At 55.8% G+C, this 57671-nt stretch carries 49 protein-coding genes, 4 tRNA genes and 1 other RNA gene (2 of these 54 cut by a window edge); 14 read left to right on the top strand and 40 right to left on the bottom strand.

What is annotated here, in order from left to right; all coding sequences use genetic code 11:
* Nucleotides 1-515: the start of an anaerobic glycerol-3-phosphate dehydrogenase subunit A gene (gene glpA, locus ACNT1W_RS03190; protein ID WP_419246407.1), read on the bottom strand. It extends 1129 nt beyond the left edge of the window; the window shows 515 of its 1644 coding nt (coding positions 1-515); its start codon is at nucleotides 513-515; its stop codon lies beyond the left edge, outside the window.
* 365 nt (nucleotides 516-880) lie between these two features.
* Between glpA and glpT the strand changes: the two genes are divergently transcribed.
* A complete protein-coding gene (gene glpT / locus ACNT1W_RS03185) occupies nucleotides 881-2236 on the top strand; it encodes a glycerol-3-phosphate transporter (RefSeq protein ID WP_012004670.1) in 1356 nt (451 codons plus the stop codon).
* A gap of 75 nt (nucleotides 2237-2311) precedes the next feature.
* The gene (gene glpQ, locus ACNT1W_RS03180; RefSeq protein ID WP_012004669.1) at nucleotides 2312-3391 is read left to right on the top strand and encodes a glycerophosphodiester phosphodiesterase; all 1080 of its coding nucleotides are present in this window, start codon (nucleotides 2312-2314) and stop codon (nucleotides 3389-3391) included.
* A gap of 35 nt (nucleotides 3392-3426) precedes the next feature.
* Here the strand turns inward: glpQ and yigL are convergent, their stop codons facing one another.
* Together yigL and pldB are read right to left on the bottom strand one after the other, a co-directional pair.
* Nucleotides 3427-4227 (bottom strand): sugar/pyridoxal phosphate phosphatase YigL, encoded by an 801-nt coding sequence (gene yigL, locus ACNT1W_RS03175; RefSeq protein ID WP_012004668.1) that lies wholly within the window; start codon nucleotides 4225-4227, stop codon nucleotides 3427-3429.
* An 11-nt stretch (nucleotides 4228-4238) separates the two neighbouring features.
* Nucleotides 4239-5276, bottom strand: coding sequence for a lysophospholipase L2 (gene pldB / locus ACNT1W_RS03170; protein ID WP_419246406.1), 1038 nt, complete (start codon nucleotides 5274-5276; stop codon nucleotides 4239-4241).
* Between the two features lie 142 nt (nucleotides 5277-5418).
* Here pldB and rhtB point away from each other — a divergent pair, with 142 nt between their 5' ends.
* A complete protein-coding gene (gene rhtB / locus ACNT1W_RS03165; protein WP_012004666.1) occupies nucleotides 5419-6039 on the top strand; it encodes a homoserine/homoserine lactone efflux protein in 621 nt (206 codons plus the stop codon).
* A 52-nt stretch (nucleotides 6040-6091) separates the two neighbouring features.
* Here rhtB and rhtC read toward each other — a convergent pair whose 3' ends face one another.
* From rhtC to pldA, 3 genes are read right to left on the bottom strand one after another with little or no spacing between them, the layout of a single operon-like run.
* The gene (rhtC, locus tag ACNT1W_RS03160) at nucleotides 6092-6718 is read right to left on the bottom strand and encodes a threonine export protein RhtC (RefSeq protein ID WP_017891276.1); all 627 of its coding nucleotides are present in this window, start codon (nucleotides 6716-6718) and stop codon (nucleotides 6092-6094) included.
* 12 nt (nucleotides 6719-6730) lie between these two features.
* On the bottom strand, nucleotides 6731-8563 hold the full coding sequence (gene recQ, locus ACNT1W_RS03155) for an ATP-dependent DNA helicase RecQ (protein WP_017891275.1): 1833 nt from the start codon (nucleotides 8561-8563) through the stop codon (nucleotides 6731-6733).
* A 48-nt stretch (nucleotides 8564-8611) separates the two neighbouring features.
* Nucleotides 8612-9490, bottom strand: coding sequence for a phospholipase A (gene pldA / locus ACNT1W_RS03150; protein WP_012004663.1), 879 nt, complete (start codon nucleotides 9488-9490; stop codon nucleotides 8612-8614).
* 200 nt (nucleotides 9491-9690) lie between these two features.
* Here pldA and ACNT1W_RS03145 point away from each other — a divergent pair, with 200 nt between their 5' ends.
* Nucleotides 9691-10161, top strand: a complete 471-nt coding sequence (locus ACNT1W_RS03145) for a thioesterase family protein (protein ID WP_012004662.1) — start codon at nucleotides 9691-9693, stop codon at nucleotides 10159-10161.
* A gap of 64 nt (nucleotides 10162-10225) precedes the next feature.
* Nucleotides 10226-11113, top strand: coding sequence for an EamA family transporter RarD (gene rarD, locus ACNT1W_RS03140; protein ID WP_419246405.1), 888 nt, complete (start codon nucleotides 10226-10228; stop codon nucleotides 11111-11113).
* An 8-nt stretch (nucleotides 11114-11121) separates the two neighbouring features.
* On the opposite strand, the gene ACNT1W_RS03135 is transcribed toward rarD, so the two are convergent.
* Both ACNT1W_RS03135 and corA read right to left on the bottom strand, forming a co-directional pair.
* The gene (locus tag ACNT1W_RS03135; RefSeq protein WP_012004660.1) at nucleotides 11122-12180 is read right to left on the bottom strand and encodes an AbrB family transcriptional regulator; all 1059 of its coding nucleotides are present in this window, start codon (nucleotides 12178-12180) and stop codon (nucleotides 11122-11124) included.
* 111 nt (nucleotides 12181-12291) lie between these two features.
* Complete coding sequence (gene corA / locus ACNT1W_RS03130) at nucleotides 12292-13242, bottom strand: magnesium/cobalt transporter CorA (protein ID WP_012004659.1); 951 nt, start codon at nucleotides 13240-13242, stop codon at nucleotides 12292-12294.
* A gap of 445 nt (nucleotides 13243-13687) precedes the next feature.
* On the opposite strand from corA, the gene ACNT1W_RS03125 reads away from it, so the two are divergent.
* Entirely contained in the window at nucleotides 13688-14167 is a 480-nt protein-coding gene (locus tag ACNT1W_RS03125) for a WbuC family cupin fold metalloprotein (protein ID WP_012004658.1), read from the top strand.
* 42 nt (nucleotides 14168-14209) lie between these two features.
* Here ACNT1W_RS03125 and uvrD read toward each other — a convergent pair whose 3' ends face one another.
* The 6 genes from uvrD to lptM all read right to left on the bottom strand — a co-directional run bounded on the left by uvrD (nucleotide 14210) and on the right by lptM (nucleotide 19863).
* A complete protein-coding gene (gene uvrD, locus ACNT1W_RS03120; protein WP_218218128.1) occupies nucleotides 14210-16372 on the bottom strand; it encodes a DNA helicase II in 2163 nt (720 codons plus the stop codon).
* 77 nt (nucleotides 16373-16449) lie between these two features.
* The gene (yigB, locus tag ACNT1W_RS03115; RefSeq protein WP_012004656.1) at nucleotides 16450-17166 is read right to left on the bottom strand and encodes a 5-amino-6-(5-phospho-D-ribitylamino)uracil phosphatase YigB; all 717 of its coding nucleotides are present in this window, start codon (nucleotides 17164-17166) and stop codon (nucleotides 16450-16452) included.
* Nucleotides 17166-18077: a tyrosine recombinase XerC gene (xerC, locus tag ACNT1W_RS03110; RefSeq protein ID WP_012004655.1), complete on the bottom strand. Its 912-nt coding sequence runs from the start codon at nucleotides 18075-18077 to the stop codon at nucleotides 17166-17168. The genes yigB and xerC overlap by 1 nt, the downstream gene beginning before the upstream one ends.
* On the bottom strand, nucleotides 18074-18778 hold the full coding sequence (locus ACNT1W_RS03105) for a DUF484 domain-containing protein (RefSeq protein ID WP_012004654.1): 705 nt from the start codon (nucleotides 18776-18778) through the stop codon (nucleotides 18074-18076). Before ACNT1W_RS03105 ends, xerC begins: the two co-directional genes overlap by 4 nt.
* Nucleotides 18775-19599 (bottom strand): diaminopimelate epimerase, encoded by an 825-nt coding sequence (gene dapF / locus ACNT1W_RS03100; RefSeq protein WP_012004653.1) that lies wholly within the window; start codon nucleotides 19597-19599, stop codon nucleotides 18775-18777. The genes ACNT1W_RS03105 and dapF overlap by 4 nt, the downstream gene beginning before the upstream one ends.
* Before the next feature lie 57 nt (nucleotides 19600-19656).
* Complete coding sequence (lptM, locus tag ACNT1W_RS03095; RefSeq protein WP_017891271.1) at nucleotides 19657-19863, bottom strand: LPS translocon maturation chaperone LptM; 207 nt, start codon at nucleotides 19861-19863, stop codon at nucleotides 19657-19659.
* A 78-nt stretch (nucleotides 19864-19941) separates the two neighbouring features.
* Between lptM and cyaY the strand changes: the two genes are divergently transcribed.
* The gene (cyaY, locus tag ACNT1W_RS03090) at nucleotides 19942-20262 is read left to right on the top strand and encodes an iron donor protein CyaY (RefSeq protein WP_012004651.1); all 321 of its coding nucleotides are present in this window, start codon (nucleotides 19942-19944) and stop codon (nucleotides 20260-20262) included.
* Nucleotides 20263-20308: 46 nt separating this feature from the next.
* Here the strand turns inward: cyaY and ACNT1W_RS03085 are convergent, their stop codons facing one another.
* Entirely contained in the window at nucleotides 20309-22861 is a 2553-nt protein-coding gene (locus ACNT1W_RS03085; RefSeq protein WP_112363628.1) for a class I adenylate cyclase, read from the bottom strand.
* Between the two features lie 316 nt (nucleotides 22862-23177).
* Between ACNT1W_RS03085 and hemC the strand changes: the two genes are divergently transcribed.
* The 4 genes from hemC to hemY are packed head-to-tail and all read left to right on the top strand — an operon-like array spanning nucleotide 23178 to nucleotide 27204.
* Nucleotides 23178-24119, top strand: a complete 942-nt coding sequence (gene hemC, locus ACNT1W_RS03080; protein WP_012004649.1) for a hydroxymethylbilane synthase — start codon at nucleotides 23178-23180, stop codon at nucleotides 24117-24119.
* Entirely contained in the window at nucleotides 24116-24856 is a 741-nt protein-coding gene (gene hemD / locus ACNT1W_RS03075) for a uroporphyrinogen-III synthase (RefSeq protein WP_012004648.1), read from the top strand. The genes hemC and hemD overlap by 4 nt, the downstream gene beginning before the upstream one ends.
* A gap of 23 nt (nucleotides 24857-24879) precedes the next feature.
* Complete coding sequence (hemX, locus tag ACNT1W_RS03070; protein ID WP_135344756.1) at nucleotides 24880-26004, top strand: uroporphyrinogen-III C-methyltransferase; 1125 nt, start codon at nucleotides 24880-24882, stop codon at nucleotides 26002-26004.
* 3 nt (nucleotides 26005-26007) lie between these two features.
* The gene (gene hemY / locus ACNT1W_RS03065) at nucleotides 26008-27204 is read left to right on the top strand and encodes a protoheme IX biogenesis protein HemY (RefSeq protein ID WP_115183445.1); all 1197 of its coding nucleotides are present in this window, start codon (nucleotides 26008-26010) and stop codon (nucleotides 27202-27204) included.
* Nucleotides 27205-27870: 666 nt separating this feature from the next.
* On the opposite strand, the gene ACNT1W_RS03060 is transcribed toward hemY, so the two are convergent.
* The 20 genes from ACNT1W_RS03060 to trxA all read right to left on the bottom strand — a co-directional run bounded on the left by ACNT1W_RS03060 (nucleotide 27871) and on the right by trxA (nucleotide 45841).
* Nucleotides 27871-27998, bottom strand: a non-coding RNA gene (locus ACNT1W_RS03060) — RtT sRNA.
* Nucleotides 27999-28029: 31 nt separating this feature from the next.
* Nucleotides 28030-28106, bottom strand: a tRNA-Pro gene (locus ACNT1W_RS03055).
* A 76-nt stretch (nucleotides 28107-28182) separates the two neighbouring features.
* Nucleotides 28183-28269: transfer RNA gene (locus ACNT1W_RS03050), tRNA-Leu, on the bottom strand.
* Between the two features lie 43 nt (nucleotides 28270-28312).
* Nucleotides 28313-28388, bottom strand: a tRNA-His gene (locus ACNT1W_RS03045).
* A 62-nt stretch (nucleotides 28389-28450) separates the two neighbouring features.
* A tRNA-Arg gene (locus tag ACNT1W_RS03040) sits at nucleotides 28451-28527 on the bottom strand.
* 135 nt (nucleotides 28528-28662) lie between these two features.
* On the bottom strand, nucleotides 28663-30066 hold the full coding sequence (gene thrP / locus ACNT1W_RS03035; RefSeq protein WP_017891265.1) for a bifunctional threonine/serine APC transporter ThrP: 1404 nt from the start codon (nucleotides 30064-30066) through the stop codon (nucleotides 28663-28665).
* Nucleotides 30067-30434: 368 nt separating this feature from the next.
* Nucleotides 30435-31175 (bottom strand): lipopolysaccharide N-acetylmannosaminouronosyltransferase, encoded by a 741-nt coding sequence (gene wecG / locus ACNT1W_RS03030; protein WP_012004643.1) that lies wholly within the window; start codon nucleotides 31173-31175, stop codon nucleotides 30435-30437.
* A 13-nt stretch (nucleotides 31176-31188) separates the two neighbouring features.
* Complete coding sequence (gene wzyE, locus ACNT1W_RS03025) at nucleotides 31189-32565, bottom strand: ECA oligosaccharide polymerase (protein WP_012004642.1); 1377 nt, start codon at nucleotides 32563-32565, stop codon at nucleotides 31189-31191.
* Nucleotides 32562-33647: a TDP-N-acetylfucosamine:lipid II N-acetylfucosaminyltransferase gene (locus tag ACNT1W_RS03020; RefSeq protein WP_115183446.1), complete on the bottom strand. Its 1086-nt coding sequence runs from the start codon at nucleotides 33645-33647 to the stop codon at nucleotides 32562-32564. Before ACNT1W_RS03020 ends, wzyE begins: the two co-directional genes overlap by 4 nt.
* Nucleotides 33644-34894: a lipid III flippase WzxE gene (gene wzxE / locus ACNT1W_RS03015; RefSeq protein ID WP_115183447.1), complete on the bottom strand. Its 1251-nt coding sequence runs from the start codon at nucleotides 34892-34894 to the stop codon at nucleotides 33644-33646. Before wzxE ends, ACNT1W_RS03020 begins: the two co-directional genes overlap by 4 nt.
* 1 nt (nucleotide 34895) lies before the next feature.
* The gene (gene rffA, locus ACNT1W_RS03010; protein WP_419246404.1) at nucleotides 34896-36026 is read right to left on the bottom strand and encodes a dTDP-4-amino-4,6-dideoxygalactose transaminase; all 1131 of its coding nucleotides are present in this window, start codon (nucleotides 36024-36026) and stop codon (nucleotides 34896-34898) included.
* Nucleotides 36013-36744, bottom strand: a complete 732-nt coding sequence (gene rffC / locus ACNT1W_RS03005) for a dTDP-4-amino-4,6-dideoxy-D-galactose acyltransferase (protein WP_419246403.1) — start codon at nucleotides 36742-36744, stop codon at nucleotides 36013-36015. Before rffC ends, rffA begins: the two co-directional genes overlap by 14 nt.
* On the bottom strand, nucleotides 36722-37603 hold the full coding sequence (gene rfbA / locus ACNT1W_RS03000; protein WP_419246402.1) for a glucose-1-phosphate thymidylyltransferase RfbA: 882 nt from the start codon (nucleotides 37601-37603) through the stop codon (nucleotides 36722-36724). Before rfbA ends, rffC begins: the two co-directional genes overlap by 23 nt.
* Before the next feature lie 51 nt (nucleotides 37604-37654).
* Nucleotides 37655-38722: a dTDP-glucose 4,6-dehydratase gene (gene rffG, locus ACNT1W_RS02995; protein WP_419246401.1), complete on the bottom strand. Its 1068-nt coding sequence runs from the start codon at nucleotides 38720-38722 to the stop codon at nucleotides 37655-37657.
* Nucleotides 38719-39981: a UDP-N-acetyl-D-mannosamine dehydrogenase gene (gene wecC, locus ACNT1W_RS02990; protein WP_261099611.1), complete on the bottom strand. Its 1263-nt coding sequence runs from the start codon at nucleotides 39979-39981 to the stop codon at nucleotides 38719-38721. The genes rffG and wecC overlap by 4 nt, the downstream gene beginning before the upstream one ends.
* The gene (gene wecB / locus ACNT1W_RS02985) at nucleotides 39978-41108 is read right to left on the bottom strand and encodes a non-hydrolyzing UDP-N-acetylglucosamine 2-epimerase (protein WP_115183450.1); all 1131 of its coding nucleotides are present in this window, start codon (nucleotides 41106-41108) and stop codon (nucleotides 39978-39980) included. The genes wecC and wecB overlap by 4 nt, the downstream gene beginning before the upstream one ends.
* A gap of 84 nt (nucleotides 41109-41192) precedes the next feature.
* On the bottom strand, nucleotides 41193-42245 hold the full coding sequence (gene wzzE, locus ACNT1W_RS02980) for an ECA polysaccharide chain length modulation protein (protein ID WP_012004633.1): 1053 nt from the start codon (nucleotides 42243-42245) through the stop codon (nucleotides 41193-41195).
* A 20-nt stretch (nucleotides 42246-42265) separates the two neighbouring features.
* Nucleotides 42266-43363, bottom strand: coding sequence for a UDP-N-acetylglucosamine--undecaprenyl-phosphate N-acetylglucosaminephosphotransferase (gene wecA / locus ACNT1W_RS02975; protein ID WP_112349379.1), 1098 nt, complete (start codon nucleotides 43361-43363; stop codon nucleotides 42266-42268).
* Nucleotides 43364-43676: 313 nt separating this feature from the next.
* Nucleotides 43677-44936, bottom strand: coding sequence for a transcription termination factor Rho (gene rho, locus ACNT1W_RS02970; RefSeq protein ID WP_004950874.1), 1260 nt, complete (start codon nucleotides 44934-44936; stop codon nucleotides 43677-43679).
* Nucleotides 44937-45514: 578 nt separating this feature from the next.
* A complete protein-coding gene (trxA, locus tag ACNT1W_RS02965) occupies nucleotides 45515-45841 on the bottom strand; it encodes a thioredoxin TrxA (RefSeq protein WP_012004631.1) in 327 nt (108 codons plus the stop codon).
* Nucleotides 45842-45958: 117 nt separating this feature from the next.
* On the opposite strand from trxA, the gene rhlB reads away from it, so the two are divergent.
* Nucleotides 45959-47245 (top strand): ATP-dependent RNA helicase RhlB, encoded by a 1287-nt coding sequence (gene rhlB / locus ACNT1W_RS02960; RefSeq protein WP_012004630.1) that lies wholly within the window; start codon nucleotides 45959-45961, stop codon nucleotides 47243-47245.
* 6 nt (nucleotides 47246-47251) lie between these two features.
* Nucleotides 47252-48748, top strand: coding sequence for an exopolyphosphatase (ppx, locus tag ACNT1W_RS02955; protein WP_017891253.1), 1497 nt, complete (start codon nucleotides 47252-47254; stop codon nucleotides 48746-48748).
* Nucleotides 48749-48930: 182 nt separating this feature from the next.
* Here the strand turns inward: ppx and rep are convergent, their stop codons facing one another.
* Entirely contained in the window at nucleotides 48931-50955 is a 2025-nt protein-coding gene (gene rep, locus ACNT1W_RS02950; protein ID WP_012004628.1) for a DNA helicase Rep, read from the bottom strand.
* Between the two features lie 109 nt (nucleotides 50956-51064).
* Between rep and ppiC the strand changes: the two genes are divergently transcribed.
* Entirely contained in the window at nucleotides 51065-51346 is a 282-nt protein-coding gene (gene ppiC / locus ACNT1W_RS02945; protein WP_017891252.1) for a peptidylprolyl isomerase PpiC, read from the top strand.
* A gap of 27 nt (nucleotides 51347-51373) precedes the next feature.
* Here the strand turns inward: ppiC and ACNT1W_RS02940 are convergent, their stop codons facing one another.
* The 4 genes from ACNT1W_RS02940 to bcsC form a co-directional block, all read right to left on the bottom strand.
* Nucleotides 51374-52867: a M16 family metallopeptidase gene (locus tag ACNT1W_RS02940; RefSeq protein ID WP_017891251.1), complete on the bottom strand. Its 1494-nt coding sequence runs from the start codon at nucleotides 52865-52867 to the stop codon at nucleotides 51374-51376.
* A gap of 282 nt (nucleotides 52868-53149) precedes the next feature.
* The gene (locus ACNT1W_RS02935; protein ID WP_012004625.1) at nucleotides 53150-54439 is read right to left on the bottom strand and encodes a dicarboxylate/amino acid:cation symporter; all 1290 of its coding nucleotides are present in this window, start codon (nucleotides 54437-54439) and stop codon (nucleotides 53150-53152) included.
* A gap of 293 nt (nucleotides 54440-54732) precedes the next feature.
* Nucleotides 54733-56739, bottom strand: a complete 2007-nt coding sequence (gene hmsP / locus ACNT1W_RS02930; protein ID WP_419246400.1) for a biofilm formation regulator HmsP — start codon at nucleotides 56737-56739, stop codon at nucleotides 54733-54735.
* Nucleotides 56740-57029: 290 nt separating this feature from the next.
* Nucleotides 57030-57671: the end of a cellulose synthase complex outer membrane protein BcsC gene (gene bcsC / locus ACNT1W_RS02925; RefSeq protein WP_419246399.1), read on the bottom strand. It continues 2832 nt past the right edge of the window; 642 of the gene's 3474 nt are visible here — the last part of the coding sequence; the start codon falls outside the window, past its right edge — the gene reads right to left on this strand; its stop codon occupies nucleotides 57030-57032.

Below are 57671 nucleotides of genomic sequence, written 5' to 3'. Positions count from 1 at the left end.
TAGGTGAGGATCTGCGCACCGTGCTCACGGGCGTCGAGCATATTGGCGGCGGTGAGACGGAAGGGATCGACAGTGCCATCCGGCACGCGAACCGCACCGATCAGAGCCGGGTTGGCCGCCGGCTCCAGACGCAGCGCCAGCTGTGGGTCGATCGCTTCGGCGTTGATACCGGCGCTGTGGCAGGAGGCAATAAACTGTTGTTGATAGTCCAGCGAATCCTGCGGCAGCGTAATAAACAGCCCATCGGTACGTTCGATGCAGTGGTGCGCAATACGCTTGAGGATTTGGTTTTCTTCTATGCATTCACGCGCCGACTCACCGTCGGTCACCGCATAGCGTGCTCCACTGTGCAGCAGGCCGTGGTTACGGCCAGTGGCACCGGTGGCAATATCGTGACGCTCCAGCAGTATGCAACGCAGGCCACGGCGCGCGCAGTCACGAGCAATGCCCGCACCGGTCGCGCCGCCGCCAATAATGATCACATCCGTTTCGTTATCCGGTGAATGGCTGCTCATGAGGCTCTCTCAGGATCCGTGATTATTAGCCTATTGAGCCACAGTCATTGGGGTCTTTGTTTGATAAGGAACAATAACGAACTCGAAACGAAAACCAAATGTCCACAAAAAACCATGAATGTGATCATAATCACGATTTTTAGGCGTTTTTCTATTTCATAACGTTAACGAATCGCTCAAAATCCGCCGGTGTTTCATATAAGTGTAACAATTGCGCCATCCATCACAGCGACACCAGGCTGTTTTGACTAGGATGACGCTCGTTATGGAACAAAAAAACACCACATTCGATATCCGCTCAATCATCAAATGAACGTAAAAGGTCATATTGATGTGATAACTAGATAAAGCCATCGGAGGCGCTCATGTTGAGTATTTTTAAGCCGGCAGCACACATTTCCCGTGTGCCGGTCGACAAAGTCGACCCGCTGTACCGTAAATTGCGCTGGCAGATTTTTATGGGGATTTTCTTCGGTTATGCCGCCTACTACCTGGTGCGCAAGAACTTCACCCTGGCCATGCCTTACCTGATCGACCAGGGCTTCAGCCGCGGTGACCTCGGTTTCGCGCTGTCCGGTATTTCTATCGCCTACGGTTTTTCCAAATTCATCATGGGGTCGGTTTCTGACCGCTCCAACCCGCGCGTGTTCCTGCCCGCCGGCCTGATCCTGGCTGCCGCGGTGATGCTGTTCATGGGCTTCGTGCCATGGGCGACTTCGAGCATCGCGGTCATGTTCGTGCTGCTGTTCCTGTGCGGTTGGTTCCAGGGAATGGGCTGGCCGCCATGTGGCCGTACCATGGTGCACTGGTGGTCGCAGAAAGAGCGCGGCAGCATCGTTTCGGTCTGGAACTGTGCTCATAACGTGGGTGGCGGTCTGCCGCCACTGCTGTTCCTGCTGGGCATGGCCTGGTTCAACGACTGGCATGCAGCGCTGTATATGCCGGCCTTCGGTGCCATCCTGGTGGCCCTGATCGCCTTTGCCCTGATGCGTGACACTCCGCAATCCTGTGGCCTGCCGCCGATCGAAGAATACAAAAACGATTATCCGGACGACTACAGCGAGAAAGCGGAAGAAGAGCTGACCGCCAAGCAAATCTTCATGCAGTACATCCTGCCGAACAAATTGCTGTGGTACATCGCCGTGGCCAACGTGTTCGTTTACCTGCTGCGTTACGGCATCCTGGACTGGTCACCGACCTACCTGAAAGAAGTGAAACACTTCACGCTGGATAAATCTTCCTGGGCCTATTTCCTGTACGAGTATGCCGGTATTCCGGGCACCCTGCTGTGCGGCTGGATGTCGGACAAGGTGTTCAAGGGCAACCGTGGCGCCACCGGCGTGTTCTTCATGACCCTGGTCACCATCGCCACCGTGGTTTACTGGCTCAACCCGGTCGGTAACCCTGGCATCGATATGGCCTGCATGATCACCATCGGCTTCCTGATTTACGGGCCGGTGATGCTGATCGGTCTGCACGCACTGGAACTGGCGCCGAAGAAAGCGGCCGGTACCGCGGCGGGCTTCACCGGTCTGTTCGGTTATCTGGGCGGCTCTGTCGCAGCCAGCGCCATCGTCGGCTACACCGTTGACTACTTCGGTTGGGACGGCGGCTTTATGGTGATGATCGGCGGCAGCGTCGGCGCAGTAGTTCTGCTGTTACTGACCATGCTGAGCGAGAAAAAACACCACGCGGAAATCGCTGCCAACAAACGCGGTTAAGCGTCATACCACTTTCGCATTATTTAAAGGCCGCACCGCGGCCTTTTTGCCACCTACAATATGGAGAACAACAATATGCGGACTCAAGTCAAAGCCCTGCTGACAGGGATTATCCTGGCCACCTCAATGGTCAGCGCCGCACAGGCTGCCGACAAGGTGGTGATCGCCCACCGTGGCGCCAGCGGTTATCTGCCGGAACACACGCTGCCGGCGAAGGCCATGGCCTACGCGCAGGGTGCAGACTTCCTCGAACAGGATCTGGTGATGACCAAGGACAACGAGCTGGTGGTGTTGCATGACCACTACCTCGATCGCGTCACCGACGTAGCCGAACGTTTCCCGGACCGCGCGCGCAAAGACGGCCGCTATTACGCCATCGACTTTACCCTGCCGGAAATCAAATCGTTGAAGTTCACCGAAGGCTTCGAGATTGAGAACGGTAAAAAAGTGCAGGGTTACCCTGGCCGTTTCCCGATGGGCAAATCCGATTTCCGCGTCCATACCTTCCAGGAAGAGATCGAGTTTGTGCAGGGTCTGAACCATTCAACCGGCAAGAACATCGGTATTTATCCGGAAATCAAAGCGCCATGGTTCCACAAGCAGGAAGGCAAGGATATTTCCAGCAAAGTACTGGCGGTGCTGAAGCAGTACGGTTATACCGGCAAGGGTGACAACGTTTATCTGCAATGTTTCGACGCCAACGAGCTGAAACGCATTAAAACCGAGCTGGAACCGAAGATGGGCATGGATCTGAAGCTGATCCAACTGATCGCCTACAACAAATGGCAGGAAACCTACGAGCAGAAGGCCGACGGCAAGTGGGTGGAATATGACTATGACTGGATGTTCAAGCCGGGCGCGATGAAGCAGATTGCCCAGTATGCCGACGGCATCGGGCCGGACTACCACATGCTGGTGGTGGCGGAGAAATCCAAGCCGGGCAAGGTAGTGCTGACCGACATGGTGAAAGAAGCCCATGCCAACAAGCTGGCGGTGCACCCTTTCACCATCCGTGCGGATGCGCTGCCGGACTACGTGACCAACGTGAATCAACTGTATGACGTGATTTACAACCAGGCGGGCGTTGACGGTGTGTTCACCGACTTCCCTGACAAGGGCGTGCAATTCCTGCAAAAGCAGGGCCAGCACAAGTAATACCGATTGGGGCGCCGCGAGGCGCCCCGTTCATATCAACCCAGGAACATCTTGCGCAGGTAGTGCGGCACCGCGTCATCGACGTTGGAGCCGATCACTTCCAGCTCCGGCAGCTTGTCTTTCAGCCGCTGGTGCGCGTCGCGCATGATGCAGCCCTTGCCGGCCATCGACAGCATTTCCAGGTCATTCATACCGTCGCCGAAGGCAATGCACTCTTTCAGCGTATAGCCGATGATCTTGGCCACTTCTTCCAATGCGTGACCTTTTGACACTCCACCGGCCATGACTTCCAGGCAGGTTGGGAACGAGAAGCTGACGTTAACCCGATCGCCCCAACGCGCATTGATGGCATCTTCCAGCGGCAACAGCTTTTCATGATCGTCACAGGTGAAGTACACCTTGCAGACGCCATCGGTTTCCAGCAGGCCCGGCTCGAACAGTTGATACTGGAAGACGGACTCCTGAAAGAACTCTTTCTGCTCCGGACTTTCGCGGTTAATGAACCAGTCGTCATTACGATAAACGTTAGTGGTGATGTCCGGATCGTTATGCAGCATACCGTAGAGATCGCGGGCAATGTCTTCGGCCAGGTTATGGCTGAAAATCAGCTCGCCGTCGGTGTTGTGCACGCGAGCGCCGTTGGAGGTGATCATAAAGGCGCTGATCTCGAGGTTATCGCGGATCTGCGCAACGTCGATATGATGACGGCCGGTAGCAAAGACAAAATGTACGCCACGCTGGGTCAGCAGCTTCAGTGTCTCTTTGGCGTAAGGGGACAGAGTGTGGTCGGGTGACAGCAGCGTGCCATCTAAATCGGAAGCGACGACGTGATACATAGCGGTAATTTCTAACCTCTAATGGTGTGGTCGGCGGTTGGGGTACCACCTAAGTGATGAGCAAAGAAACGCAGGATTGCGCTCAATGCTTCGGCGCGCATCGCGTCCCGCTCAAACAGGATCTCATGCCGTGCGCCTTCGATAACCTGCGGTTTTCCCCCTTCACAGGGATGTCCCGCTTCTGACAATGCCTGACAAAAAGCCTGATGAGAACGGTTGTCGACCACCCGATCCTCACCGGCCTGCAATAATAATAGCGGCGTGGTGATTTTAGCCGCCTGGGCGATGATTTCTCGTCCCGCCTGCAGGCTTTCCCGTACCCAGTGGTAGGTTGGCCCCCCCACCTGCAACTCGGGATAATCGGCGTAATAACGTAAACAGCGACGATAGCGCTCACGGCTGTGGGTCAACACGTTGACCACATAGGGTAGCGGTCGCCACTGACCGGTCCCTATCGCATAGTAATCGCGTACCTTCGGGTGTTTCTCCGTCCAGTTCAGTATGCGGTTGGCCATCCAACCCGGCATCGGCAAATAAATACCGAACATCGGTGCACAAAACGCAGCAGCGTCAAATGCCTGTGGCTGGCGGGCCAGAAACTGCGCCAGGATCGCACCGCCCATCGAGTGGGCCAAGGCAAAGTGCTGCCGGTAACCCAGTGGCACCACCTCCTGCTGATAAAACTGGGCGAAGTCATCAACGTAATCGGCAAAGTTTATCACATGACCACGGTGCATATCAGTCAGCAAACGGCCGGAACGGCCCTGCCCGCGGTGATCCAAAATCATCACGTCATAGCCGCAATGGAACAGATCGTAGGCAACCTCGGGATATTTAATATAACTTTCGATACGACCGGGGCTTACCACCACCACCCGCTGATGGCGAGAGGAACTGAAACGCACAAAACGGATGGATACGCCGCCGACGCCGCTGAACTCGCCTTCCTCGCGCTGCCGCCAAAAGTCCAGCAGCGGTCCCGTGGCGAAAGCAGCAAACTGCTTTTCACGCGTTAACCAGTCATCAGTGCTGAGAGTAAACGACGTCATCAAATGCTTTTCCCTGAGCCGCCAGCGGCAAAAATGTGACCTCTGGCACAAGAAATAATACTAGCGTATTGTGATTCAATTCTTACAAAAACCGAACCATTTTGGCACATATTGGCCATTGGCGCTTTCAGGGAGTACCTCAATGACCTTGGACTGGTGGTTAACCTACCTGCTGACAACCCTTATCCTCAGCCTGTCGCCCGGTTCAGGAGCCATTAACACCATGAGTACCGGTATCAGCCACGGTTATCGTGGCGCAGCGGCGTCTATTGCCGGCCTGCAGGTCGGGCTGAGCCTGCATATCGTGCTGGTGGGCATTGGCCTGGGCGCGCTGGTATCGCAGTCACTGTTGGCGTTTGAAATGCTGAAGTGGTTCGGCGCCGCCTATCTGGTCTGGCTTGGTATTCAACAATGGCGCGCTGCAGGTTCGCTGGACTTGCATACGCTGGCAGGCACTATGCCGCGTCGCCGTCTGTTCCGCCGTGCCGTGCTGGTGAATTTGACCAACCCGAAAAGCATCGTGTTTCTGGCCGCACTGTTCCCACAGTTTATTTTGCCCAACCAACCGCAGGCCGAGCAGTACCTGGTGCTCGGTATCACCACCGTGGTAGTAGATATTTTTGTCATGATTGGCTACGCCACGCTGGCCACCCGCATTGCCGGCTGGCTGAAAACACCACGCCAGATGCAGTTGTTGAACCGTATTTTCGGTTCACTGTTTATTCTGGTGGCCGGGCTGCTGGCTACGGCCAGAAAGGCATAATGCAAAAGGGCCGAACATGGCAGTTCGGCCCTCAAAATCTGTGCGGCAGTGTTTAGCGGGTAAAGATCAGGTGTAAACCAAAACCGGTAAACAGCACGCCCGCCAGTCCGTCTATCCACTTGGCCAGCCGTTGATAACCGCGGCGCATGGTCGGCAATGCAAACACCACCGCCACCAGGCTGAACCAGACAAAAGTCTCGGCGATGATCAGCAAGAACAAGCCCCAGCGTGCACCGGCCCCGACGTCGTCACCCACAAACAGTGAAAACACGCTGCCGAAATAGATAACCGCCTTCGGGTTGGACAGGTTGGTCAGAAAACCGCGGATAAAGCTGCGCCCAGGCTTCGGCAAGGCCACTTTCACCTCCGCCGCAGGCACCGACTGGGCATTTTGAGAACGGGCGGAGCGCAACAGTTGCCAGCCCATCCAGCACAGATAAATCCCACCGCCAACCATGATAATCTGATGCAGCCAGGCCATTTTTTGCAGGATCAGATGCAGGCCCATCAAGGCTACGCCCGCCCACACCACGATACCCAGTGAAATACCCAGCACGCCCATCATCGCCTCACGACGTGAGCGGCTGGCGGCGGTTTGCGAAACAAAAAAGAAGTCCGGCCCCGGACTCATCAGCGCAATCAGGTGCACCAGCGCCACGGTCAGAAACAGCATCAGCATGATTTATTGCCCTTAATCTTCGTCATTATCGAGGTGATCGCGGATCATCGCCATAAACGGCGCGCCAAAACGCTCCAGCTTGCGCTGACCGACACCGTTAACGCTCAACAGGTCGCCGGCCTTGATAGGCATCTGCTCCGCCATTTCCAACAAGGTGGCATCGTTAAACACCACATAAGGCGGGATATTTTCTTCGTCGGCAATCGATTTTCGCAACTTGCGCAATTTGGCGAACAGTTTGCGATCGTAATTGCCGCCGTAGGACTTTTGGTTACTGCTGCTGCGGGCCTTCAGGCTCTGGATGCGCGGTACCGCCAGTTGCAGTTCCAGCTCACCCCGCAACACCGGGCGCGCGGCCTCGGTCAGTTGCAGCGCCGAGTGCATGGCAATGTTCTGGGTGATAAAGCCCAGGTGGATCAACTGACGCAGCACGCTGGTCCAGTGTTCGGTGGTCTGCTCGCGACCAATGCCGTACACCGGCAGTTTCTCATGTCCGTATTCGCGGATACGCTGGTTATTGGAACCGCGCAGCACTTCGACAATGTAACCCAGCCCGAAACGCTGGCCGACGCGATACACACAGGACAACGCCTTGCGCGCATCTTCCAGCCCATCGTAACGCTTGGGAGGATCCAGGCAGATATCGCAGTTGCCGCAGTTCTGGTGTTTACCCTCGCCAAAATAGTTGAGCAGCACCAAGCGGCGGCAGGTTTGCGCTTCGGCAAAAGCCCCCATGGCGTTCAACTTGTGGCGCTCGATATCCAGCTGCTGCCCGGCGGGCTTTTCCTCCAGACAGCGGCGCAGCCAAGCCATATCGGCCGGGTCATACAGCAGGATCGCCTCGGCCGGTAAGCCGTCACGCCCGGCGCGGCCGGTTTCCTGATAATAAGATTCGATATTGCGCGGAATATCAAAGTGCACAACAAAGCGCACGTTGGGTTTGTTAATGCCCATGCCAAAGGCGACGGTGGCGACCACTACCTGCAAATCGTCGCGCTGGAACGCTTCCTGCACCTGCGCGCGGCGGTCGTTGTCCAACCCGGCATGATAGGCTCCCACGCTCAGCCCACGGCTTTGCAGGCGGGCAGTGGTGTCTTCGACCTTGGCGCGGCTGTTGCAGTAAATGATGCCGCTTTTGCCACGTTGGTCCTGCACAAACCGCCACAGTTGGTCGAGCGGCTTGAATTTCTCCACCAGCGTATAGCGGATGTTTGGCCGGTCAAAGCTGCTGACCTGCACCAGCGGATCCTGCAATGCCAGCAGGCGGACTATGTCACCACGAGTCGATTCATCAGCGGTCGCGGTCAACGCAATCACCGGCATATCAGGGAAGCGTTGCTTCAACAGCCCTAACGCGCGGTATTCAGGCCGGAAGTCGTGACCCCACTGCGAAATACAGTGCGCTTCGTCCACCGCCAACAAGGCAGGTGGGTTGCCGCCGAGCTGATCGAGGAAACTGTCCATCATCAGCCGCTCGGGGGCGATATACAGCATTTTGATCTGGCCGCTGCGGCAACCCGCCATCACCTCGAGCTGCTGCTCACGCGTTTGCGTTGAGTTATAGCAGGCAGCGGCGACGCCATAGGCCAGCAGTTGATCGACCTGATCTTTCATCAGCGAGATCAACGGGGAAACCACTAACGTCAGGCCATCCATCACCAGCGCCGGGATTTGGTAACACAACGATTTACCGCCACCGGTCGGCATGACCACCAGGCAATCCTGCCCGCCGATCGCCGTGTTGATAATCGTTTGTTGACCCGGTCGGAATTGCTGGTAGCCGAAGGTATCGCGTAATACCTGCTCGGCCAGCAACTCTTTGTTTATCACTGCTGCGGTTGACACACACTTCCCCATTTTTTGCTGCGATACGCCGCCTTTATGACGGCCGGATTACATAATATCGTTAAGCATGACACCAACGCCAACCCGTGTCTGCCGGAAGTTGTAATCAATCAAGGATTCGCCGTAACCGCTGAACACCTGAGTGTAGAAACGCACGTGCTTGCTGATCGGGTAGCTCCAGCCTAATTCCGCGCCGCCATAACCGCTGTTCCAGTTGTAATGGCTGTCGACACTGAACACGCTGTCACCCCAGGCATAGCCCACTTTCAGACGGTAATAGCCCATGTATTTGGTGATGTCCGGGTTATCGTCACTGCTGTCGCTTTCCGAAAAGCGGAACCAGGGCTTGAGATCCACCTGCCAGTTGCCGTTTTGTGCCATAAAGCGCGCATAACCCCGGTTCCAGCTGCGTGAAGTGGGATCAGAACGGCCGTTGGACTGGTGATTCAAGCCCACTTCAACGTCACGCAGCGTCCAGCCGGCGAAGCTATAATCGGTCGCCCACCCCAGGAACACCTGCGGCTCGTAGTTGGTCTCACGGAACGGGGATGACTCACTGTGGTTAGAAAGCTGCCACCAGGAGCGCTGAGTATAAGAGGCGCCCAGCACCGAGTTATCACCGGCAATGCCACGCCACAGTGGGAACGCCAGGCTGAGTTGGAATTTGACCTCGTCCTTGCGGGCATTATCGGCCCAGTTATAGGACTGGATGGCCTCTTTGTTGATATTGCTGGTATCGGTATACAACACGTAGTTGGTGTCATACGGATACAGCGTGAATGGGTTGTCGTGATCCTGCAGCATGTTGGCAATAATGCTGCCGCGCACCGCCGGTTTATCATGAATTTGCTGCTCTTTGGCTTCTTCCGCCTGAGCCAGCGGAGCCGCCGCCAGCGTGGCCAAAATGAACCCTGACAAAATGCGCATAACGTTCCTCACCCCAACAAAATTGACAAATTCTGAAATAAAAACAGGCCATTTTACACACAAAGGGAGCTTTACAGCAGTACGGAGTGTATTTATTGGATTAGTCTGGAAAGCAACAAAATATAGGCATAATATCAACAAACGGTTAACCTGGACTGACCAGTTAGCTTTCCCTACTACACAGAAAAGAATGGGTATTTATGTCTACCACACCACTGACACTTGAAGCCGCCCGCCAGAAAATTGGCGAGATCTTTGTTTATCACATGCCGTTTAACCGCGAGCTGGGCCTGGAACTGCGCCGCTTTGACGACGACTATGTGGAGCTGAGTTTCACCAACCAGCCCAAGCTGGTGGGCAATGCCGCCCAGAAAATTCTGCACGGCGGCGTGATCGCCTCGGTGCTGGACGTCGCCGCCGGGCTGGCGTGCGCCGGCAGCGTGTTAATGCGTCTGGATCCGTTGATCGAAGAAGAAGTCGCTACTCGTCTTTCCCGCATGGGAACCATAGATCTGCGCGTTGACTATCTGCGCCCTGGCCGTGGCGAGCATTTCGTCGCCGCCGCCAGCGTATTGCGCAGCGGCAATAAAGTCGCGGTCGCCCGCGTCGAACTGCATAATCACGATGGCCTGCATATTGCCAGCGCTACTGCCACCTACCTGGTCGGGTGATTGTGTGCGGTGAGCGTCTTAAGTACACTCACCGCATCTCCGTTTTACCCATCTGAGTAACGTCATGGACGCACAGCAAACACGGCAGGGCATCTTCTTTGCTCTGGCCGCCTATTTTATTTGGGGCATCGCCCCTGCCTATTTCAAGCTGATCCAACAGGTGCCTGCCGACGAGATCCTCACCCATCGGGTGATTTGGTCGTTCTTCTTTATGCTGGCGCTGATCACTCTCGGACGTAATTGGTCACAGGTGCGGGCCGCCTGCCACGACCGTAAGCGGCTGTTGCTGCTGGCGGTGACCGCGTTGCTGATCGGTGGCAACTGGCTGCTGTTTATCTGGGCGGTAAATAACCACCACATGCTGGAAGCCAGCCTGGGCTATTTCATTAATCCGCTGGTGAATGTGCTGCTGGGGATGTTGTTCCTGGGCGAACGCTTCCGTCGGATGCAGTGGTTGGCGGTGGCACTGGCTTTTGCCGGCGTCCTGATCCAGCTATGGCAATTCGGCTCGCTACCGATTATCGGTCTGGGGCTGGCATTCAGCTTTGCCTTCTACGGCCTGCTGCGCAAGAAGGTCGCCATCGACGCGCAGACCGGCATGCTGATCGAAACCCTGTGGCTGCTGCCGGTAGCGGCCGCCTATCTGTTCCTGTTCGCCGACAGCCCGACCAGCCACCTCGGTGCCAATGCCTGGTCGCTGAACCTGTTGCTGGTGGCCGCTGGTATCGTCACCACCATACCGCTGCTGTTCTTTACCGCTGCGGCTACTCGTCTGCGCCTGTCGACGCTCGGCTTCTTCCAATACCTCGGCCCCACGCTGATGTTCCTGCTGGCCGTGACCTTCTACGGTGAAACCGTCGGACAGGACAAACTGGTCACCTTCGGCTTTATCTGGGCGGCGCTGCTGCTGTTTATCCTCGACGCGCTCTACACCCAGCGTAAACTGCGCTGAGGTCAGAGCTAGGTTGAGGCCGGCGTGGCGTGGTTGGAAATAAACCGCGCCATCGCCGGCCCCGTCAGCAGAATAGTGAACAGCCGCAGTGTCTGCATCGCCATCACAAAAGACATGTCTACCCGGCTGCCGGCGGCAATGATCGCCACGGTATCCAATCCGCCTGGGCTGGTCGCCAAATAGGCAGTCATCAGGTCTACCGGCAGAAAGTGCGTCAGCATCCACGCCAGCAGGCCACAAAACAGCATCAGCGCGACGATCGACACCACCATCTGCGGCAGAGTCCGCAATGCCAGTAGAAATATCGGCCGGGTAAAACGCAGCCCGACGCTCCAGCCAATCAACGTATAAGCCAAGGCCAGTAGCCACTCTGGTATCTGCAGCGCCATCGTGCCGCTGGAATGCAGCGTCGCACCGATGATCATCGGCAACAACAGCGCGCCGGACGGGATACGCAGCCGAGGCCCCAACCAGGCACCGACCATAGCTACGCCCAGCGTCGCCGGAAAACGCCAATCCAGCGACGGGAACCATTCCAGCGCCGCACTGCCGTGCCCTGCCTCATCACCCAGCCCAATGCGGGCCACCATCGCCGCTGCGGTCGCGACAAACAGTACCCGCAGATACTGCATAAATGCCACCAATCGAACGTCTGCGCCAAAATCACCGGCCATGGCTACCATGGCCGACGCTCCGCCGGGCGACGAGCCCCAGGCACCGGTCGGCCCAGGCAGGCCGCTAAAACGCACCAGGCACCAGCCGGAAATGCCACTGGCCAGCAGCGTGGCGATCAGCACCAGCAGCACCAGCGGCCAGTCATCGAGTAACGGCGTGAGAATAGCGGGAGAAAGGCTTTGTGCAATCATGCAGCCCAGCACCGCCTGCGCAGCGATAAACAGGTAGCCGGGAATGCGCACCGTAGCGCCCAGCAGCCCCATGGCTACGCCGACAATCATCGGCCCCAGCAACAGCGCAGCGGGAATATGGAAGGTTTGCAGGCCAAACCCCAACACCAGCGAAGCCAGCAGCAGGATTGACCATTGAATCAAGCGGGGGAACTTCTCCATCAAAACGCATGCCTTACAGACAGATAAGCCGTGGGGGCATTCTAACCCTATTTAGCAGGCTAAGCGTTGGCCAACGGCAGAAATATCGGGCGAACAGGTTCGCCCGTCAGCTTACAGCCAGTTCTTGCGTTTGAAGTACAGATAAGGGGCCAGCCCCGCCAGGATCATCAGGCTGATGGCGCCGGGATAACCGAACGACCACTTCAGCTCCGGCATAAACTCAAAGTTCATCCCGTAGCTTGAGGCCACCAGCGTTGGCGGCAGGAACACCACCGAAACCACCGAGAAGATCTTGATGATGCGGTTCTGTTCGATGTTGATAAAGCCCATCGCCGCCTGCATCAGGAAGTTGACCTTCTGGAACAGCGATTCGTTGTGCGGCAACAGGGATTCGATGTCGCGCAGCACTTCACGCGCCTGTTCCAGCTGACCGGTTGGCAGCCGCGCCTTGCGCACCAGGAAGTTCAGCGCCCGTTGGGTATCCATCAGGCACAGACGGACCTTCCAGCCGATATCTTCCAGTTCGGCCAGCGTCGACAGCGCCTCGTCGTATTCATCACCCTGATGGCCTTCCATGATTACCCGGCTGAGCTTTTCCAGATCGCTGTAGACGTTTTCGATCTCGTCCGCCAACTGCTCAATCTTGGTTTCGAACAAATCCAGCAACAGCTCGTAGGCGTTGCCGTCAACCATCGTCAGATTACGGGCACGCATGCGGTACAGGCGAAACGCCGGCAGTTCACGCTCACGCAGGGTATACAGGCGGCCATCGCGAATGGTGAAAGCCACGGTGGAGTTGCCGGCATGGTCTTCCGCATCTTCAAAATAGAAAAAGGAGTGAATATGCAGACCGTCTTCGTCTTCGAAGAAACGCGCGGAAGCTTCGATATCGTCCAGCTCCGGGCGTGTCGCCAGGCTTTGGCCCAGCTCGTTTTGCACGCGCTCACGTTCGCCTTCTTCCGGCTCAACCAGGTCAACCCACAGTGACGTAGTGAGGTCATCGGAGTCATCCAACTCCAGACGGGACAGGCGGCTGTTATCTAATTTAAACGCGCTTAGCATCTGCTAAAACTCCCTTGGGGTGACAGGGGTAAACAACGCGTGGAAGCACAGAAACAGGGGGATGTTGTATCACCAGCTTGTTTCAGACCATGTAAGGATCTGACTCATAGCGACACTGAAGAGGTCGCCGACAACCACGAAGGCTATCAGCTCAATGGGATAGCCTTAGAAGTTGCACCTGTTGTTGTCCAGGTCAGTGAGCCAGTATCTACTGGGTGTGTCCAAGGCGTATGTCCTCATTGATAATAGTGCGCGCATGTTACGCCGAGAAGAAAAAGTCTGTCAACCGGTTAGGTCCGATAATTGCGCAACAATTCATCGCTATAACCAATGGGGGAAATCAGCAAAATCGGCGATAAAGGGTAACGAAAAAGCTGCGACGATCTCTGACCACGCGCAAGAATGTTGCTAAGATTAGGCCACGATAAGCTTGCGGACTTTACCGATGAAACAAATTACCGCCCACGACCTGACCGCCATGAGTGAACAGGCCGCTAAAGTGGCACGCCTGCGCGCGCACCGTACGTTACACGAAGAGTTGAGCGACCCGGTGCAGCGACTGGCAATTGCCATGGAACCCGGCACCTATATCCGCCCCCACCGCCATCCGCAAACCTGGGAGCTGCTGACCCCGCTGCGCGGCCGTTTTGTGGTGCTGCAGTTTAACGAGGACGGCGTCGTCACCCAGCGCACCCTGCTCGGCGAAGAAACCAAAGTGCTGGAGATGCCGGCGTTTACCTGGCATGCCGTGCTGTCGGTTGATCCGGGTGGCGTGGTATTCGAAGTGAAGCAAGGGCCTTATCAGGCGCTGTCGGAAGAAGACTGCATGCCGTGGGCACCGCAGGAAGGGGCCGAAGGTACCGAAGCGGTGATGCGTTGGTATGCCACCGCGCAGATCGGCGATCGCTATACCCATACTGTTTGATGTCACCATAGGGGCGATAACTCGCCCCTGCCGGCACCGGGTTTACACCGCCTCCAGGCGGGCGTAAGCGGCCACCAGCCACTTGATGCCTTCACCCGGGAAAGCAATCTGCAACCGGCTGTGTTCGCCGCTGCCTTCCAGATTGACGATAGTCCCTTCGCCAAACTTGGGGTGGCGCACTCGCTGGCCCAGCTTGTAACCGGTGTCGTTTTCGCTGATCGGCGTGCCCATGCGGCGGTGATTCGCCGGCCGTGAGACGCTGGCGCGCAAACGCACTTCTTCCACACACTCCTCCGGCAGTTCGCCGATGAAACGTGAAGGCCGGTGATAAACCTCTTTGCCGTACAGACGACGGGTTTCGGCATAGGTCAGCGTCAGTTTCTGCATGGCGCGCGTCAACCCAACGTAGGCCAGGCGGCGCTCTTCTTCCAGCCTGCCGCCTTCGTCCAGCGACATTTGGCTCGGGAACATCCCCTCTTCCATGCCGACGATAAACACCTGCGGGAACTCCAGCCCCTTGGCCGAGTGCAGGGTCATCAACTGCACCGCGTCCTGATAGGCATCGGCCTGCCCCTCGCCCGCTTCCAGCGCAGCATGTGACAGAAACGCCTGCAGCGGCATCAGATCCTGATCTTCATCCTGATAGCTGTACTGGCGCGTTGCCGTCACCAGTTCCTCAAGGTTTTCGATACGTGCCTGACCTTTTTCGCCCTTCTCCTGCTCATACATAATGAACAGCCCCGAATCGCGGATCACCCGATCGGTCTGAACGTGCAGTGGCATATCGGCGGTTTCGTGCGCCAGTGAGTCCACCAGCTCGGTAAAGCGTTGCAGTGCTGATGCCGCGCGCCCGGCCAGCACCTTGTCCTGCAACAGTGCGCGGGTGGCCTGCCACAGGGTCAATTGACGATCGCGGGCCGTACGACGCACTTCGTCCAGCGTCCGGTCGCCAATGCCACGCGTCGGCGTATTCACCACGCGTTCGAACGCAGCATCGTCGTTGCGGTTAGCGATCAGCCGCAGGTAGGCCAGGGCATCCTTTATCTCCTGACGCTCGAAGAAGCGCTGCCCACCGTAAATACGGTATGGCATCGCCGTTTGCAGCAGCGCCTCTTCCAGTACGCGCGACTGGGCATTGCTGCGATAAAGGATGGCGCAATCATTCAGCGCACCGCCGTTTTCCTGCCAGGCTTTGATACGGCCCACTACGAAGCGCGATTCATCCAGCTCGTTGAAAGCACAGTAGACTGAGATAGGCTCGCCTTCGCCGCCTTCGGTCCACAGATTTTTCCCCATGCGTCCGCCGTTGTTGGCGATCAGGGTATTGGCCGATTTCAGGATATTGCTGGTCGAGCGGTAGTTCTGTTCCAGAAGTACGCTTTGCGCACCGGGGAAATCCTTCAGGAAGCGTTGGATATTTTCCACCTGAGCGCCGCGCCAGCCGTAGATCGACTGATCATCGTCGCCGACGATCATCACGTTGCTGTTATTGCCGGCCAGCAGGCGGATCCAGGCGTACTGAATGCTGTTGGTATCCTGAAACTCGTCCACCAGCACGTTGGTGAAGCGTTCGCGGTAATGATTGAGGATATGCGGCTTGTTCAGCCACAGCTCATGGGCACGCAGCAACAGCTCGGCAAAGTCCACCAGCCCGGCGCGATCGCAGGCTTCCTGGTAGGCCTGGTAGATACGCAGCCAGGTCGCTTCCACCGGGTTGTTGTAGGTTTCAACGTGCTGCGGGCGCAGGCCCTCATCTTTTTTGCCGTTGATGTACCACATTGCCTGACGCGGCGGCCATTGCTTCTCGTCGATATTCAACGCTTTGACGATACGCTTGAGCAGGCGGAACTGGTCGTCGCTGTCGAGAATTTGGAAATCCTGCGGCAGGTTGGCATCCAAATGATGAGCGCGCAGCAGCCGATGAGCCAGGCCGTGGAAGGTACCAATCCACATGCCGCCCTGGCTGGTGCCAATCAGGTGTTCGATACGGTGGCGCATTTCCGCCGCCGCCTTGTTGGTGAAGGTCACCGCCATAATGGAATACGGCGAGCAGTTCTCTACCGCCAGCAGCCAGGCGATGCGATGCACCAGCACCCGGGTTTTACCGCTGCCCGCGCCGGCCAGTACCAACAGGTTGCCACGTGGCGCCGCCACCGCTTCGCGTTGTTTTTCATTCAGGCTGTCGAGCAGATCGGAAACGTCCATAGGCACCATTAATTGGTAAGGGAAAGCGCGTCAGAGACGCGATTCCACTGGGAATTTATACAGAGTTCTGGCAGGGATTATAACAATGCTGTCAGCGATGCCAACTGCGAAATCTCAATATGTGGCAGCAACCGGCTGTCGGCGGCCTGCATCAGGCTGCGCTGGCGGTCGTTGATCCAACAGGCCTGCAGACCGGAACGCAATGCCCCGGCGACGTCGGTGGTCAAATCATCACCCACGTGAAGAATGCGTTCCGGGGCCACTCCCAACCGCTCGGCGGCCAGTTGATACATGTCCTGATAGGGCTTGGCGCGGCCATCCGGCCCGGAACGCAGCACAAACTGGAAGTAACCATCCAGCCCGCACAGTGCCGGATCGGCATTGCCGTTGGTGATCGCCACCAGCGGGAAACGTTCACCCAGCGCTTTCAGGGTGGTATGGGTTGCTTCCGGTACCTCGATGCGGCTGCGCCACAGCGCAAAGTTCTGCATCGCCGCATCGGCGCCGTCGGCGGCTTCGGCGTCACGCAGCCCCTGACGGCTCAGCGCCAAATGGATAGCGCGCCAGCGCCACTGGGTGACATCGTGATAAATCTCCGGATCCTGTTCGCGCAGCTCCTGGCGCAGGCGATGAAAATCCGCCGACTGGAAGTGGTTCAGCCCGGGATGGTAGTTCTGCAGAAAAGCGACCGATTGCAGCTCGGTCTGTTTGATCACCGGCCGATTGTCGTACAGCGTGTCGTCCAGATCAAAAGTCAGCGCCGCCAGCGGTCGCAACGGACGATAAAAATGCATCAGGATTTCCCCCGTTTGGCGCGTGGATGCGCAGCATCGTACACGTTCGCCAGATGTTGAAAGTCGAGGTGAGTGTAGATTTGAGTGGTGGTCAGATTGGCGTGGCCGAGCAGTTCCTGCACCGCACGCAGATCGCCGCTCGACTCCAGCATATGGGTGGCAAACGAGTGGCGCAGCTTGTGCGGATGGATATGGCTGTTAACGCCCTGTTTGACGCCCCACTCGGCAAAACGCTTTTGCACATTGCGGGTCGAGATGCGCTTGCCCTGATTAGACAGGAACATCGCGTCGTCTGACGGCCCGAACAGATCGCGCATCGCCAGCCAGTGTTCAAGCCAGGTCACCGCAGTGCGGCCCACCGGCAGTTTGCGTTCCTTACTGCCCTTACCCAACACCCAGATTTCACCGGCGGCCAGATCGACATGGCGACAGTCCAGCCCCACCAGTTCCGAAAGACGCAGCCCGGCACCGTACATGACTTCAAGCATGGCGCGATCGCGCACCGCCAAAGGATCGTTAAGATCGATATTCAGCAGCTGATTCATTTCATCAACGTCGATGTTTTTCGGCAGATGACGGCCGCTGCGTGGCGTTCGGATCCCTTTGGCCGGGTTGGCAATCAGCATACCCTGGCTGACCTGCCAGTCGAGAAAACTGCGCAACGCCGACAGGCGCAGCGCGAGGCTGGAGGACTGTAATCCGGCACGTTTACTGCGCGCCGCAAGCTGACGGACTTTGGCGGCGTCCAGCAACGGCCACTCCGTGACGCCAATTTCCTGCGCCAGCGCCATCAGCGCCTGCAGTTGACGCGAATAACTCAGTTGGGTGAGCGGGCTGAGCTGACGCTCGACCTTCAGATAGCGCAAAAAAGCGTCCACCGGCTGTTGCAGGCTGGCCGCCAGCGGGATCATGCGCGTTCGACCCAGCGTTCCAGCAGTTCCGGCAGCATGCGCGCCAGTTGATTGAGCATCACGGTGCCCATGCCCTGCTGATAGTGTTGCGTATCGCGGCTGCTGAAAATCACCATGCCCAGTTCGCCGTCTTCACCCAACATCGACAGCGCTACCGAGCCGACCAGCTTGGCCTGCGGCAGCAGCAACAGCAGCTCAGGGCCATTGAGGCTGCCGAGGAAATGCTGTTGGTCACCCAGACGCTGAATGCGCAGCGGTTCGAACGACGAACGCGTCAGGGCAAGGTGGGTGAAATCGGAAGGCGCACCGATTTTCCAGCTTTCAGAAAACAGGCGAATATTGGCGCCGGCCAAACCGAAACCGCGCGCCCAACGCTGCAGGCGGTTGAGCATATCCTGCAGGCTGTCGGCGGTGGCCAGATTGGCCTGCAAATGCAGCAGGCTGGCAAACAGCGTTTCGTTGGCGCTGGCCTGCTCCATCAGCAGGGTGATTTCTTCTTCCAGCCGGTTGATATGGTTGCGCTGGCGGGCCAGATGCCACTCGACCAGCGACACGGTACCGCGAACGGGATGGGGAACGCGCATCTGTTCCACCAACCGCGCATTGCGGATAAAGAAGTCCGGGTTTTGCAGCAGAAACTGCATCACGGTGTCGTCGTCAAGCTCAATGCCTGCGACAGCCTGGTCCTCAACACTCTTCATAGATGAATAAATCCGTCATATACATGGGTTGCCGGGCCGGTCATAAACAGCGGGCTGCCCGGTCCTTTCCAGCGAATATGCAGGCTGCCGCCCGGCAGTTCTACATGCACCTCTTCTGACAGCAATTCCTGTTGGATCCCCACTGCCACTGCCGCACAGGCGCCGCTTCCGCAGGCCTGGGTTTCGCCGGCACCGCGCTCATACACGCGCAATTTGATGTGCTCACGGCTGACAATTTGCATAAAACCAATGTTGGCCCGTTCAGGGAAGCGCTCATGCCCTTCCAGCACCGGCCCGAGCAATTCCACCTTGGCGGTTTTTACATCATCTACCTGTAAAACACAATGTGGGTTGCCCATCGACACCACGCCGCACAGCACCGTATGTTCCGCTGCACGCATGATGTAAGTCTTTTCTTCTTTGGTCGCGCGAAAGGGCACCGTCTGCGGATCAAAGTTCGGCTCGCCCATGTTCACACACACCAAATCGTCATCGGTGACACTCAGCACCATACGTCCGGTCTGGGTGCTCACGCGAATATCGCGCTTGTTGGTCAGCCCTTTCAGCCGCACAAAGCGGGCAAAACAGCGAGCGCCGTTGCCGCACTGCGCCACTTCACTGCCGTCGGCGTTAAAAATGCGGTAGTGGAAATCCAGTTCCGGATCGTAAGGCGGTTCTACCACCAGCAGCTGGTCGAAGCCAACGCCCAGGTGCCGATCGGCCAAACGGCGGATCAGCTCGGGTGAAAAATAGACATTCTGTGTAACGGCATCGACCACCATAAAGTCGTTGCCCAGACCGTGCATTTTGGAGAACTGCATATCATACTCCGCTATCCGTCTTGGTTTGCGGTGGCCTGTGCCGCCGCAAATAGGGTGTTACTGAGCGCTCATCGACGGTTTTTGCTGAGAGCTGGAAAGTTCCTGCTGATTTTTCTGTACCTGTTCGCCAGTCTGAACCTGAGTGGCCGGTTTCTTAGTGCTGGCCGGATCGGCTGGAGGGAAGTACAGCGGGCCTTTCAGACCACAGCCGGAGAGCCCGGCAAGCAGAACTGCCATCAGCGCATAGCGTAGTTGTTTTTTCATTTGCATTAATGCCTGTAATTCATGCGTCCAAGGTCTCTATAATCGCAGGTGGATCATGAAAAGCAATAGGAATTGATTATGAACGACAGTGAGTTTCACCAGTTGGCTGACCAACTGATGCTTAATATTGAAGAGACACTGGACGATTTTGACGGCGATGCGGATATCGATTACGAAACCAACGGTGGCGTAATGACGTTAAGCTTCGAAAATGGCACAAAAATTGTCATCAATCGCCAGGAGCCACTGCATCAGGTTTGGCTGGCAACCAAGACCGGCGGCTATCACTTTAACTACCGTGATGGCGTGTGGCTCTGCGATCGCAGCGATCGTGCGTTCTATCCGTTGCTAAGCGAAGCCGCCAGCGCACAGGCCGGCGAAGAAGTGAAATTTGCCTGAAAATAGCCGCACTCACCGGGGTTCAGTTGACTGAGCCCCTGCGATATCAGTGCAGCTGGAACTGCTGTTTCAGCGGCTGAGCCGCGCCGTCAGTCAGCGGAACACACAGGCTCGACAACACGTTACTGCGGAACGGGATCACCTGAGTGCGGCCATCAAGCTGCACTATCTGGTAAAACTGCGGCAAATTGAAGTTGATGAAGCTGGAGCCATAGGTGAAACGATCGTGCGAGGAAGAATAGAAACGGCTGACGTCGCGCACCAGTTCCTCTTTACTGCCTTCACAATGGTGATAAACCTCAACGCGGTTCGACTCATCCAAAATATAGATGTTAAAGCCCTTGTCGTCCGACGTGTCCTCAAAGAAGAACTGAATGATCCCCTCACTGGCGAAACCATCCACCACCGGCGGCAAATGCACCTGATCGGTTTCCACTTTGATCGACAGGCCATGCAATTTGTTGTTGGAAATCGCCCCGTAGAATTCCACCGCGTTTTCCAGCTTTTGCACCGACACGCTCAGTCGCTCGAAGAACAGACCCCAGGTCTGGCCGGCAACCCGCACCGCCTTAAAGCGGCCCGGTTCCAGTCGAGTGCTGGACAAGCGCAGTTCAATGCACTCTGACACCAACTGCTGAATACGGGTACGGATCAAACCGCGCAGATGCTGGCTGTAGCAGAACACCTCTACCGATTCTGGTGGGGCGGCGTCCTGATGCATTTTACCGAGAATGGTCTTCAAGGCTTCCAACACCGATTGCTCACCGCTGAAATGCAGGGTACGCACTTCGTTCCAGGAGTTGCGGTACAGCAGATCGATACTGCCCACCAGGCACTGTTGCTGCTGGCCGAAGCTGAACACATCGAGCTTGCGGAAATCGAAATGCACCACCTGATTGCGGAAGGCGGCGGTCGGATCGTTTTCCAGATTGACGATAATCGCCAAATGGCGAATTTCACATGGGCTGTACAAGGCTTTTGGCGTCGGTGCCGCCAGCCGCAGCGGGAAGTGGTGCGACACATCGGCCACCAACTCCTGCAGTTTGGCAGTGTCACACAGGTTGCCGCTCTTGATATGCAAACGGGTCTTCGGCGTCAGCAGGCCGTTGAAATAAGCCCAGGCCACCAGCTTGTTCAGGTAACGGTTATATTCCAGCGGTTGATGGCTAACAATCGAGTCCATGGCCGGTGCCTGGTTGTACAGGTACCAACCGGTGCGGTTGGCGCGGCCAACTGGCACATGAATAAAGGTTAAGTCGTCTTCTGACAGGTCCGGCGAAATCTGCGGGTTCACCAGCGTCACCTTGCCGGGCAGCGCTTCAAACGCGGCGTACAGCTTGCGGGTCAGCACGCCGATATCCTGCGGGCTGGCACTGACGCTGAGGTTGTTGCGACGGGCGAAGCGGATCAGGTTGCGGTAGCTTTGCATCATCGCATCCAACAGTTCGTTGTGCGCTTCCCGCACCCGTGCGATTTTCCAGTTGGCGCGATTATCCAGGATAGCCAGACGCTCTTCGTCCCAGCCCCATTCGCTGACCAACTGGCTGAGGATCTCACGGCGCCAGCCGACGCATGCGTTGGCACGCGACAGTTTTTCACAGACTTTCAGGTAGAAACAGCGGCGGACCAGATCGAGGCGGGTGGTATCGTTGATGGCGTTCAGATAATGCGTGACGCGTTCGAGCATCATACAGTAGGCGTCAAGACCAAAGCAGACGATTTCACCCTGATGCAGGCGCTGTTTGATGTCCATCGCCAGCAATTGAGTATTCGGGTATTCCCAGGAGTACGCTTCCAGCAACAGGGTCTTCAGCACCGCCTTGTATGGCGAGTCGATGCTTTTGTACAACTGCCACAGGCTGGCACCGAAATATTCTTCCGCCGACAGCGTACCCAAACCACCGAGATCCAGCCATTCGTTCGGCGTTAGCGCGCCTTGCGAGTACAGCGACAACACATATTCATCGTAATGTGATTCTTCGTCGCCCGGCACCATGTTCCACAAAATACGTTTGCCGGCCAGGCGCACCGCGGTACGGTAAAATTCGTCCAGCAGCAGGATATGTTGGGTAGAACCGCAGTCTTCACCGCCCAGGCTGCCGCTTTCGTTATGGCGGAACCGGTTTTCATCGATCAGGAAGAAGCTGACTTCGACCCCCATCGACGCCGCCCATTTTTCCAACAGGCTGCATTTTTGTTGCAGGCGGTTGCGCTCTTCGTTATCCAGCCAGGACTGGTGGCACACCCAGATATCGAGATCCGAGCTGCAACTCTGGCCGATCGACGACGTGCTGCCCATCGAGTAAACCCCGGTAATCGGCAGTTCACCACTGGCAGGCTTGTCAAACGGGCTGCCCCATTTGTCTTCTAAATCGTTGAGGTATTCTTGCTGGGTTTCATCAGGCGTGTAGATGCAAACGCCATGGGGAACGTTACCGTTCAGATAACCTGGCATCAGTGGGTGGTGGTGGTGCAATAAGGTAGGCAGCAGACTGTATACCCGTTGGAACGCGGGCTTCATGGCCGCTAGGGCGCGATCGATTCTTAATTGATTGATCGCATCCAGTCTCTGCTTCAATGTCTCGATGTAGAGGTACAAGACGTCTCGCCTGATTATCCCGGTATTTAGAAAAAAACCCGTATTCCATAAGCGCCGTTAGTGTTGGAAGAATATTTGGCAACTTATTGCTGGAAACGTGATCAATCTAACACCTTGCTGATTGACCGTAAAGGAAGTAACGCTTCACTATTATTGTAGCGCCACTCCAAACGATTTACCCGCAGTGTTAACTGCCCCAAAACACATCACACGTCCCGTTGATTCCGTTGTCCTTTCTTCGCCTGCGGCTTCTTGCACTGACAGTTTTCACACTCAGTGGTAGGATGAACGGCGAATTATAAAAACGGTAACAAGCATGTTAGACAAAATTATTCGAATTGCCACCCGACAAAGCCCACTCGCTCTCTGGCAGGCACATTATGTGCAGCAGCGCCTGATGGCCAACCACCCTGGCCTGCAGGTTGAACTGGTGCCAATGGTCACTAAGGGCGACATTATTCTGGATACGCCACTGGCGAAGGTCGGTGGTAAAGGGCTGTTTGTTAAGGAACTTGAGCTGGCGTTACTCGATGGCCGCGCCGATATCGCCGTCCATTCGATGAAAGACGTCCCGGTAGATTTCCCCGCCGGCCTGGGTTTGGTGACCATTTGCGAGCGCGACGATCCACGCGACGCATTTGTATCCAATCGTTTCACCTCGCTCGATCAACTGCCGCAGGGCAGCGTGGTTGGCACCTCCAGCCTGCGCCGCCAGTGCCAGTTACGTGAGCGTCGTCCGGACCTGATCGTGCGCGATCTGCGCGGCAACGTTGGCACCCGTTTGTCAAAACTGGACAACGGTGATTACGACGCCATTATTCTGGCGGTCGCCGGGCTCAAGCGCCTGGGACTGGAACAACGCATCCGCAGCCCGCTTAGCCCGGAAGAGTGCTTGCCGGCGGTAGGTCAGGGTGCGGTGGGCATTGAGTGCCGCCTCGACGATGAAACCACCCGTGCGCTACTGGCCCCGCTCAATCATGCCGTCACCGAAACCCGCGTTCGTGCCGAACGTGCGATGAATACCCGGCTGGAAGGCGGTTGTCAGGTGCCGATCGGCAGCTATGCCGAACTCGATGGCGACAGCCTGTGGCTGCGTGCATTGGTAGGCTCCCCGGATGGCAGTCAGATGGTGCGCGGCGAACGTCGCGGCCCGGCAGCGCTGGCGGAACAAATGGGCATTGAGCTGGCGGAAGAGTTGCTGGCGCAGGGCGCTCGCGAAATTCTACAGGATGTTTATCAGGGAAATCCTCCGGCATGACGATTCTGGTAACCCGCCCTTCTCCTTCGGGAGAGCAATTGGTAAGCCGACTGCGTGCGCTCGGCCGGGTTGCCTATCATGCCCCGCTGATCGATTTCGCCCCTGGCGGCGATCTGCCCAAACTGCCGCAGGCGTTGCAGCAACTCAATGATGGCGATTTGGTGTTTATCCTGTCGCAACATTCGGTCAGCTACGCCAACTCGGTGATGGGTCGCGTTGGGCTGCCATGGCCGGCCAGGTTGGCCTATTATGCTATCGGCCGTAACACCGCACTGGCGATGCACCGCATCAGCAGCCTGCCGGTGGAATATCCGCGCGAGCAGGAAATCAGCGAAACGCTGCTCCTGTTGCCGGCGTTGCAGAATCTGGACGGTAAGCAGGCATTGATCCTGCGCGGCAACGGCGGGCGTGAGCTGCTCGGCAACAGCCTGAGTGAGCGCGGCGCCGCCGTCAGCTATTATGAATGTTATCAACGCAGCCCGGTGCATTATGATGGCAGCGAGCAAAGCGCCCACTGGCAACGTGCCGGTGTTGATACGCTGGTAGTCACCAGCGGTGAAATGTTACAACAGCTCTATACTTTAGTTCCTGATTACTACCGTTCATCGTGGCTGTTGCGTTGCCGCCTGGTCGTAGTGAGTGAACGCCTGGCTACCCTCGCCCAGGAATTGGGCTGGAGCACAATTCGGGTAGCTGATAACGCCGATAATGACGCGCTGATCCGCGCGCTACAATAAACCTGACTATGGGATGTGCCACTATGACGGAACAAAATACCCCCTCCGCCCCGGTTGAAGAGCCAACCCCAGTGGCTGATAGCCCCAAGCCACCAGACGCTAACCAGCGTAAAGGTAAAAATACCGGCCCGATATTGGGCGCGATCGCCATCGTGCTGGTTATTGCCCTTGGCGCGGGTGGCTATTACCACACACATCGACAGGCACAGCAGTTGATCACCGCCAATCAAAACTTGCAGCAGCAGCTCGAAGCGCTGAAACAGAGCCAACAGCAGGAAAAAAACGCGCTGGAAGGCCTGTTGCAGCAACAGGGAAAAACGCTGGATGCCGCCGACCGCGAGCAAGCGACCCTGACGCGACAACTGAGTGAACTGCAAGAAAAAGTCGCCATCATCTCCGGCAGCGACGCCAAAACCTGGTTACTGGCGCAGGCCGACTTCCTGGTGAAAATGGCCGGCCGTAAACTGTGGAGCGATCAGGACGTGACTACCGCCGCCGCCCTGCTGAAAAGTGCCGATGCCAGCCTGGCAGACATGAACGATCCGAGCCTGCTCGAGGTTCGTCGGGCCATCACCGAAGACGTCAGCACGCTGTCCACCCTGACTCAGGTAGATTTCGACGGTATCATCCTCAAGACCAATCAGTTATCCAATCAGGTTGATAACCTTCGCCTGGCGGATAACGACAGTGACGAAGCGCCGATGGATCAGGACAGCGGTGAGCTGTCGAGTTCGATTAGCGAGTGGCGACAAAATCTGACCAAAAGCTGGCACAACTTTATGGCCGACTTTATTACCGTTCGCCGCCGTGATAGCAGTGCAGAACCGTTGCTGGCGCCGAACCAGGACATTTACCTGCGCGAGAATATCCGTTCGCGCCTGCTGGTTGCCGCTCAGGCGATCCCACGCCACCAGAACGAAGTGTATAAACAGTCGCTGGAAACCATCTCGACCTGGATCCGCGCCTACTTTGATACCACCGACCCGGCCACGAAAGCTTTCCTGGAAGAGTTGGATGCCCTGAGCCAGCAGTCAATCACCATGGACGTGCCGGACCAGTTGAAAAGCCAGCCACTGCTGGAAAAACTGATGCAGACCCGGGTGCGTAATCTGATGACCCAGTCCCCTGCCGCTCATCAGGAGGGATAAGCCATGTTACGCGTGCTATTTCTGTTCCTGGTGCTGATCGCCAGCGTGGTGGTCGGGCCGATGTTGGCCGGCCATCAGGGCTATGTGCTGATTCAGACCGATAACTACAATATCGAAACCAGCGTCACCGGCCTGGTGATCATGGGCGTCCTGCTGTTTGTCGTGCTGCTGGTGATCGAATGGATCCTGCGCCGCATCTTCCGCACCGGTGCTCATACCCGCGGCTGGTTCCTGGGGCGTAAACGTAGCCGTGCGCGCAAGCAGACCAAGGCCGCGCTGATCAAACTGGCTGAAGGCGATTACAAGCAGGTCGAAAAACTGCTGACGCGCAACGCCGATCACGCCGAACAGCCGGTGGTGAACTACCTGCTGGCCGCCGAGGCCGCGCAGCAACGCGGTGACGATTTCCGCACTAACCAATACCTGGAACGCGCCGCCGAAGCCGCCGACACCGACCAGTTGCCGGTAGATATCACTCGCGTGCGTATCCAACTGGCGCAGGGCGAAAACCATGCCGCACGTCACGGTGTCGATCGCCTGCTGAACCAGGCGCCGCGTCACCCGGAAGTGTTGCGTCTGGCCGAGCTGGCTTATCTGCGCACCGGCGCTTTTGCCTCGTTGCTGGAGATCCTGCCGTCGATGAGCAAGATCAACCTGCATACCGAGGCTGAGCTGCAGGCCCTGCAGCAGCAGGCCTATATTGGCTTGATGAATCAGGCCATGGCAGATGAAGGCAGCGAGGGTCTGAAACGCTGGTGGAAAGATCAGAGCCGCAAAACTCGCCATGAGGTTCCGCTGCAAATTGCGATGGTGGATCACCTGATCGAATGCAATGACCATGAATTGGCGCAGGAAATCGTACTCGATAGCCTGAAGCGTCAGTACGATGAGCGTCTGGTGTTGTTGATCCCGCGCCTGAAGTCCGGCAATCCGCAGCAGTTGGAAAAAGCGCTGCGTCAGCAGGTGAAGCAACACGGTGCCACACCGCTGCTCAACAGCACGCTGGGTCAGCTGTTGATGAAACACGGCGAATGGCAACAGGCTGCCGATGCATTCCGGGAAGCACTGAAACAGCGCCCGGATGCCTACGACTACGCCTGGTTGGCGGACGTGCTGGATAAGCTGCACCGCTCAGACGAAGCGGCCCAAATGCGTCGCGAAGGTCTGATGTTGACCCTGAAGCAGAACGGCGAGTCATAACGGCATTATCGAAAGATCAAAGCGCGGCATGGTTGCCGCGTTTTTTTTCGCCTGTCGCTTATATTCAGGCAAAAAAAAACACTTGCCGCGGTGGCAAGTGTATAAAAAAGCAATCAGGTCTAGGACAACAGGGGCGGTGCCTCACTCAACGTTATGCCCGGAGTGTGATGTCTGCGGCTGCAAGCAACGCTGACATCGTTCTGGTGGGCAATAGGCACCTTAAATCGGCTCTGCGTCATTCCCAGGGTTTATGAAGCCTAAGGCAAACATAAGAGGTGGAATGAGCATCTACGAAATAGATATTGCACTTGGCGTGCCAACTTTGGGAAAAGTGCCATTTAGCTTGAAAGAAAAAATTTAATTATTTGAATTAAAAGAGATTTAATCGTCATATTAAATTTATCGCCTCTCATCGGATATAAACCCACTCTCCCCCTGGCCCCAGCAGATATGTCGCCTTATAACGACGACTTAAGCCAAAGTGATTTTTATCGTATTAAATCATAATGTTATATGTCTCAACCTGGCGACAATGCGCCATGCCGATGTCGCTGAAAACCAACACGGCTCCAGAAACCCAAAGCAAGGACAGCAGGAAGATGCCGAGATTTGCCGAATGGCAGAAAGCGAAAAGCCCGTTCATTGCTGAACGGGCTTTTCTGAATGTGGTCGGCGAGAGAGGATTACTGCATCTGCGATGCCGCCCTGCGGGCCGTTGCTAAAGCAACGTTGTCTCGCTGCGCTCGGCTCAAACCTCCTTCGGAGGTGCTCATCCTATAAACTACAGACGTAAAAAAACCCGCTAAAAGCGGGTTTTCTTGAATGTGGTCGGCGAGAGAGGATTCGAACCTCCGACCCACTGGTCCCAAACCAGTTGCGCTACCAAGCTGCGCTACTCGCCGATTTCTTGTTGCAGATACTACCGAATTTTATCGCTTATGTCTATGTAAATATTAAATTTATTAGACATTTTGTGTGTGGTGCGAAGAGAGGGACTTGAACCCTCACGTCCGTAAGAACACTAACACCTGAAGCTAGCGCGTCTACCAATTCCGCCACCTTCGCACAGTCACAAAACAGCTTACAATTCTTCACTTCTCTTAGGAAGTGGGGTGGCTAATGGGACTCGAACCCACGACAACTGGAATCACAATCCAGGGCTCTACCAACTGAGCTATAGCCACCATTACTTCTTAACTACTTCACGCGGTAATACTACCACCGCAGCTCTTGCACACAAACTTAATGGTGCGCCCGACAGGATTCGAACCTGAGACCTCTGCCTCCGGAGGGCAGCGCTCTATCCAGCTGAGCTACGGGCGCATAGCGCCGTTGCGGGAGGGGATACTACGGTTTTAACCCAATCCTGTCTAGTGCTTTTTCGCAGAAATGTCGCGTTTGATTACGCTTTGCTCAGTCCCGCGCAGGAAAGGGCTATCCGCAGCCCCTTTTCACCGGTTATTGCTGGGTTTCTGTCCGTTTTTCAGCCGGATGATGTTTCTTGTGCATACCGAAAACAAAGTAGCACAGGCTGACTGCCGCCAAGAATATCGCCCCGACCAACAAAGAAATACGAGTATCCGGGTTAATTCCCATACCAATCAGCACGCAGACCAGGAAAGCGATGGTCAGATAGTTCACATAGGGGAACATGATCGACTTAAAGCTGTGGGTTTTGATCGCTTCCTTATGGGCACGGCGGAAATACAGCTGGCTAATCAGCACCACAAACCACGGCACCATACCCGGCAGCACGCTGGCGCTGTAGACATAGACAAATACCGCCTGCGGGTTGGGGATCAGATAATTCAAGCCAGAGCCGACCAACAGACAGGCGATGGTCACGGCAATACAGTTCACCGGCACGCCGCTGGCAGACAGCCTGGTCAGTGAGGCAGGGAGTTGACGGTTTTTGGCCAGCGCATACAGCATGCGTCCCCCGCTATACATACCGCTATTGCAGCCAGAGAGTGCGGCGGTCAGCACCACGAAGTTAATGATACCGGCAGCGGCAACGATGCCGATTTTGGCAAAGGTCAGTACAAATGGGCTGCCGGTGGTGCCGATACCGTTCCATGGGAAGATGGTGACAATGACAAAAATGGCACCGACGTAGAAGATCAGGATGCGCCACAGGATGTTGTTAATCGCGCGTTTCAGCGTCACCTGCGGGTTCTTGGCCTCACCGGCGGTAATGCCGACCAGCTCAACCCCCTGATAGGACGCCACGACAATACACAGCGCAAACAGGAAGCCCTTCCAGCCGCCGGCAAAGAAACCGCCGTGCTCGGTCAGGTTGGCAAAACCGATAGGCTGCCCCCCATTGCCAAAGCCAAACAGGATCACCCCCAGCCCCACCAGAATCATCACAATGATGGTGGTCACCTTAATCATGGCAAACCAAAACTCCAGCTCGCCGTACAGGCGTACCGCCGCCACGTTAGCCAGCGCTACCATCGCCACCGCGATCAGCGCCGGCAGCCACTGCGGGATCTCCGGGAACCAGAACTGCACGTAGACCCCAATGGCGGTAATTTCCGAGATGCCGACGGCAATCCACATAAACCAATAGCCCCAGGCCGTCAGATAGCCAAAGTAAGGACTCATGTATTTATGTGCATAAACGGCAAAGGAGCCTGCGACCGGTTCAAGGAACAGCATCTCGCCCATCGAACGCATAATAAAGAACACGAACAGCCCGGCGATGATATAAGCCAATAATACCGACGGCCCCGCCCATTTCAGCGTGCTGGCCGAGCCCATAAACAGGCCAACGCCAATGGTGCCGCCCAGAGCAATCAGCTCGATATGCCGGGCTTCCAGCCCCCGGTGTAGTCCTTGCGGTTTTTCAGTGTGTGGCATAAATCCTCGATAATATTCTTTTGATTGTGTCTGCATGCCGGCCGTTACCGGTCGTTATTGTTTTATTGAAAAATAGCGTAAATCATCTCCCGCCGCTCTGGCGGACATCAGCTTGTGATAGGACGGTCTTACGGCGGAGAAAAACGTCGTTCAATGCGGCCACATCTGGCGCCAACAGCTGGGGATAATTTCTGGGCGGTATCGTTTCGCATTTTGCCGCTATAAGCAAACCGCAATTTAAAACTTTATGGAATAAACATGGAGGGGTTTAGCGGCTGAGGTTATAGAGTGCTGGATAATTGGCCACAAAGCAGATTAATTAAACAACTCATTGCGTCGGGGCAGAAAAATCCGCCCCAACGCCTTGATTACATCTTGCCGCGATAATAGTAACTCACGAACTTCAGCAACCGCAGTTGGCGCCCAAGACGACTCGGCTGGCTGAGCAGCCGGTAGAGCCATTCCAGGCCGAGGTTCTGCCAGACCTTTGGCGCACGCTTAACGTGCCCGGTAAATACGTCGTAGGTCCCGCCTACGCCCATATACAGCGCTTGCGGATGCACCTTGCGACAGTCACGCATCAGGATCTCCTGTTTTGGCGATCCCATCGCGACCGTTACTATGGCGGCCCCGCTGGCACGGATACGTTCAAACAGGGGTTCACGTTGCTCCGGCTTGAAATAACCGTCCTGGCTACCGACCAGATTCACATTCCACTGGCTGCGCAGCTTCTGTTCGGTTTCTGCCAGTACCGAGGGTTTGCCACCAATCAGAAACACCGGCGTTCCCTCACGTCCGGCGCGCTGCATCAGCGCTTCCCACAGATCGGCTCCCGCTACCCGAGACACGTCGGCACCCGGATATTTACGGCGGATTGAGCGCACCATGCTGATGCCGTCGGCATACTTATACTCCGCCTCGTCCAGCAAGGCATGCAGCTCAGTATCCTGCTCTGCCGTCAGGATTTTTTCGGCGTTCATGGCAACCAGCGTGCCGCGCTTGACCCGGCCGCCATCAAACAGAAAATCCATGCATTGCGCCATATCGCGAAATCCCCACAGGCTGAAACCGCGCAGCTCATATTTGGGAACCGAGATTTTTGCTTCCATCTTATTATTACCCTTACAAAAGGCCGTCGGCCCGCACAGAAGAAGCAGGCGGTGTCAGCGTTCGCGAACGCTGCACTCGCGCCTTAATCAATCCGGCAGTATCAAACAGCCAGTACAGCAATTTTGCCATCAGCAAACAGACGCCGAAAATGAGGCAGAAGAACACCACCCGCGAGACAAACGAATCCACCCCTTCTCGCGCCAATACGATGATGTTGAATACCGCGCCAAAGCAGAAGCCCTGCAATATGGCGGCTTTATAACGGTTCGATTCGCTTTTGCCCATCTCATACAGCCAGTCGAACCACTTGATGATCATGCCCACCAGCACCGCGCCGACAGGAATAAACAGCGCGCCGCCCATCACCACCAGCGAACCGATCAGCGTCGGTGAGATAGCCAGGCCAGAATGGTTATCCAGCACTTCCCAGGTGAAATAGTTGGCGGTATTGAGCACCGTGTCCGGTCGGCCCGGCCACAGCCAGCTCGGAATAAACACATAGAAATCACGCACTATCGGTGCCAGCCCCTGGAAATCAATCTTGTCGTAGTTTTGCAGCAGCAACGCCAAATTTTCCCACGGCGAGAAGGTGTCACGCGTCAGATAGAGGAAGGTATAAAACGCCTCGGGGCCACTGACGTCCAGGCTGTAGCGCTTTAACGCCAGCCAGAACATGCCGACAATGCCGAACACCCCCGCAGCAACCAGCATCCACAGCGAGATCCAGCCGCGCACGATACCGATAAACAGGAATAGCGAGAAAGCGATAATGATATTGGCGCGGGTGCCGCCAACAATCACATAGGTGAGGATGCCAAAAGCTACCGTCGCCGCCAGGAAAAAGAACCAGGCTCGCAGATCCTGCTTCAGGAAATACACCACCAGCATCGCCGGAATGAAGAAATAGAAGAACCGCTTGAGCGCCACGCCCGACACGTCACTGGAGAAAATCTGGCTGTATGAGTTGAGCTTGAACAGCAGAAAACCGTTTTGCAAAAAGAAAATGCCGACGGTAACGATCGCCACCAATGCCAGTAAAATCCAGGTCAGATGGGTTTCAACCCGGTTCATGCTGAATACCGCTTTACGCGGTTGCACACTACGCTTGCGCAGCCGGGTTTTATAGCTGACGTAGTAAATCGCATAAAACGCGGTGGCCGAGAGGATGGCATACAGCAAGAACTCGACCGGCACCACCTCAACGTCAAACTGAAACACCAGCAGGCAGGTCAGCGGGAAGCCGAAGTAAAACGTCAGCAAATACAACAGCGAAAAGAACACGTTGAAGTTAAAACGGACGCGCCGAAACTCCTGATAGGTCAACGTCAGAACAAACAACGTGCCAATCAGGTAGACGACAAATAACCCGCCAAATTGCGCCAGCGTCATGAGTTATCCCCTGCCGCCAGGGCCAATGCCTGTTGCCAGCCATCAACGTAGTTGGGATTAAAGAAGGCGATCGCCTGCTTGTCCACTGACGCCAGTTGGCGCTGCGCTTCACGCACTACCGCCTCATCCAGAGAATCACCGTAGAACAGCACCGGCAGGTGCTGCTCCGCCAGATCCTGCCAGAACGGGTTCTGCCGGCTCAGCACGAACGGCACGCCAAACTGGATCAACAGGCAAAGCGTGCCGATACCCTGCTGGCGGTTAAAGATAAAGTAGCCAAGATCGCACTCGCGCAGAATGTTCAGGTAGTCGTCGAACGCCACCTGCTGCGTCAGCACCTGCAGATTGCTGGCACTGAACAGCGCCAGCCCGGCAGCGCGGACCTGTTCAATATAAGCCTCGTTGTTGGCCGGATAACCCATCGGCAGGATCACGCGCACATCCGCGCCAAACTGTTGATGAATCGCTTTCAGTGCCTCAACGTGCCGGTTGGTGCGATCGCCGGAGTTACCCACCAGAATAGTCATCGGCCCGGCCAGATTTTTCTCGACGCTGATACCGGTCAATGCCGGATCCATCCGCGTCGGGAAATACAGCAGGGAGGCAGGCACACGCGCATGCCGCTGTTGATAGTGGATCACATCGCCACGGGTAGCGAACACGCGTCCGACGCGGCCTTGTGCAATGCGGCGCAGCAAATAGAACAGGCGGAATTTCCAACTGGTGGCGTTTTCATACAGGTCAGCGCCCCAGATATGCCAGCTGACCTGATGGGCTTTGATTTTGCCGCTCAGCAATGCCAGCCACAACGTCGGGTTAAACTGCCCATGGAAGAAGAAACGCTGGTCGCGATCGGCCTGAGCACGGGCTATAACCGCCATCGCCAGGCTTTTCTTGTCCGGATGACATTCAAGGTTCAGCTCGGGGAACGGCCCTAACGCAGCGGTATCTTTGGCAGCCACCATGAAATGGCGTGTCTGATCGGACGGCAAGCGCTTCGCCAACACGTCGTTGAAGAAACGCAGCACCGTCTGATTGTGATGCGGGATGTCAGATCCCAATACGTGAATCAGTGTAGTCATACTCGTCTACGATAAAGAATAAATACGCAGCTACAGAGCGTGAAATACACGATGTAGGTTGCCATGTAGGCCTGTGCCGCACCCAGCGCGCCGTGCAAAGGGATCAACCAATGCGAGAACAGCGTCAACAGCAGGAACTGGCTGACTTCGGTCAGGATATAAAAACGCAGCGACGCCTTGGCAATAACCAGGTAGCCAAATACATAAGCACCCACCTTCAGCACATCCCCCACCAGTTGCCAGGCGAACAAATCGCGCATCGCGACGAACTTGTCCGTAAACAGCAACCAGATAGCGAAATCGCGTAGCAACCAGACCGTGAAGCTTGCTGCCGCCACCGCAGGCAGCACAAATTTTAGTGAGCGCACAATCTCCTGAGAGATAGCGCTTTTTTCCTTTAACCGCGACAGCGTTGGCAGCAGATAGACGGTAAACGAGGCGGTAATAAACTGCAGATACGCGTCGGAAATGCTGCTGACGCCCTGCCAAATCCCCACCTCTTCCCAACTGTAATGGCTTGCCAGCAGGTTACGCATCATCACATAGGCCACCGGCAGCGTCACTGAGGTGATCAGCGCCATAATGGTGAACTTGCCGAGATGGCTGGCCAGCGCCTTGTCCCATGCCAGCGCCAAATAGCTCAGCGGCAGGGTTTTGCGTCGCCACAGCATAAAACCGGCGGGCAACACTACCAATGCCGGTACCAATGCCAACCCCGCCAGCGCACCTTCATAACCGCCCAGCTTGAAGCACAGGTAGTAGGCCACCACGCCAATCAGGCTGCCGCCAATCACCGCCAGCGCATTGCCCATCGCATCGCGGTAGCCCTTCAGCACCGCCATAAACAGGTTGGCGTAAGCAATACCCATCTGAATAAACGCCACCGCCCGCACTACGCCGACATAATCAGCATGGCCGAATAGCCCGATACTGATAGGCTCCGCCGCGAACAGAAACACCAGCGCCAACAGCGTGGAAAAACCCAGCACGATGGTCGACGCTGTGCCAACAGCCAGCCGCAACCGCTGCGGATCCTGATGATATTCGGCAACGTATTTTGTGATGCCGTTAAAAATCCCGGCACCGGACAGCACGCCCAGCACGGTAATCAACTGGCGGAAGTTACCCGCTTGCCCCACCCCGCTGGGGCCAAAGGCCACCGCCAGCAGTTTCACCACCAACAGCCCCACGCCAATCTTGATAAGCGTAGAGCCGGCGGTCCAAATCGATGCTTTTGCCAGCGACATATCAGGCGAAGAAGTTGAGAATGGTATTGATCACCGTGCGCTGAGTGACATCAGTCATATTGTAGAACAGCGGCAAACGTACCAACCGCGCGCTCTCCTGGCTGGTGAAGCGATCTTCCCCGGCAAAGCGGCCAAAGCGATCGCCCGCCGGGCAATCATGCAGTGGGATGTAATGGAATACCGTCATGATCTCGGCTTCTTTCATATAATCGATAAACGCCGTACGGTCTTCAACATCGCGCAGTTTGATATAGAACATATGCGCATTCTGCACGCAGTCCGCCGGGATGCTCGGCAGCACGATACGGCCCGCCTTGGCTAGCGGCAGGAAACTGTCGTAATACTTCTGCCACAGCGCCAGACGGCGTTGGTTGATGCGGTCAGCCGCTTCCAGTTGGCCCCACAGATACGCGGCCTGCAGATCCGACATCAGATAGCTGGAGCCGATATCACGCCAGGTGTACTTATCCACCTGCCCACGGAAGAACTGGCTGCGGTTGGTGCCTTTCTCACGAATGACTTCCGCCCGATCAATCAGCGTCGGATCGTTAATCAGCGTGGCGCCACCCTCACCGCCTGCGGTGTAGTTTTTGGTTTCGTGAAAGCTAAAGCAGCCAATATGACCGATGGTACCCAGCGCTTTCCCCTTGTAGGTGGACATCACGCCCTGTGCCGCATCTTCAACTACATACAATTTGTATTTTTCCGCCAGCGCCATGATGGTGTCCATCTCGCAGGCAACACCGGCGTAATGCACCGGTACAATGGCACGGGTCTTATCGGTGATGGCCGCTTCGATCTTGCTCTCATCGATGTTCATGGTATCCGGACGCAGATCGACAAACACCACGGTGGCACCACGCAGCACGAAGGCGTTGGCGGTTGAAACAAAGGTGAAGCTCGGCATGATCACTTCATCGCCCGGCTGAATATCCAGCAGGATCGCCGCCATCTCCAGCGAGGCGGTGCAGGACGGCGTCAACAGCACCTTCGGGCTGCCAAAACGCTGTTCCATCCACTGCTGGCAACGACGGGTAAATCCACCGTCACCACACAGCTTGCCACTGCCCATCGCAGCCTGCATATAGTCAAGTTCAGTGCCAACAACCGGTGGTGCGTTAAATGGGATCATGTCTTCCTCTGTATAACCAATACGAGGTGCTTTCAATAGCAGCACCCTGTCGTTGATAGAGCCGTAACGCGGCGATGTTACCGAACTGGGTCGCAACCCGCAGACGCAGCAGTGACCGTTGACGGCACTCGGCAATAACCGCCGCCATTAATCGAGAGCCAATTCCTTTGCCTGCTGCGCCGGGGAACGCCGCCAGCAGACCAATGCGGGCCTCCTGGCCACCGAGTTCGCGCAGGCTGACAAAGCCTTCCGGCTGCCCAGTATCGTCGAGTACCAGCAGGCATTGATGGTCAAAGGTTCCCAATACCGCCTTTTCTATCCATTCGGCATAAAAGCGGCCGCTATCCTGGGAGTGATACCAGGGGGCGCGGAAACGGCTGGCGGTGAATACGCCGGCTGCCGCTGCGCGCAACATCGGGATATCGGCCGGCACCGCCGGGCGAATGGCCTGCGTAACCTCGGTATGAAGTGATGCACATTCCGTGCCGATATTCAGCACCAGATCGACTTCACCCTCAACCAGTTGGAAGCCCAAACGGGTCAAGCCGTCCACCAAAGCAGTCTGATGCGCCGGAATTTTGGCCTGCACTAATGCGTAGGCATCCAGTTCGGCCTCGGTGAGCATCGGAGCCGCCGTTGAGAAGTTGAGTTTGGCGCTATTAAGGGCGAAAAACTCGGTTTCCCAGGCTAATGGCTCAATACTGGCGTGGGCGTGCATGCAGCAGATCCAGCAGATATTTTCCATAACCGGTTTTGAGCAACGATTGTGCGGCGCGTTTCACGCCCTCATCGTCCAGCCAGCCGTTACGCCAGGCAATCTCTTCCAGACAGGCAATTTTAAAGCCCTGACGTTTTTCCACCGTCTGCACAAAGCTGCTGGCTTCCAGCAGGCTGTCATGTGTGCCGGTATCCAGCCAGGCGAAGCCGCGCCCCAGCAGTTCAACCGTCAGTTCGCCACGCTCCAGGTACATCTGGTTAATGCTGGTGATCTCCAGCTCTCCGCGCTCCGAAGGTTTCACCTGTTTGGCGAACTCCACAACCTGGCTGTCGTAGAAATACAGCCCGGTCACCGCCCAATTGGATTTAGGCGCTTTCGGCTTTTCTTCGATCGACAGCGCACGGAAATTATCATCAAACTCCACCACGCCAAAGCGCTCGGGATCCATTACCTGATAACCGAACACGGTAGCGCCCTGCGTACGGGCGGCAACCGTCTTCAGTTTCGGACTAAAGCCCTGGCCAAAGTAAATGTTGTCACCCAGCACCAGGCAGCTCGGCTCGCCGGCGAGGAATTCTTCGCCAATCAAAAATGCCTGCGTCAGGCCGTCAGGACTGGGTTGTTCGGCATAACTGAGGTTAATGCCGAACTCTTCGCCGCTGCCCAATAAGCGTTTGAACGAGGGTAAATCTTCTGGGGTAGAGATGATTAAAATGTCGCGGATCCCCGCCAGCATCAAAACTGACAGTGGATAATAAATCATCGGCTTGTCGTAAATAGGTAATAGCTGTTTGGATACGCCGCGGGTAATCGGATGCAAGCGTGTGCCGGAACCGCCCGCCAGAATAATACCTTTCATACTCACTCCAGAATCCACAGGGCTACCGCTTAAGCGGTGGCCTCGCTAAATTTAGTCGGATAAACCTAAACGTTCACCGGTATAGGAACCGTCCTGAACGCGACGCCACCAGGTTTCATTGTTCAGATACCAGGAAACCGTTTTGCGGATGCCGCTTTCAAAGGTTTCCTGCGGGCGCCAGCCCAGCTCCCGGTCAATCTTTCCGGCATCGATCGCGTAGCGCATATCATGGCCCGGACGATCCTTGACGTAGGTAATCAGGTCGCGGTATTTCTCCACGCCCTGTGGTTTGTTCGGCGCCAACTCTTCAAGCAGGTCGCAGATGGTCTGTACCACTTCAATATTCTTACGCTCGTTGTGGCCGCCAATATTGTAGGTTTCACCTACCACACCTTCGGTAACCACCTGGTACAACGCGCGAGCGTGGTCTTCGACATACAGCCAATCACGCACCTGCGCCCCGTTGCCATACACCGGCAAGGGTTTACCAGCAACGGCATTGAGGATCACCAACGGGATCAGTTTCTCCGGGAAGTGATAGGGGCCGTAGTTATTGGAACAGTTGGTGACCAGGGTCGGCAGGCCATAAGTACGCAGCCAGGCGCGGACCAGATGGTCGCTGGAAGCCTTGGAAGCCGAATATGGGCTGCTTGGCGAGTAAGGCGTGGTTTCGGTAAACAGATCGTCCGTACCGTGCAGATCGCCATACACTTCGTCGGTGGAAATGTGGTGGAAACGGAAGCTTTGCTTCTTTGCCGCGTCCAGCGGCTGCCAATAATGGCGGGCCGCCTCCAGCATGGTATAAGTGCCTACCACATTGGTTTCAATAAAGGCCGCCGGGCCGTCGATCGAACGATCGACATGGCTTTCCGCCGCCAGGTGCATGATCACGTCCGGCTGATACTCGGCAAACACCCGATCCAACGCCGCGCGATCGCAGATATCCACCTGTTCAAACGAATAACGAGGATTATCGGCAACCACCGAAAGCGACTCCAGATTGCCCGCGTAGGTGAGCTTATCCAGCACCAGGACACTGTCCTGCGTGGCTTCGATAATATGCCTCACGACTGCGGAGCCAATAAAGCCGGCGCCTCCAGTGACTAAAATACGTTTCAACGCCAAACCCCTTTGGTATCCACGATCCAGGACTGCGTAATTTCTTCCGGCTTGATCGCCTTGAATTGCTTATGATCGACCAGCATCACGATCACATCCGCCTGCTGCAGCGCTTCTGGCAACTCTTTCAGCGTCACGTGGCCTACCAACGATTTCGGCAACTGTTCCACGTTCGGCTCAACGACCAGCGTTTCTCCCACGTGCCAATCGGCAATCAGATGGGCCACTTCCACCGCCGGACTTTCACGCAGATCGTCGATATTTGGCTTGAAGGCCAGGCCGAAACAGGCAATTTTCACTTCTGAAGCGCGCTTGTCGGTCGCCGCCAGACAGTCGGCAACGGCCGCTTTCACGCGATCCACTACCCACAAAGGTTTTCCGTCATTCACCAGACGCGCAGTATGAATCAAACGTGCCTGCTGCGGGTTTTGCGACACGATAAACCAAGGGTCGACCGCGATGCAGTGGCCACCGACGCCAGGGCCTGGCTGCAGGATATTCACCCGCGGATGGCGGTTGGCCAAGCGAATAAGCTCCCAGACATTGATGCCCTGATCGGCGCAAATCAACGACAGTTCGTTGGCAAAGGCGATGTTCACATCACGGAAGCTATTTTCGGTGAGTTTGCACATCTCTGCAGTACGTGAATTGGTAATGACACACTCGCCTTCGAGGAAAATCTTGTACAACGCGCTGGCGCGCTCCGAACATTTTGGCGTCATGCCGCCAATAACGCGGTCGTTCTGAATCAGCTCAACCATCACCTGCCCTGGCAGAACGCGCTCTGGGCAATAAGCGATATTCACATCAGCGGCTTCACCCGCCTGCTGCGGGAAGCTGAGATCGCTGCGCGCCTCGGCCAGCCACTGCGCCATCTGCTCGGTGGCGCCGACCGGAGAGGTGGATTCCAGGATAACAAGATCGCCCTTTTTGAGCACCGGTGCCAGAGATTTGGCCGCAGCTTCTACATAGGCCAGATCCGGCTCATGGTCACCTTTAAACGGCGTTGGCACCGCAATCAGGAAAGCATCTGCCGCCAGGGGTTTGGTCACCGCCTGCAGGTAGCCGCCGTCGACCGCGTCTTTCACCACTTTATCCAGATCGGGTTCAACGATGTGGATCGCGCCGCGATTAATGGTATCCACCGCATGTTGGTTAACATCTACGCCCACCACTTTTTTCTTGCGGGAGGCAAACGCCGCCGCCGTTGGCAGACCGATGTAACCCAGGCCGATAACCGAAATAGTGTTAAAACTCATAGTGTCACCTGATGATTCTTCAAAGCTTCGAGAATACGCTGGCAGGCATGCCCGTCACCGTAAGGGTTATGCGCCCGGCTCATGGCGTGATATTCGTCTTCGTCCGTCAGCAACTGGGTAACCGCATCAACAATTTTGGCTACGTCGGTTCCCACCAGACGCACCGTACCCGAATCGACCGCTTCCGGCCGTTCGGTGGTATCGCGCATCACCAGCACCGGTTTGCCCAATGACGGCGCCTCTTCCTGAATACCGCCAGAGTCGGTCAGGATCATATAAGCGTTGGCCATCAGGTACACAAAGGGCAAGTAATCCTGCGGGTCGATCAGGATGATGTTATCGATCCCTTTCAGAATGCGGTTGACCGGCTCGCTAACGTTGGGATTGAGATGCACCGGGTACACCACCTGCACATCGGGATGAGTGCGGGCAATTTCTGCCAGCGCGCTGCAAATCCGCTCAAACCCGCCGCCAAAACTTTCACGACGGTGGCCGGTCACCAGGATCAATTTTTTGTCGGCATCCAGGAACGGGTAGCGTTGTGCCAGGCTGTCATGCAATGCAGCATCACCCATCACCCGATCTCGTACCCAGAACAATGCATCAATCACCGTGTTGCCGGTGACGAAGATATGATCGTCCGGTAACAATTCACGCAACAGGTTCTGACGCGAGTTTTCCGTCGGGGCAAAATGATACATCGCCAGATGGCCGGTCAGCTTGCGGTTAGCCTCTTCCGGCCATGGGGAGTAAAGGTCGCCGGTGCGCAGACCCGCCTCTACGTGCCCAACCGGGATACGCTGGTAAAACGCCGCCAAACTGGTCGCCAGCGTGGTGGTGGTATCACCATGAACCAGCACCACGTCCGGTTTGAATTCTTCAAGAACGCCTTTCAGGCCTTCCAGAATACGGCAGGTGATCTCACTCAATCCCTGGCCGGGCTTCATGATGTTCAGGTCGTAATCAGGCACTATCTCAAATAACCGCAATACCTGATCCAACATCTCACGATGCTGTGCCGTAACGCAGACTCTTGATTCAAAGGCTTCATCCTGAGCCAGGGCATGTACCAGCGGGGCCATTTTGATGGCTTCAGGTCTGGTGCCGAAAACAGTCAACACTTTCACAGCGAATCTCTTATTGTCGGTTAACCGCAGGCGTACCTGCGAATTGGGCGCTTATGCGCCCTTCAGCGAATTATTATATTATTTTTAATTACGCGGCCGACGCACCAGGGCAACACCTGCGCCAACCAAAGCACCCATCGCGCCCCACATGATCAACCAGAATATCCGCCGTGGGCTATCACGTTTTACCGGTTCTTCCGGGGTCCGCAAATAGCGGTAAGTCTGAAACTTCTCGTCCAACGTCGGGCCGACGTTTAATGTCGACAGCATCGCACGATTTTGATCGTAATCGAGATCGAAGGTTGGCCCTGAAGCCTGTAGCCCTTCCAAACGCGCCTGCAGCATAGGTTTACCCAGCAGGAACAGGTCGGAGTCCGGCAGTTGCTCTGTCGGCGTATCGGTCTGAGTCCGGCTGATACCCTGCGTCTCGGCAATCTTCAGTGCCTGTTGAATGGTATTCAATTCACGCTTATACACTGCCGCCGCCACCGCTTCCTGACGCTTGACCTGCGCCTTCATCGAGGTGGTACGGGCCGCCCAGGCACCCTGGATCTCTTCGTTCAAATGCTGCGCAGCGCGGTGACTGGCGAACGCCACATATTGACGCAACAGACGGTTGGCATCCGCCGCCGTTTCCGCCGTCAGCTTCACGCCGTCGTTCGGCACTTTTTTATCATCACGCGGTGTGAACTGAATATTGTTAATCAGTTCGTCGAGCAATGCCGCATCGGCAGCTGCATCGCCTTCCTGGCGCTGCTTGTAATAATCGCTCTGCAGCCAGAAATCGCGACGCGTATCGTAGGCCGCCAACTGCATAATGAATTCATTATAGGCTTCGTCAGCAATGCCGGGTTGATCGGTGCTGGCGGCCGGCATGGTCCGCACGTCCAGATTACGCAGGAATTGTTGCTGGGAATAATATCCCCCCAACGCATTCACTGTTGGCCGATCGGTAATCGCCGTCGCACTCCACTCCTGTTTCACCAGGTAGGAAACCATCAGCGCTACCACGGCGAATAACACCGCAATACCGATAATCCATGGCTTACCACGCCACAGGGTGCAGCACAGGCCGCGGATATCGAGTTCGTTATCCACCGCCGGGATATTCTTGTCAGACCTTGTTTCTGGATTCATCACTGCCCAAAAGCCTCTGGTTAAGATACTTGCTTATTGCCGTTCGAACGCCGCAGACGACGCTTGATACGCTTAATGTAACGTGCAACACGCCAGGCGCGTTTAATGCAGTAGCCGTACAAGAAGAAGGCAAGCAAGAATAATGCCAACATCACCCATTCAGGGATAAAAGTAAGGCGTTCGCCAAGCACGCCGATAGCCGCCAGCAAGGCTGCCGCCAGGGTAATCAACACGAAAGCCTGCCGTGGCGTAAAGCCTGCGCGCATAATCAAATGGTGAATGTGTTGGCGGTCTGGAGAGAAAGGGCTCATCCCTTTGCGTAAACGGCGGTACATGATCGCAATCATGTCCATCAGCGGGATGGCAATAATCCACAACGCGGTAACCGGATTGATGGAGTGAGCTTTGCCCTGCGAACTTTGCACCAATAGCCAAATGGCGGTGAAACCGATCAGCGTGCTACCGGCATCCCCCATAAACACTTTATACCGGCGGCCAAGAATGCCGAGGTTAAGCAGAATATAAGGAACGATGGCGGCAATCATTGCGAAGCACCAGAAGGCCAGGTCAGAATGACCGCTCAGGTACAACAACACGCCCAGCGCACCGAAAGACACGCACGACAGCCCACCCAGCAGGCCATCAATACCGTCAACCATGTTAAAAGCGTTGATGGCTGCCCAAACGGCAAACAGCGTAACCAGGTAGCCAAACGGCCCCAGCAGCATTTCCCAATCGCCCAGCACATGACCCAAACTGCGCAGGTAAAGCCCAGCGAAAACCATCATCGCGATGCCGACCAGTGCCTGAACCAGCGCACGAATTTTCACGCTGATATCGAAACGATCGTCAAGAGCACCAACGAACACTAATATCCCCGCGCAAGCGAGGTAGAGTTTGCCATGCGCAATCGTTTGGTCAGAGATAAGAAAGGCGAAGCACAGCCCGGCATAAACAGAAATACCTCCGACCAGAGGGATCAGCCCCTGATGGCGTTTACGGTAATTAGGTTTATCAACCAGACCAATACGTTTTGCTGCTTTACGGGCAACAAAGAGAAAAGCCAAAGAAAACAGGAAAACAAATAGAATTTCAGTACTCATAGTGAGTAAGTTCACAGTTAACAAGATCTCTGTAGAAGATAAGGCAGCTTAACACGGGCGACAGGTTGCGCCATGGTATCCCGCTACCTTTCAGTCATTTCCTATGACGACAGCCATTCATTCTTATTCCACCGTGTTTGCCCGCTGTTTCGGCAGTAACAATGCGCGAACGACGAAACGCCGACCGCAAATAAGATGAATTCTCAGTAAGTCACGAAAATAACTTACGTTTCCATTTCTGTTACTTATCGTATCTTCCAAAAGCAAAAAACGCCACGACTAGGCGTGGCGTTCTTGGAATATTTACTCAATTATGAGCGCATCGTCATTATGAGCGCTTCATCATATCGAAGAATTCATCGTTGGTCTTGGTCATGGCCAACTTGTTAATGAGGAATTCCATCGCATCAATCTCACCCATTGGGTGAATGATTTTACGCAGGATCCACATTTTCTGCAGTTCTTCAGAGGTGGTGAGTAATTCTTCTTTACGGGTACCAGAGCGGTTGTAATCGATAGCAGGGAATACGCGCTTCTCGGCGATTTTACGCGCCAGATGCAATTCCATGTTGCCGGTACCTTTAAACTCTTCGTAGATAACTTCGTCCATTTTCGACCCGGTATCGACCAGCGCGGTAGCGATGATGGTCAGGCTGCCGCCTTCCTCAACGTTACGTGCCGCACCGAAGAAACGCTTGGGACGATGCAGGGCGTTGGCATCCACACCACCGGTCAACACTTTACCGGAAGCCGGTACCACGGTGTTGTAGGCACGCGCCAGACGAGTGATGGAGTCAAGCAGGATGATCACGTCTTTCTTGTGCTCAACCAGACGCTTGGCCTTCTCAATCACCATTTCTGCAACCTGAACGTGGCGAGATGCCGGCTCGTCAAAGGTAGAAGCGATAACTTCACCCTTCACCAGACGCTGCATCTCGGTCACTTCTTCCGGACGTTCGTCGATCAGCAGGACCATCAGCACGCAGTCTGGATGGTTGTAAGCGATGCTCTGCGCAATGTTCTGCAGCAGCATGGTTTTACCGGCTTTTGGCGGAGCAACAATCAGACCACGCTGACCACGACCAATCGGCGAAGCCAGGTCCAGCACGCGTGCTGTCAGGTCTTCGGTTGAGCCGTTGCCGCGTTCCATCCGCAGACGGGAGTTGGCATGCAGTGGGGTCAGGTTTTCGAACAGGATCTTGCTACGGGCGTTTTCCGGTTTGTCGTAGTTAACTTCGTTAACTTTCAACAGGGCAAAGTAGCGCTCGCCTTCTTTTGGCGGACGAATCTTACCGGAAACGGAGTCACCTGTACGGAGGTTAAAACGGCGGATTTGGCTAGGGGATACGTAGATGTCGTCGGGGCCTGCAAGGTAGGAACTGTCTCCAGAACGGAGGAAACCAAATCCATCCTGCAATATCTCCAACACGCCATCGCCGAAGATATCTTCTCCACTTTTCGCATGTTGCTTAAGGATAGAGAAGATAATGTCCTGCTTGCGCATGCGGGCAAGGTTTTCCAGCCCCATATTTTCGCCGAGAGTAATCAGCTCAGAAACCGGCGTATTCTTTAATTCGGTAAGATTCATAGTGGTGGGTTCTTAAACTCGGGGTATGTCTCGAACTTACATCGTGAATGGTATGGCAGCGGGATATCTCTTCCGGCTTTCTGGTGGTTGCGTTGGCTTCCCTTGTTCATCCCAAAACTTAGCGAACTAAGCTGCGGAGACGCATTCGGTTGCCGACTGGCCACGCCTTGAAATCCATTGGATATTCGTGCCTGTTTACTGGACGTTCGATCACCGGGCGCTGAGCCGTCACGGTAAGAAATGGCTTACAGAGGACGCGCGCAATGACGGTTTAAGATCGAAGGTACCTTAAAATTGATTTTGCAAAACCTTTTGATTGCTAAAACGCGGGCTGAGTTCATTTTTTCTTTCAACGCCAGCGGTTCAACACAGAGTAAAGCTTTAGATTTAGACTCTTTAGATTTAAAACTTCGGGCAAGTTCTATATGCAGTATGGTTAAACTTAACACGCTTCTGGGCAGGCGTCTAGCGGTGAATTGAACATCCCCGCCAGACGCCTGTATATCCCCGTTGTCTCTCACGCAGCAGCGTTTTTAGCCGCCGCATCACATCCATTGGGCATAGGGCTTCCCGCCCGATTACAGATTCGCGTTAAGGAAATCTTTGAGCTGACCTTTGGACAGCGCACCAACCTTGGTCGCGGCCACTTCACCGTTCTTGAACAGCAACAGCGTAGGGATACCACGGATACCGTACTTGGGTGCGGTTGCCGGGTTCTGGTCGATATTCAGCTTGGTGATGGTCAGCTTGCCTTCGAACTCTTCGGCAATCTCATCCAGAATCGGAGCAATCATCTTGCACGGCCCACACCATTCAGCCCAGAAATCGACCAGGATTGGCCCTTCAGCTTTCAGCACGTCGGTGTCGAAGCTGCCGTCAGTCAGGTGAATAATTTTATCGCTCATGTTCTACTCCAAAGGATTGTGTCTACCTTGTTGGTGTAGCATTAACCAACCTAAGGTGACTTTATTTCACCGGATACGCTTTCGTAAAGCAATAGTTAGCTGATATTCTACCACACTATGAGCAAAACACACTTGACCGAACAGAAGTTTTCCGACTTCGCCCTGCACCCGTTAGTCCTTGAAGCCCTTGAAAAGAAAGGGTTTCAACATTGCACGCCTATCCAGGCGTTAGCATTGCCGCTCACGCTCTCTGGGCGTGACGTTGCAGGTCAGGCGCAAACCGGTACCGGAAAGACGTTGGCATTTTTAACGTCTACTTTTCACTATTTGCTTTCTCACCCGGCGAAACAGGATCGCAAGATCAACCAGCCGCGCGCCTTGATCATGGCGCCAACGCGTGAACTCGCGGTGCAGATCCACTCCGATGCGGAAGCCCTGTCCCAGTCCACCGGCCTGAAAATGGGTCTGGCGTACGGCGGCGATGGCTACGACAAACAGCTGAAAGTGCTGGAAAGCGGCGTGGATATCCTGGTGGGAACTACCGGTCGTTTAATTGATTACGCCAAACAGAACTATATCGATCTGGGCGCGATCCAGGTTGTGGTGCTGGATGAAGCCGACCGCATGTACGATCTGGGCTTTATCAAAGACATTCGCTGGTTGTTCCGCCGCATGCCTGCGGTCGATCAACGCCTGAACATGCTGTTCTCTGCCACCCTTTCCTATCGCGTACGCGAGCTGGCTTTCGAGCAGATGAACAACGCTGAATATGTTGAAGTGGAACCGGAACAGAAAACCGGCCACCGCATTAAAGAAGAATTGTTCTACCCGTCCAACGAAGAAAAAATGCGTCTGCTGCAGACGTTGATCGAAGAAGAGTGGCCTGACCGCTGCATCATCTTCGCCAACACCAAGCACCGCTGTGAAGACGTTTGGGGCCATCTGGCTGCCGATGGTCACCGCGTAGGCCTGTTGACCGGCGATGTGGCGCAGAAAAAACGCCTGCGTATTCTCGATGACTTCACCAAGGGCAACCTCGATATTCTGGTCGCCACCGACGTCGCTGCCCGCGGCCTGCATATTCCGTTGGTTACCCACGTCTTCAACTACGACTTGCCTGACGACTGCGAAGACTACGTTCACCGTATCGGTCGTACCGGCCGTGCCGGCGAAAGCGGTCATTCCATCAGCCTGGCTTGCGAAGAGTACGCGCTCAACCTGCCGGCGATCGAAACCTATACCGGTCACAGCATTCCGGTGAGCAAGTACAACAGTGATGCGTTATTGAGTGACCTGCCTGCGCCGAAACGCCTGGCACGCCCACGCGGCGGCAACGGCCCACGCCGTAACTCCGCGCCACGTCGTGGCGGTGCGCCACGCAATAACCGTAAACGTTCAGGCTGATAGACCATGCTCAGTTCCAGCGCACTTTATGCCGCTATCGACCTTGGCTCCAACAGCTTCCACATGTTGGTGGTGCGCGAGGTGGCCGGCAGTATTCAGACTTTGGCGCGCATCAAGCGCAAGGTGCGTCTGGCTGCCGGGCTGGATCAAAACAATCTCCTGTCGCATGAAGCCATGCAGCGCGGCTGGCAATGCCTGAAGTTGTTCTCCGAACGCCTGCAGGACATTCCACGCGCACAGATCCGAGTGGTCGCCACGGCTACGCTGCGTCTGGCATCCAATGCCGATGAGTTTCTGCAAACCGCAGAGCAAATTCTCGGCTGCCCGATCCAGGTGATCAGCGGTGAAGAAGAAGCACGGCTGATCTACCACGGCGTTGCCCATACTACCGGCGGCCCGGATCAGCGTTTAGTGGTCGATATCGGCGGCGGTAGCACCGAGCTGGTTACCGGTACCGGCGCACAGGCGGCTCAGCTGTACAGCCTGTCGATGGGTTGTGTCACCTGGCTGGAGCGGTTCTTCAGCGATCGTAATCTGGGGCTGGAGAATTTCGAGCGGGCCGAACAGGCTGCACGTGAAATGGTGCGTCCCATCGCGCCACAGCTGCGTCAGCACGGTTGGCAAGTCTGCGTTGGTGCTTCCGGCACCGTCCAGGCGCTGCAGGAAATCATGGTGGCACAGGGCATGGATGAACGCATCACCCTGTCCAAACTGCGCCAATTGAAACAGCGTGCCATTCAGTGCGGCAAGCTGGAAGAGTTGGAAATTGAAGGGCTGACGCTGGAGCGGGCTCTGGTGTTCCCAAGCGGGCTGTCGATCCTGCTGGCGATTTTCCAGGAGCTGGGCATCGAAAGCATGATGCTGGCCGGCGGCGCACTGCGCGAAGGACTGGTCTACGGCATGTTGCATCTGCCGGTCGAACAGGACATCCGCAGCCGTACCATTCGCAACCTGCAACGACGTTATCTGTTGGATACCGAGCAAGCCGAGCGCGTCAGCCAACTGGCCGCCAACTTCTCGCAGCAGGTGAGCAATGAATGGCAATTGGATGCGCGATGTCGCGAGTTATTGCACAGCGCCTGTCTGATCCACGAAATCGGCCTAAGCGTTGATTTCAAACAGGCGCCGCAACACGCAGCCTACCTGATCCGCCATCTGGATTTACCCGGTTTCACCCCGGCGCAGAAAAAACTGCTGGCCACCCTGCTGCAAAACCAGAGCAACACTATCGATCTGCCACTGCTGAGCCAGCAAAACGCCCTGCCGCCGCGTACGGCGCAACGTTTATGCCGGATTTTACGCCTGGCCATCATCTTCGCCAGCCGTCGCCGCGACGATACGCTGCCGGCGGTACGCCTGCGTGCCAATAATGATGATGAGCTGACGGTGATCCTGCCGCCAGGTTGGCTGGAACAGCACCCGCTACGGGCGGAGGCGCTGGATCAGGAAAGTCATTGGCAAAGCTATGTTCATTGGCCGTTGATACTGGAAGAACAACGTTGATATGACAAGGGCGCGAATAGCACCCTTGAGTTTGATGACAAAGTTGTCTTTGAATCCGAGATACCCGGGCCTAGCGCACCGAGGGGCGCTCCGGCGGGCAAGCCGCTACGACCCCTTCGGCACGCTCTCCCTAATAACGGGCTTTGTCAGTAGTCTGAAGGGCGCCAATAGCGCCCTTAATTTTAACTTCCGCCTTTAGCCTTGGCCAACTGGGCGCGAATATTCGCCAGATGGCTCTGCCCTTTTTGCATCCGTTCTTGCGGGCTCACCACCTTACGTTCACTTTCCCACGCCAGGTCATCCTGCGGCAGCTCCAGCAAGAAACGACTGGGTTCCGGCCGCACCAGTTCGCCATATTGGCGACGTTCGCGACACAGGGTGAAAATCAGCTCTTTTTGGGCGCGAGTGATCCCCACATAGGCCAAACGCCGCTCTTCATCGACGTTATCCTCGTCAATGCTGCTCTGATGCGGCAATAACCCCTCCTCCATCCCCACCAGGAAGACATAGGGGAACTCCAGCCCTTTGGAAGCATGCAGCGTCATCAACTGAACCTGATCCAGTTCCTCGTCGCTTTCGCCGCGTTCCATCATGTCGCGCAGGGTAAAGCGCGTTACCACCTGGGTCAGTGTCATTGGCTCGTCCAGCTCGCTGCCTTCGAGCATTTCCGTCATCCAGCCGAACAGGGTATTGACGTTTTTCATGCGCATTTCGGCGGCTTTCGGGCTGGGTGAAGTTTCAAACAGCCAACTTTCGTAATCTACGCCGCGGATCAGATCGCGCACCGCGGCTATCGGTTCACGCTCCGCCAACTGAGCAATCCCGTCCAGCCAGTGAGTGAAGCGTTGCAGCGACTCTAACCCACGACCGGTCAGGTGCTGACTCAGGCCGAGATCGAAACTGGCGCGGAACAGGCTTTTGTTACGTTGATTGGCCCACTCACCCAGTTTTTGCAGCGTTGCCGGGCCAATCTCACGCTTTGGCGTGTTAACGATGCGCAGAAATGCGCTGTCATCATCCTGGTTAGTCAGAACACGCAGGTAGGCCAGCAGATCCTTGATTTCCGGCCGCGAGAAAAACGAAGTGCCACCGGAAATTTTGTAAGGGATGCGGTTTTGCATCAGCATTTTTTCAAACAGCCGTGACTGATGGTTACCACGATAAAGGATCGCATAATCGCCGTAGTTGGTTTTCTTCACGAAGTGATGAGCAATCAGCTCCCCCACGACGCGCTCGGCCTCATGATCCTCATTATTGGCGGTCACCACCTTCAGCTCTTCGCCGTAACCCAGCTCGGAAAACAGCCGTTTTTCAAACACGTGCGGGTTGTTGGCGATCAGGATATTCGCCGCCTTCAGGATACGCTCGCTGGAGCGGTAGTTCTGCTCCAGCTTAATCACCTGCAGTGCCGGAAAGTCTTCCTTCAACAGCACCAGGTTCTGTGGACGCGCACCACGCCAGGAGTAAATCGACTGATCGTCGTCACCCACCACGGTGAAACGCGCGCGGTTACCCACCAGCAGTTTCACCAGTTCGTACTGACTGGTGTTGGTGTCCTGATATTCATCCACCAACAGATAACGAATACGGTTCTGCCAGCGTTCGCGCACTTCTTCATTGCGCTGCAGCAGCAGAGTCGGCAGCAGGATTAAATCGTCAAAATCCAGTACGTTACAGGCACGCATATGCGCGTGATACAGGCCGTAGCAATGCGCGAACAGCTTGTCGCGTTCTGAACGCGCCAGCTCCATCGCCTTCTGGGGATCGACCAGATCATTCTTCCAGTTGGAGATGGTGGAAATCAGCTGCGCTACCAGCGTCTTGTCATTCTCCAGCCATTTCTCGGTCAGTTCTTTCAACAGCGCCAGCTGATCCTGATCGTCGAAAAGTGAGAAGTTGGACTTCATCCCCAGCGCGACATATTCACGTTTGATGATTTCCAGCCCCAGCGTGTGGAAAGTGGAAATCATCAGTCCGCGTGCTTCTTTGCGCCCCATGGTTTGCGCCACACGCTCTTTCATCTCACGCGCCGCCTTATTGGTAAAGGTCACGGCGGCGATGTGCCGCGCCTGATAACCACAGTTGTGGATCAGGTGAGCGATTTTGTTGGTGATGACGCGCGTCTTGCCGGAACCGGCACCGGCCAGCACCAGACAGGGCCCGGTAACGAATTCGACGGCTTGTTGTTGGCTGGGATTTAATCGCATGGCGCTTTATTGCTCGACTTTATAACGTAGGAGGGGATTGTAGCAGAAAGCGTCGATGAGATTTAACGGGTATAATCAGCGCAATTTCTGTATCGATAAAGGCAATACCATGGCAAAGACGGCGTGCGCCCTGCACATTCTGGTAGATAACGAAAAACTGGCCGATGAACTGCTGGCCAAGCTTAAACGCGGCGTCAGCTTTGACACCCTGGCGCGCAAATACTCAACTTGCCCATCAAAACGCAATGGCGGCTCTTTGGGCGAGTTCAACAAGGGCACCATGGTGGCCGCCTTCGATAAAGCGGTGTTCAGCATTCCGCTGCTCAAGCCCTACGGCCCGGTCAAAACCCAGTTCGGCTACCACATCATCAAAGTGCTGTATCGCAGCTGATTGAGGGGGCAAGCGCCCCCTCTATTCTTACTGTGCGCTGGTTTCCGGCGCTGGAGCGGTATCGGTAGGTTTAACTTCTTCCGATACCACGGCAGGTGCCGGGGACATAATGCCGTTATAGGTTTCCTGTAACTGCTTCATGCTCATCTCTGGCTCGCCTTTCGGCTGCATCAACACCAGGGTCGCATCTTGCGAAAGCTGAAGTTTCAGCTCCTGATTCAACGCTTCCAGCGTCAATCCGCTCAGGAACTCCTGGCGCAGCTTTTGATACTGCTCCGGCGCGATATCCACTACGCCACTCTGTTGCGAACGCAGGCGCTGGCTCATCAACACGTCCGTATCGGTGCGGGCATAGGTGGCAAACAGTTTGCTGAGCTGATCGTTTTTCTGCGCCAGCAGGGCGTTAAACTCGTCTTGCGACAAACCGTTATTACGCACGTTAGCCAACTCGCGGGCGATAAAGCCCAGGCTGTTGTTCAGGTTGTTGTTTGGCGTGTCCAGATGGATGGCACATTGGGCGCGTTGGTATTGCACCCGGCAATCGAAGCCCAGATGCAGGTTTTTCTGGTCACTCTTGTCCAGCACCTGCTGGAGATGCCAGAACAACGCTTCGCGAGCCATATCCCCGCGCCAATAGCGGCTCAGATTTTGCGAGTCACGGATCGGGTGCCAGGGTGCATCCCACATGATCGACAGCGTATCCTGTTTCACCTGTTCGCTGATCAGGCTGACCGGCTGCGGTGGCAGGGACGTCAGCGTTGGCATCAGGGCCGGCGTTTCACGCTTGCCTTGTAGCGGCGAGAAGGCTTTGTTGATTTGCTCGCTCAGGCTACGGCTGTCTACCTTGCCCACCACGTACAGCGTCATCGCGTCCGGGGTGTACCACTGCTGGTAGAATTTCTTCAGTTGATCAACATTCACCGGTCGCTTGGGAGGCTGGGCCGGATCGTGTGCCAGCATCGTCGAGCCTTTCAGGCGATAGCGCCACCAGGCATCTTTGGGATTCGGTGGGAAAGTGCCAACCGGATCGATGCTGGAGTTGACCACCGCATGCACCGTATGTTCGTCGATCGCCAGCTTGCCGGTGGTATCGGAAAGCCACGTCAGCGCTTCTTTCAGCAGGTCTGGGCGGTTATTCGGCAAACTGAGATTATAAATGGTGAAGTCATAAGAACTGATGGCCGGCGGCAGTGGGCGGTCGCTGTCTACGCTTTGTTGCCACAGTGAACGCAACTGCGGTGGCGTAAAGCTTTCGCTGCGCGCCAACGACAGGCGCGGCAACAGATGGGCGAAGCCAATCTGCTGTGAAGACTCCACTAAAGAGCCAGTGTTAACCATCAACCGTAGCTCGACGCGATCGCTCGGCCGCTGCGGTGTGTCTAATATCTGCCATGAAAACCCGTTGGCCAACGCCCCCTGCTGCCAGGCAGGGTCGGGTTGTAGTGCTTCAGCCTGCACGCTGCTGTTGGCTGCAGCCAACAGCAGCCCACCTGCTATGAGATGAATTCTGGTGCCCTGCATGTGAACCCCTACTTAATGACTATCCAATTTCTTTATGCAAATGCGGATATTCCATTTACCGGAATATTAGGCTGCGACCAACAGCCTACAAACAAAACGCCCTGAGTTTCACAGTGGGGCGGAAAGCAGAAAGTGTACCATCGAGTTAGACCGCGCGCCTTTGCGGATGTCACTCATTAGTGTGAAAAATAATGGATAACCGTATTTTTAATGCAAGAAATCATTACGCGGGGGGATAAAACATCACCGATTGCCGTGGCAACCGGTGATTTGAGGATAAAATCAGGCCGAAGGCAGTGTTTTATCGGCTCCTGAGCCAGGCTTGTTGGACAGGGTGTCATGCAGCTGCTTTTCATCCAGCTGTTTACACCATTTTGCCACCACCACCGTGGCCACACCGTTACCGACCAGGTTGGTCAGCGCACGGGCTTCGGACATAAAGCGGTCAATGCCCAGAATCAGCGCCAGACCGGCCAGCGGCAGATGGCCGACGGCGGAAATGGTGGCGGCCAGCACGATAAAGCCACTGCCGGTCACCCCTGCCGCCCCTTTAGAGGACAGCAACAGCACCACCAGCAGCGTGACCTGATGGATAACATCCATATGGGTGTTGGTCGCCTGCGCGATAAACACCGCGGCCATGGTCAGGTAGATTGAGGTGCCGTCCAGGTTAAAGGAATAGCCGGTCGGAATAACCAGGCCCACCACCGATTTTTTGCAGCCCAGCTTTTCCATCTTGTCGAGCATGCGTGGCAGTACCGACTCGGAAGAAGAGGTCCCGAGCACGATCAACAACTCTTCTTTGATATAGCGAACGAACTTGAAAATGCTAAAGCCGTTGGCGCGGGCAATCGAGCCCAGCACCACCACCACGAACAGAATGCAGGTGAGATAGAAGCAGGCGATCAGCTGACCAAGCTGCAGCAGCGAGCCCACGCCGTACTTGCCTATGGTGAACGCCATTGCCCCAAAGGCACCCAACGGCGCCAGGCGCATAATCATATTGATGATGCCGAAGATCACGCGGGAGAAGCTTTCGATCACATTAAAGATCAGTTGGCCCTTATCACCCAGGCGATGCAGGGCAAAACCAAACAGCACGGCAAACAGCAGCACCTGCAGAATATTGCCGCTGGCGAAAGCACCGATCACGCTGCCGGGGATGATGTCCAGCAGGAACGGGACAATGCCCTGCTGCTGGGCCTGTTCGGCGTAAACCGCCACCGCCTTGGCATCCAGCGTGCCAGGGTCGATGTTCATCCCGGCACCCGGTTGTACCAGGTTGACGATCAGCAAACCAATCAGCAGCGCAATGGTGCTGACAATTTCAAAATAGAGCAGTGCAATCGCACCGGTGCGGCCTACGGCCTTCATGCTCTCCATGCCCGCGATACCGGTCACCACGGTACAGAAGATCACCGGAGCGATGATCATTTTAATCAGTTTGACGAATCCATCGCCCAGAGGTTTCATCTGCGCGCCAATGTCAGGGTAGAAATGGCCAAGCAGGACACCCAGCGTAATCGCTGTCAGCACCTGAAAATAGAGGCTCTTAAAGATAGTGAGTTTCATATGAACATCCTTTGGGGGGGAAGACACGCACCAGGCGGTAGTCTAGTTATCTCGCCTGTTCATCGCTTGCGCGGAAAATAACACCCACCTAACAACATGGAAATAATTTGTTGCACCAATAGATACATGTTGATACGAATTTAAGAGCTGAAACGCGCCAGCCCAAATGCAAGGCTGTAAATTGCGTAACCCATTGTTTGCACTAACGCGAAAGAGGTAGATAACACTGGCGATTTTCGGACGGGATTATTGGGCGACGTGGCTGTCACCCATGGCGAAAGGCAAAAGGGGGATCAGGCCGGATGCCGGCAGAACTCGGCTTCAAACTCACTGCGCGGTAACGGACGTGCAAACAAAAAGCCCTGGCCGCTATGAATACCCTGCTGCAACAGCCAGTCACGCTGCTCGGCATTTTCGACGCCTTCGGCCATCACCGGCAGCGCCAGCACCTCGGAAATCGAACTGACAATACGCACCATAGCGTCGTCCGTCGGCAGGCCCTGAATAAAGCTCTTGTCGATTTTAATCAAATCGATCGGCAGGCATTTCAATCGGTTGAGGTAATTAAGGCTGGAATACCCCATGCCGAAGTCATCCAGCGCGATGGAAAGCCCCAAATCGTGTAACTCCCGCAACAGCGCCAACGCACGATCGAGATCGTCAATACGCACCGTTTCGGTAATTTCCAGCAACAGCTTGCGCGGATCAATCTGATACTGCGCCAGCAGGCTCTTCAGGTGTGGAATAAAATCTTCATGCTTCATCTGGATTGGGGAGACATTGACCGCCAGCGGCAGCGTAATGCCACGGGCCTGCCAATCGGCCAGGATCAGGCAAGCCTCTTCCAGCACCCAGTTGCCGAGCGGCACAATCACGCCCAGTTCTTCGGCTAACGGAATAACGTCTGCCGGCAGGGTAAAGCTGCCGTCGTACTGCTGCCAGCGCAGCAAGGCCTCGGCACCGATCACCGAGTTGGACTGCATATCGACCTGCGGCTGTAAAAACAGGGTGAAACGGCGCTGCTCGATGGCATGCAGAATTTCACTTTCCTGCGTCAAACGCTTTTGAGTGCGTTCCGTCAGGCTGGGTTCGAAGAACAGCACCTGATTTTTGCCTTCCCGGTGCGCCGACATCATCGCCGAGGTGGCACTGCGCAATAGCTGCTCCGCGCTTTCCCCCGGATTAAGATAATGGGCGATACCGATGCTGGCGCTGGGCCGCAACGGCATCTCCTGCAGGCTCAGCGGCGCATTAATCTGCGCCATGATACGACGCGCCAGTTGCATGGCGTGGAACGGACGCTCGACGCCTTTAGCCAAAATGGCAAACTCGGTTTTGCTCAGCTGCGCCAGCACGCCGTTTTCATCGATGCACTCACGCAGCTTCTTCACCAGCGTCAACAGCAGCACTTCTCGCATTGCCGGATTGAGCACGCCGGAGGCCTCATGCAGGGTTTCAATGCTGATCACCAGCAAGTTAAAACGCTCGGGCCGCAGGCTGGAGGCAATATGCTGCTCCAGCAGGGCGGTGAACAGCGCCTGATTTGGCAGCTCGGTGACCGGATGATGGGTGCTCATGCGGCTCATTTCGGCATAGGCTTTGGCCAGCCGCTGCTGATTGCGGTTGTAATTGCGCACCAGCAGCCCCAGTTCGTCGTCCTGGTGTAACGCCGGCAGCATCAGTTGATGGTATGGCGCCTCTTCCTGGGAAATATTTTCCAGCTCTTTGGCCATCGCCCGCAGCGGATGCACCATCAGCCGGTTCATACACCAGCTAATGGAGACCGACAGGATCAGCGCCAGCAGCAAATAGGTCGATAACATGGTCGACAACATGCTGAGAATGAACTGGTACATGCGGAACGAATCGGCCTGCAGCACCAGATAAGCCAATGGCTGCGGGTTGGCCGGCACGCGCTCCAGCGAATAGAGCGGAACCGAAATCTGGATTGGCAGCTCGAACAGGCGAGCAATCAGCGTCGGTACCGGGCGTTCCGGCGGAAAATTGGCGTGTAATGCCTGGAATTCGTTCGGCAGTACGATATCCGCCCGGCTCAGAATGCCGACCGGCAGCAGGGTATTCAGCACCCGCTTGGTTTCCGGCACGTCCATGCGCAGCACGGCCTCCGCCAGCGGCTGACGAACGGAATGAGCAATATTTTCCAGTTGCTGGGCATAGTCATCCCTGCGCTGCTGCACAAAATGGAATAACTGGATCACGATAAAGATGCAGATTGTCACCAGCGCTACGCCGGAAACCGTTGCCATCTGTTTAATCGTTAATGAACGCCTGACCCGCAAACCTGCTCTCCGCTAATTCGGGCTGAAATAAAAAAGGGATGAATAATACCCATCCCTCGGACCGGTCTGAGTATACTCGATTGTCTGCTGTTTTTATCTTGCCATACCCAGGACAAAACCAAGAAAACCGCGGGTTTCAGTATTTTCCTAATGAAACGCAGCTTATAAAGCCGGTTATTAGTGATAGCGCCCCTCGGTGCGCCAGGCCCGGGTATCTCAGGCTATAGACCAAACTCACACAGGGTAGCAAAACTACCCTGTGCCGACACTCTGAATCTACCTGAGTTGGGTTACTTGAAATCGGCGTATGGCGTCAGCGGCTGCGGCGGTAAATCCAGGTCGCCTTGCCAACCGGCCATCGAATAACGCAGATAGATTAACGCGTGGCTTGGCGTATAGTCCTTCGCCTGCTGAATATCAAGCCCGGCACCCAGCGTCCAGTGCGAACTGAGGCGTCGCTCGACAATGGCCCGCAGGGTATAACCGACACCGGAAGAGGAACTGCCGTCTTCTACCGCAAACTTGTCCGGCAGCGAGTCCGGGATCAGCCCTTGCAGCGGATAACGTTGCTGACTGTTGGTTTTCGAATGGGACAACGACACCGACCCACCCAGCTCCCATGACCAGTTCTCGGTCCGCTGGCGATAATTGACCGGCACCGCCAGCGACATATATTGCTGTGGGCTGTAATAGCCGCCCTGGCCGAGAGAATAACCACTCAAATCCTTCTGATAGTGCCACAGCATGGTGTTCAACCCGACGGTGACGCGGCGGTTATCTTCATTGATCAGCTTGTAATAATAACCGGCCATAAAGCGTTCACGTTGGTTATCCTCAACGTTTTTACCGGCCAACTGATGCGCGCTGAGATCGGCCCAGACGCCATGCGCCTCGCCGCGATCGTAGCTGCCGCTCAGGCTGACCCCGGTGGC

Origin of the sequence: Serratia sp. NFX21 (assembly GCF_048517035.1) — a bacterium.
GTDB classification, from domain to species: Bacteria; Pseudomonadota; Gammaproteobacteria; order Enterobacterales; family Enterobacteriaceae; genus Serratia; species Serratia quinivorans.
This window is presented reverse-complemented; position numbering and strand designations above follow the sequence as displayed.

Coding starts and splice junctions, on each gene's coding strand:
- wecG (WP_012004643.1), bottom strand. CDS start 31,175: ATGGAAGCAAAAATCTCGGTTCCCAAATATGAGCTGCGCGGTTTCAGC.
- hemX (WP_135344756.1), top strand. CDS start 24,880: ATGACGGAACAAAATACCCCCTCCGCCCCGGTTGAAGAGCCAACCCCA.
- rffA (WP_419246404.1), bottom strand. CDS start 36,026: ATGATCCCATTTAACGCACCACCGGTTGTTGGCACTGAACTTGACTAT.
- wzzE (WP_012004633.1), bottom strand. CDS start 42,245: ATGAATCCAGAAACAAGGTCTGACAAGAATATCCCGGCGGTGGATAAC.
- yigB (WP_012004656.1), bottom strand. CDS start 17,166: ATGCATTTTTATCGTCCGTTGCGACCGCTGGCGGCGCTGACTTTTGAT.
- yigL (WP_012004668.1), bottom strand. CDS start 4,227: ATGTATCACGTCGTCGCTTCCGATTTAGATGGCACGCTGCTGTCACCC.
- wzyE (WP_012004642.1), bottom strand. CDS start 32,565: ATGACGCTGGCGCAATTTGGCGGGTTATTTGTCGTCTACCTGATTGGC.
- ACNT1W_RS02935 (WP_012004625.1), bottom strand. CDS start 54,439: ATGAAACTCACTATCTTTAAGAGCCTCTATTTTCAGGTGCTGACAGCG.
- ACNT1W_RS03105 (WP_012004654.1), bottom strand. CDS start 18,778: ATGAAGAGTGTTGAGGACCAGGCTGTCGCAGGCATTGAGCTTGACGAC.
- ACNT1W_RS03020 (WP_115183446.1), bottom strand. CDS start 33,647: ATGACTACACTGATTCACGTATTGGGATCTGACATCCCGCATCACAAT.
- ACNT1W_RS03145 (WP_012004662.1), top strand. CDS start 9,691: ATGTCTACCACACCACTGACACTTGAAGCCGCCCGCCAGAAAATTGGC.
- wzxE (WP_115183447.1), bottom strand. CDS start 34,894: ATGTCGCTGGCAAAAGCATCGATTTGGACCGCCGGCTCTACGCTTATC.
- thrP (WP_017891265.1), bottom strand. CDS start 30,066: ATGCCACACACTGAAAAACCGCAAGGACTACACCGGGGGCTGGAAGCC.
- rhtC (WP_017891276.1), bottom strand. CDS start 6,718: ATGCTGATGCTGTTTCTGACCGTGGCGCTGGTGCACCTGATTGCGCTG.
- rep (WP_012004628.1), bottom strand. CDS start 50,955: ATGCGATTAAATCCCAGCCAACAACAAGCCGTCGAATTCGTTACCGGG.
- hemD (WP_012004648.1), top strand. CDS start 24,116: ATGACGATTCTGGTAACCCGCCCTTCTCCTTCGGGAGAGCAATTGGTA.
- ppx (WP_017891253.1), top strand. CDS start 47,252: ATGCTCAGTTCCAGCGCACTTTATGCCGCTATCGACCTTGGCTCCAAC.
- dapF (WP_012004653.1), bottom strand. CDS start 19,599: ATGCAGTTCTCCAAAATGCACGGTCTGGGCAACGACTTTATGGTGGTC.
- rhlB (WP_012004630.1), top strand. CDS start 45,959: ATGAGCAAAACACACTTGACCGAACAGAAGTTTTCCGACTTCGCCCTG.
- ACNT1W_RS03135 (WP_012004660.1), bottom strand. CDS start 12,180: ATGGAGAAGTTCCCCCGCTTGATTCAATGGTCAATCCTGCTGCTGGCT.
- pldB (WP_419246406.1), bottom strand. CDS start 5,276: ATGACGTCGTTTACTCTCAGCACTGATGACTGGTTAACGCGTGAAAAG.
- ACNT1W_RS03125 (WP_012004658.1), top strand. CDS start 13,688: ATGAAACAAATTACCGCCCACGACCTGACCGCCATGAGTGAACAGGCC.
- rhtB (WP_012004666.1), top strand. CDS start 5,419: ATGACCTTGGACTGGTGGTTAACCTACCTGCTGACAACCCTTATCCTC.
- glpQ (WP_012004669.1), top strand. CDS start 2,312: ATGCGGACTCAAGTCAAAGCCCTGCTGACAGGGATTATCCTGGCCACC.
- rho (WP_004950874.1), bottom strand. CDS start 44,936: ATGAATCTTACCGAATTAAAGAATACGCCGGTTTCTGAGCTGATTACT.
- rarD (WP_419246405.1), top strand. CDS start 10,226: ATGGACGCACAGCAAACACGGCAGGGCATCTTCTTTGCTCTGGCCGCC.
- ppiC (WP_017891252.1), top strand. CDS start 51,065: ATGGCAAAGACGGCGTGCGCCCTGCACATTCTGGTAGATAACGAAAAA.
- cyaY (WP_012004651.1), top strand. CDS start 19,942: ATGAACGACAGTGAGTTTCACCAGTTGGCTGACCAACTGATGCTTAAT.
- xerC (WP_012004655.1), bottom strand. CDS start 18,077: ATGATCCCGCTGGCGGCCAGCCTGCAACAGCCGGTGGACGCTTTTTTG.
- rfbA (WP_419246402.1), bottom strand. CDS start 37,603: ATGAAAGGTATTATTCTGGCGGGCGGTTCCGGCACACGCTTGCATCCG.
- corA (WP_012004659.1), bottom strand. CDS start 13,242: ATGCTAAGCGCGTTTAAATTAGATAACAGCCGCCTGTCCCGTCTGGAG.
- wecC (WP_261099611.1), bottom strand. CDS start 39,981: ATGAGTTTTAACACTATTTCGGTTATCGGCCTGGGTTACATCGGTCTG.
- rffC (WP_419246403.1), bottom strand. CDS start 36,744: ATGCACGCCCACGCCAGTATTGAGCCATTAGCCTGGGAAACCGAGTTT.
- pldA (WP_012004663.1), bottom strand. CDS start 9,490: ATGCGCATTTTGTCAGGGTTCATTTTGGCCACGCTGGCGGCGGCTCCG.
- lptM (WP_017891271.1), bottom strand. CDS start 19,863: ATGAAAAAACAACTACGCTATGCGCTGATGGCAGTTCTGCTTGCCGGG.
- uvrD (WP_218218128.1), bottom strand. CDS start 16,372: ATGGACGTTTCCGATCTGCTCGACAGCCTGAATGAAAAACAACGCGAA.
- glpT (WP_012004670.1), top strand. CDS start 881: ATGTTGAGTATTTTTAAGCCGGCAGCACACATTTCCCGTGTGCCGGTC.
- hemY (WP_115183445.1), top strand. CDS start 26,008: ATGTTACGCGTGCTATTTCTGTTCCTGGTGCTGATCGCCAGCGTGGTG.
- ACNT1W_RS02940 (WP_017891251.1), bottom strand. CDS start 52,867: ATGCAGGGCACCAGAATTCATCTCATAGCAGGTGGGCTGCTGTTGGCT.
- hemC (WP_012004649.1), top strand. CDS start 23,178: ATGTTAGACAAAATTATTCGAATTGCCACCCGACAAAGCCCACTCGCT.
- trxA (WP_012004631.1), bottom strand. CDS start 45,841: ATGAGCGATAAAATTATTCACCTGACTGACGGCAGCTTCGACACCGAC.